The sequence below is a fragment of the Streptomyces sp. NBC_00083 genome (assembly GCF_026343295.1).
GTDB lineage: Bacteria > Actinomycetota > Actinomycetes > Streptomycetales > Streptomycetaceae > Streptomyces.
In genome coordinates, this window is record NZ_JAPELY010000001.1 from 1,202,379 (window position 1) to 1,257,543 (window position 55,165).

At 72.0% G+C, this 55,165-nt stretch carries 56 protein-coding genes and 1 tRNA gene (2 of these 57 only partly in view); 25 read left to right on the top strand and 32 right to left on the bottom strand.

Annotated features, from left to right (window positions below):
* Positions 1 to 303 carry the 3' portion of a DUF3145 domain-containing protein gene (locus OOJ98_RS05135; protein WP_267053406.1) on the top strand. Its footprint begins 192 nt before the window's first position, so only the last 303 of its 495 coding nucleotides appear in the window; its start codon lies off the left edge, out of view; its stop codon occupies positions 301 to 303.
* Between the two features lie 94 nt (positions 304 to 397).
* Here the strand turns inward: OOJ98_RS05135 and OOJ98_RS05140 are convergent, their stop codons facing one another.
* From OOJ98_RS05140 to OOJ98_RS05160, 5 genes are all read right to left on the bottom strand, one after another.
* Positions 398 to 1,660 carry a beta-ketoacyl synthase gene (locus OOJ98_RS05140; RefSeq protein ID WP_267053407.1) on the bottom strand — a complete coding sequence of 421 codons (1,263 nt, stop codon included), beginning with the start codon at positions 1,658 to 1,660 and terminating at the stop codon, positions 398 to 400.
* A gap of 78 nt (positions 1,661 to 1,738) precedes the next feature.
* Positions 1,739 to 1,987, bottom strand: coding sequence for an acyl carrier protein (locus OOJ98_RS05145; protein ID WP_267053408.1), 249 nt, complete (start codon positions 1,985 to 1,987; stop codon positions 1,739 to 1,741).
* Positions 1,988 to 2,046: 59 nt separating this feature from the next.
* On the bottom strand, positions 2,047 to 3,042 hold the full coding sequence (locus OOJ98_RS05150; RefSeq protein ID WP_267053409.1) for a ketoacyl-ACP synthase III: 996 nt from the start codon (positions 3,040 to 3,042) through the stop codon (positions 2,047 to 2,049).
* A 12-nt stretch (positions 3,043 to 3,054) separates the two neighbouring features.
* Complete coding sequence (locus tag OOJ98_RS05155) at positions 3,055 to 3,972, bottom strand: ACP S-malonyltransferase (protein WP_267053410.1); 918 nt, start codon at positions 3,970 to 3,972, stop codon at positions 3,055 to 3,057.
* A gap of 89 nt (positions 3,973 to 4,061) precedes the next feature.
* A complete protein-coding gene (locus OOJ98_RS05160) occupies positions 4,062 to 5,258 on the bottom strand; it encodes a CdaR family transcriptional regulator (RefSeq protein ID WP_267053411.1) in 1,197 nt (398 codons plus the stop codon).
* Between the two features lie 100 nt (positions 5,259 to 5,358).
* On the opposite strand from OOJ98_RS05160, the gene OOJ98_RS05165 reads away from it, so the two are divergent.
* Complete coding sequence (locus tag OOJ98_RS05165) at positions 5,359 to 6,018, top strand: pirin family protein (RefSeq protein WP_267053412.1); 660 nt, start codon at positions 5,359 to 5,361, stop codon at positions 6,016 to 6,018.
* Between the two features lie 19 nt (positions 6,019 to 6,037).
* Here the strand turns inward: OOJ98_RS05165 and OOJ98_RS05170 are convergent, their stop codons facing one another.
* Positions 6,038 to 6,856: a serine hydrolase gene (locus OOJ98_RS05170; RefSeq protein ID WP_267053413.1), complete on the bottom strand. Its 819-nt coding sequence runs from the start codon at positions 6,854 to 6,856 to the stop codon at positions 6,038 to 6,040.
* Positions 6,857 to 6,979: 123 nt separating this feature from the next.
* Between OOJ98_RS05170 and OOJ98_RS05175 the strand changes: the two genes are divergently transcribed.
* A complete protein-coding gene (locus tag OOJ98_RS05175; protein WP_267053414.1) occupies positions 6,980 to 7,450 on the top strand; it encodes a MerR family transcriptional regulator in 471 nt (156 codons plus the stop codon).
* A 6-nt stretch (positions 7,451 to 7,456) separates the two neighbouring features.
* Positions 7,457 to 8,485, top strand: coding sequence for an aldo/keto reductase (locus tag OOJ98_RS05180; RefSeq protein ID WP_267053415.1), 1,029 nt, complete (start codon positions 7,457 to 7,459; stop codon positions 8,483 to 8,485).
* A gap of 17 nt (positions 8,486 to 8,502) precedes the next feature.
* On the opposite strand, the gene OOJ98_RS05185 is transcribed toward OOJ98_RS05180, so the two are convergent.
* From OOJ98_RS05185 to OOJ98_RS05215, 7 genes are all read right to left on the bottom strand, one after another.
* The gene (locus OOJ98_RS05185) at positions 8,503 to 9,711 is read right to left on the bottom strand and encodes an acyltransferase (protein WP_267053416.1); all 1,209 of its coding nucleotides are present in this window, start codon (positions 9,709 to 9,711) and stop codon (positions 8,503 to 8,505) included.
* Complete coding sequence (locus OOJ98_RS05190; protein ID WP_267053417.1) at positions 9,708 to 10,754, bottom strand: alpha/beta hydrolase; 1,047 nt, start codon at positions 10,752 to 10,754, stop codon at positions 9,708 to 9,710. The genes OOJ98_RS05185 and OOJ98_RS05190 overlap by 4 nt, the downstream gene beginning before the upstream one ends.
* 592 nt (positions 10,755 to 11,346) lie before the next feature.
* Entirely contained in the window at positions 11,347 to 12,027 is a 681-nt protein-coding gene (locus OOJ98_RS05195; RefSeq protein ID WP_267055524.1) for a response regulator transcription factor, read from the bottom strand.
* Entirely contained in the window at positions 12,024 to 13,304 is a 1,281-nt protein-coding gene (locus OOJ98_RS05200) for a sensor histidine kinase (protein ID WP_267053418.1), read from the bottom strand. The genes OOJ98_RS05195 and OOJ98_RS05200 overlap by 4 nt, the downstream gene beginning before the upstream one ends.
* Positions 13,305 to 13,436: 132 nt before the next feature.
* Positions 13,437 to 14,330 (bottom strand): DUF4429 domain-containing protein, encoded by an 894-nt coding sequence (locus OOJ98_RS05205; protein ID WP_267053419.1) that lies wholly within the window; start codon positions 14,328 to 14,330, stop codon positions 13,437 to 13,439.
* Positions 14,331 to 14,447: 117 nt separating this feature from the next.
* A complete protein-coding gene (locus tag OOJ98_RS05210) occupies positions 14,448 to 15,659 on the bottom strand; it encodes an alpha/beta hydrolase (RefSeq protein WP_267053420.1) in 1,212 nt (403 codons plus the stop codon).
* A 218-nt stretch (positions 15,660 to 15,877) separates the two neighbouring features.
* A complete protein-coding gene (locus OOJ98_RS05215; protein WP_267053421.1) occupies positions 15,878 to 16,531 on the bottom strand; it encodes a TetR/AcrR family transcriptional regulator in 654 nt (217 codons plus the stop codon).
* Between the two features lie 116 nt (positions 16,532 to 16,647).
* Here OOJ98_RS05215 and OOJ98_RS05220 point away from each other — a divergent pair, with 116 nt between their 5' ends.
* The 3 genes from OOJ98_RS05220 to OOJ98_RS05230 all read left to right on the top strand — a co-directional run bounded on the left by OOJ98_RS05220 (position 16,648) and on the right by OOJ98_RS05230 (position 19,168).
* A complete protein-coding gene (locus tag OOJ98_RS05220; protein WP_267053422.1) occupies positions 16,648 to 18,246 on the top strand; it encodes an MFS transporter in 1,599 nt (532 codons plus the stop codon).
* 161 nt (positions 18,247 to 18,407) lie between these two features.
* A complete protein-coding gene (locus OOJ98_RS05225) occupies positions 18,408 to 18,806 on the top strand; it encodes a peptidase inhibitor family I36 protein (RefSeq protein WP_267053423.1) in 399 nt (132 codons plus the stop codon).
* 50 nt (positions 18,807 to 18,856) lie between these two features.
* Positions 18,857 to 19,168 (top strand): small hydrophobic protein, encoded by a 312-nt coding sequence (locus OOJ98_RS05230; protein ID WP_267055525.1) that lies wholly within the window; start codon positions 18,857 to 18,859, stop codon positions 19,166 to 19,168.
* A 263-nt stretch (positions 19,169 to 19,431) separates the two neighbouring features.
* Here OOJ98_RS05230 and aceE read toward each other — a convergent pair whose 3' ends face one another.
* Entirely contained in the window at positions 19,432 to 22,161 is a 2,730-nt protein-coding gene (gene aceE, locus OOJ98_RS05235; protein ID WP_267053424.1) for a pyruvate dehydrogenase (acetyl-transferring), homodimeric type, read from the bottom strand.
* Positions 22,162 to 22,600: 439 nt separating this feature from the next.
* Between aceE and OOJ98_RS05240 the strand changes: the two genes are divergently transcribed.
* The 6 genes from OOJ98_RS05240 (at position 22,601) to OOJ98_RS05265 (ending at position 27,239) form a co-directional block, all read left to right on the top strand.
* The gene (locus tag OOJ98_RS05240) at positions 22,601 to 23,023 is read left to right on the top strand and encodes a DUF3052 domain-containing protein (protein WP_267053425.1); all 423 of its coding nucleotides are present in this window, start codon (positions 22,601 to 22,603) and stop codon (positions 23,021 to 23,023) included.
* A gap of 115 nt (positions 23,024 to 23,138) precedes the next feature.
* Positions 23,139 to 23,597, top strand: a complete 459-nt coding sequence (locus tag OOJ98_RS05245; RefSeq protein ID WP_267053426.1) for a peroxiredoxin — start codon at positions 23,139 to 23,141, stop codon at positions 23,595 to 23,597.
* Positions 23,598 to 23,762: 165 nt separating this feature from the next.
* On the top strand, positions 23,763 to 24,338 hold the full coding sequence (locus OOJ98_RS05250; protein WP_267053427.1) for a TerD family protein: 576 nt from the start codon (positions 23,763 to 23,765) through the stop codon (positions 24,336 to 24,338).
* A gap of 91 nt (positions 24,339 to 24,429) precedes the next feature.
* The gene (locus OOJ98_RS05255; RefSeq protein WP_267053428.1) at positions 24,430 to 25,005 is read left to right on the top strand and encodes a TerD family protein; all 576 of its coding nucleotides are present in this window, start codon (positions 24,430 to 24,432) and stop codon (positions 25,003 to 25,005) included.
* A gap of 159 nt (positions 25,006 to 25,164) precedes the next feature.
* Positions 25,165 to 26,307 (top strand): DUF475 domain-containing protein, encoded by a 1,143-nt coding sequence (locus OOJ98_RS05260; RefSeq protein WP_267053429.1) that lies wholly within the window; start codon positions 25,165 to 25,167, stop codon positions 26,305 to 26,307.
* A 194-nt stretch (positions 26,308 to 26,501) separates the two neighbouring features.
* Entirely contained in the window at positions 26,502 to 27,239 is a 738-nt protein-coding gene (locus OOJ98_RS05265) for a Tellurium resistance (RefSeq protein WP_267053430.1), read from the top strand.
* Between the two features lie 24 nt (positions 27,240 to 27,263).
* Here OOJ98_RS05265 and OOJ98_RS05270 read toward each other — a convergent pair whose 3' ends face one another.
* The gene (locus tag OOJ98_RS05270; protein ID WP_267053431.1) at positions 27,264 to 28,049 is read right to left on the bottom strand and encodes a TerD family protein; all 786 of its coding nucleotides are present in this window, start codon (positions 28,047 to 28,049) and stop codon (positions 27,264 to 27,266) included.
* Between the two features lie 208 nt (positions 28,050 to 28,257).
* On the opposite strand from OOJ98_RS05270, the gene OOJ98_RS05275 reads away from it, so the two are divergent.
* The 4 genes from OOJ98_RS05275 (at position 28,258) to OOJ98_RS05290 (ending at position 33,491) form a co-directional block, all read left to right on the top strand.
* Positions 28,258 to 29,421 (top strand): HpcH/HpaI aldolase/citrate lyase family protein, encoded by a 1,164-nt coding sequence (locus OOJ98_RS05275; protein ID WP_267053432.1) that lies wholly within the window; start codon positions 28,258 to 28,260, stop codon positions 29,419 to 29,421.
* A gap of 93 nt (positions 29,422 to 29,514) precedes the next feature.
* Positions 29,515 to 31,974, top strand: coding sequence for a phosphoribosyltransferase (locus tag OOJ98_RS05280; RefSeq protein WP_267053433.1), 2,460 nt, complete (start codon positions 29,515 to 29,517; stop codon positions 31,972 to 31,974).
* The gene (locus tag OOJ98_RS05285) at positions 31,971 to 32,786 is read left to right on the top strand and encodes an HAD family hydrolase (RefSeq protein ID WP_267053434.1); all 816 of its coding nucleotides are present in this window, start codon (positions 31,971 to 31,973) and stop codon (positions 32,784 to 32,786) included. Before OOJ98_RS05280 ends, OOJ98_RS05285 begins: the two co-directional genes overlap by 4 nt.
* A 45-nt stretch (positions 32,787 to 32,831) precedes the next feature.
* Positions 32,832 to 33,491 (top strand): O-methyltransferase, encoded by a 660-nt coding sequence (locus OOJ98_RS05290; RefSeq protein ID WP_267053435.1) that lies wholly within the window; start codon positions 32,832 to 32,834, stop codon positions 33,489 to 33,491.
* A 411-nt stretch (positions 33,492 to 33,902) separates the two neighbouring features.
* Here the strand turns inward: OOJ98_RS05290 and OOJ98_RS05295 are convergent, their stop codons facing one another.
* The 4 genes from OOJ98_RS05295 to OOJ98_RS05310 all read right to left on the bottom strand — a co-directional run bounded on the left by OOJ98_RS05295 (position 33,903) and on the right by OOJ98_RS05310 (position 37,153).
* Entirely contained in the window at positions 33,903 to 34,115 is a 213-nt protein-coding gene (locus OOJ98_RS05295; RefSeq protein WP_267053436.1) for a zinc ribbon domain-containing protein, read from the bottom strand.
* A gap of 61 nt (positions 34,116 to 34,176) precedes the next feature.
* Positions 34,177 to 34,692, bottom strand: a complete 516-nt coding sequence (locus OOJ98_RS05300; RefSeq protein ID WP_267053437.1) for a DUF4383 domain-containing protein — start codon at positions 34,690 to 34,692, stop codon at positions 34,177 to 34,179.
* 117 nt (positions 34,693 to 34,809) lie between these two features.
* Complete coding sequence (locus tag OOJ98_RS05305; protein ID WP_267053438.1) at positions 34,810 to 36,171, bottom strand: hypothetical protein; 1,362 nt, start codon at positions 36,169 to 36,171, stop codon at positions 34,810 to 34,812.
* A 223-nt stretch (positions 36,172 to 36,394) separates the two neighbouring features.
* The gene (locus tag OOJ98_RS05310) at positions 36,395 to 37,153 is read right to left on the bottom strand and encodes a DUF4097 family beta strand repeat-containing protein (RefSeq protein ID WP_267053439.1); all 759 of its coding nucleotides are present in this window, start codon (positions 37,151 to 37,153) and stop codon (positions 36,395 to 36,397) included.
* A 211-nt stretch (positions 37,154 to 37,364) separates the two neighbouring features.
* Here OOJ98_RS05310 and OOJ98_RS05315 point away from each other — a divergent pair.
* The 4 genes from OOJ98_RS05315 (at position 37,365) to OOJ98_RS05330 (ending at position 40,203) form a co-directional block, all read left to right on the top strand.
* A tRNA-Val gene (locus OOJ98_RS05315) sits at positions 37,365 to 37,436 on the top strand.
* Between the two features lie 215 nt (positions 37,437 to 37,651).
* Positions 37,652 to 38,101: a GNAT family N-acetyltransferase gene (locus OOJ98_RS05320; RefSeq protein WP_267053440.1), complete on the top strand. Its 450-nt coding sequence runs from the start codon at positions 37,652 to 37,654 to the stop codon at positions 38,099 to 38,101.
* A gap of 246 nt (positions 38,102 to 38,347) precedes the next feature.
* Positions 38,348 to 38,998 (top strand): DUF1990 family protein, encoded by a 651-nt coding sequence (locus tag OOJ98_RS05325; protein ID WP_267053441.1) that lies wholly within the window; start codon positions 38,348 to 38,350, stop codon positions 38,996 to 38,998.
* A gap of 119 nt (positions 38,999 to 39,117) precedes the next feature.
* Positions 39,118 to 40,203 carry a magnesium and cobalt transport protein CorA gene (locus OOJ98_RS05330; protein ID WP_267055526.1) on the top strand — a complete coding sequence of 362 codons (1,086 nt, stop codon included), beginning with the start codon at positions 39,118 to 39,120 and terminating at the stop codon, positions 40,201 to 40,203.
* A 66-nt stretch (positions 40,204 to 40,269) separates the two neighbouring features.
* Here OOJ98_RS05330 and OOJ98_RS05335 read toward each other — a convergent pair whose 3' ends face one another.
* Complete coding sequence (locus tag OOJ98_RS05335) at positions 40,270 to 40,518, bottom strand: hypothetical protein (RefSeq protein WP_267053442.1); 249 nt, start codon at positions 40,516 to 40,518, stop codon at positions 40,270 to 40,272.
* Positions 40,519 to 40,665: 147 nt separating this feature from the next.
* Positions 40,666 to 41,097, bottom strand: coding sequence for an RNA-binding S4 domain-containing protein (locus tag OOJ98_RS05340; protein WP_323177880.1), 432 nt, complete (start codon positions 41,095 to 41,097; stop codon positions 40,666 to 40,668).
* Between the two features lie 99 nt (positions 41,098 to 41,196).
* Here OOJ98_RS05340 and OOJ98_RS05345 point away from each other — a divergent pair, with 99 nt between their 5' ends.
* The gene (locus OOJ98_RS05345; protein ID WP_267053443.1) at positions 41,197 to 41,433 is read left to right on the top strand and encodes a DUF2277 domain-containing protein; all 237 of its coding nucleotides are present in this window, start codon (positions 41,197 to 41,199) and stop codon (positions 41,431 to 41,433) included.
* A gap of 67 nt (positions 41,434 to 41,500) precedes the next feature.
* Here the strand turns inward: OOJ98_RS05345 and OOJ98_RS05350 are convergent, their stop codons facing one another.
* From OOJ98_RS05350 to OOJ98_RS05365, 4 genes are all read right to left on the bottom strand, one after another.
* Positions 41,501 to 42,142 carry a DedA family protein gene (locus OOJ98_RS05350; RefSeq protein ID WP_267053444.1) on the bottom strand — a complete coding sequence of 214 codons (642 nt, stop codon included), beginning with the start codon at positions 42,140 to 42,142 and terminating at the stop codon, positions 41,501 to 41,503.
* Between the two features lie 226 nt (positions 42,143 to 42,368).
* Positions 42,369 to 42,827 (bottom strand): DoxX family protein, encoded by a 459-nt coding sequence (locus tag OOJ98_RS05355; protein ID WP_267053445.1) that lies wholly within the window; start codon positions 42,825 to 42,827, stop codon positions 42,369 to 42,371.
* 81 nt (positions 42,828 to 42,908) lie between these two features.
* Complete coding sequence (locus OOJ98_RS05360) at positions 42,909 to 44,591, bottom strand: alkaline phosphatase D family protein (protein WP_267053446.1); 1,683 nt, start codon at positions 44,589 to 44,591, stop codon at positions 42,909 to 42,911.
* A 93-nt stretch (positions 44,592 to 44,684) separates the two neighbouring features.
* Positions 44,685 to 45,329: an HNH endonuclease family protein gene (locus tag OOJ98_RS05365; protein ID WP_267055527.1), complete on the bottom strand. Its 645-nt coding sequence runs from the start codon at positions 45,327 to 45,329 to the stop codon at positions 44,685 to 44,687.
* 224 nt (positions 45,330 to 45,553) lie between these two features.
* Here OOJ98_RS05365 and OOJ98_RS05370 point away from each other — a divergent pair, with 224 nt between their 5' ends.
* Positions 45,554 to 46,306 (top strand): ABC transporter permease, encoded by a 753-nt coding sequence (locus OOJ98_RS05370; protein ID WP_267053447.1) that lies wholly within the window; start codon positions 45,554 to 45,556, stop codon positions 46,304 to 46,306.
* Between the two features lie 256 nt (positions 46,307 to 46,562).
* A complete protein-coding gene (locus OOJ98_RS05375) occupies positions 46,563 to 47,144 on the top strand; it encodes a TMEM165/GDT1 family protein (RefSeq protein ID WP_267053448.1) in 582 nt (193 codons plus the stop codon).
* A gap of 376 nt (positions 47,145 to 47,520) precedes the next feature.
* On the opposite strand, the gene OOJ98_RS05380 is transcribed toward OOJ98_RS05375, so the two are convergent.
* Positions 47,521 to 48,195 carry an HAD-IA family hydrolase gene (locus OOJ98_RS05380; RefSeq protein ID WP_267053449.1) on the bottom strand — a complete coding sequence of 225 codons (675 nt, stop codon included), beginning with the start codon at positions 48,193 to 48,195 and terminating at the stop codon, positions 47,521 to 47,523.
* A gap of 147 nt (positions 48,196 to 48,342) precedes the next feature.
* A complete protein-coding gene (locus OOJ98_RS05385; RefSeq protein WP_267053450.1) occupies positions 48,343 to 49,464 on the bottom strand; it encodes a peptidoglycan-binding protein in 1,122 nt (373 codons plus the stop codon).
* A gap of 195 nt (positions 49,465 to 49,659) precedes the next feature.
* On the opposite strand from OOJ98_RS05385, the gene OOJ98_RS05390 reads away from it, so the two are divergent.
* A complete protein-coding gene (locus tag OOJ98_RS05390) occupies positions 49,660 to 51,717 on the top strand; it encodes an MFS transporter (protein WP_267053451.1) in 2,058 nt (685 codons plus the stop codon).
* A gap of 40 nt (positions 51,718 to 51,757) precedes the next feature.
* Here the strand turns inward: OOJ98_RS05390 and OOJ98_RS05395 are convergent, their stop codons facing one another.
* The 5 genes from OOJ98_RS05395 to OOJ98_RS05415 all read right to left on the bottom strand — a co-directional run.
* Positions 51,758 to 52,261 carry a GNAT family N-acetyltransferase gene (locus OOJ98_RS05395; RefSeq protein ID WP_267053452.1) on the bottom strand — a complete coding sequence of 168 codons (504 nt, stop codon included), beginning with the start codon at positions 52,259 to 52,261 and terminating at the stop codon, positions 51,758 to 51,760.
* Positions 52,262 to 52,320: 59 nt separating this feature from the next.
* Positions 52,321 to 52,665: an antibiotic biosynthesis monooxygenase gene (locus OOJ98_RS05400; RefSeq protein WP_267053453.1), complete on the bottom strand. Its 345-nt coding sequence runs from the start codon at positions 52,663 to 52,665 to the stop codon at positions 52,321 to 52,323.
* A gap of 65 nt (positions 52,666 to 52,730) precedes the next feature.
* Positions 52,731 to 53,846 carry a DUF2330 domain-containing protein gene (locus OOJ98_RS05405; protein ID WP_267053454.1) on the bottom strand — a complete coding sequence of 372 codons (1,116 nt, stop codon included), beginning with the start codon at positions 53,844 to 53,846 and terminating at the stop codon, positions 52,731 to 52,733.
* Between the two features lie 59 nt (positions 53,847 to 53,905).
* The gene (locus OOJ98_RS05410; protein ID WP_267053455.1) at positions 53,906 to 54,736 is read right to left on the bottom strand and encodes a pyridoxamine 5'-phosphate oxidase family protein; all 831 of its coding nucleotides are present in this window, start codon (positions 54,734 to 54,736) and stop codon (positions 53,906 to 53,908) included.
* A gap of 43 nt (positions 54,737 to 54,779) precedes the next feature.
* Positions 54,780 to 55,165, bottom strand: the 3' end of a protein-coding gene (locus OOJ98_RS05415) for a phosphotransferase family protein (protein WP_267053456.1). It continues 631 nt past the right edge of the window; the window shows 386 of its 1,017 coding nt (coding positions 632-1,017); the start codon falls outside the window, past its right edge — the gene reads right to left on this strand; the stop codon is at positions 54,780 to 54,782.

Consider the following 55,165-nt stretch of genomic DNA (forward strand, 5'->3'; position numbering starts at 1 on the left):
GCGCTGCGCGGCTGGCACCTGCTGCGCTTCGAGGTCACGGCCGAGCCCTGCGCCACCGCCGAGGGCGAGCGCTACAGCGCCACGCCCGACCTCGGCATCTTCCACGCCGTGACCGGCATGCACGGCGACATCCTGATCCCGGAGGACCGGCTGCGGGCCGCCCTCGCCCGCTCCGTCCAGGGCGAGACCGACCTGGAGGCCGAGATCGCCAAGCTGCTCGGCAAGCCCTGGGACGACGAGTTGGAGCCCTTCCGCTACGCGGGAGAGGGCGCCCCGGTGCGCTGGCTGCACCAGGTCGTCTGACCCCACCCCCCCCAACCCCGCGTACGCGAAAGGGCCCCACCGGAGCGGTGGGGCCCTTTCAGCTGCGTACGGAACCCGATCGGGCCGGATCCGTTCAGACGGAGCGGAAGGCGAGCACCACGTTGTGGCCGCCGAAGCCGAACGAGTTGTTGATCGCGGAGATCGAACCCTCGGGCAGGGCGCGGGGCTCGCTGCTGATCAGGGCCGCGTCGACCTCGTCGTCGAGGTCGACGACGTTGATGGTCGGCGGGGCCGTGCGGTGGTACAGGGCGAGGACCGTGGCAACGGTCTCGATGCCGCCCGCGCCGCCCAGGAGGTGACCGGTCATCGACTTCGTCGCGGAAATGGCCACGTGGTCCAGGTCGTCGCCGAGGACCTTGCGCAGCGCCTTGATCTCGGCGATGTCGCCCTGCGGCGTCGACGTGGCGTGCGCGTTGAGGTGGACCACCTCGGACGGCTTCAGGTCGGTGGAGTCGAGCAGGTTCTGCACCGCGGCGGCGACGCCCCGGCCGGTCGGCTCGGGCTGCGCGATGTGGTGGCTGTCGGCTGAGAGGCCCTGGCCGAGCACCTCGCAGTAGACCCGCGCGCCACGCTTCTTCGCGTGCTCGGCGGACTCCAGGACCACCACGCCGGCGCCCTCGCCCAGGACGAAGCCGTCACGGGCCTTGTCGTAGGGGCGCGAGGCCTGCTCGGGGTGGTCGTTGTTCTTGGACATCGCCATCATGTTGGCGAACGCCGCGATGGGCAGCGGGTGGATCGCGGCCTCGGTGCCGCCGGCGACCACGACATCGGCGCGCCCGGTGCGGATCATCTCGACGGCGTACCCGATGGCCTCGGCGCCCGAAGCGCACGCGGATACGGGGGTGTGGACACCGGCGCGGGCGTTGACCTCGAGGCCGACGTTGGCCGAGGGGCCGTTCGGCATGAGCATGGGCACGGTGTGCGGGGAGACGCGGCGTACGCCCTTCTCCTTCAGCACGTCGTACTGGTCGAGCAGGGTGGTGACACCGCCGATGCCCGACGCGATGACCGTGCCGAGCCGCTCCGGCGCGATGCCCGCCTCGTCACCCGCGGGGGCGGTGAAACCGGCGTCCGCCCAGGCCTCCTTGGCCGCGATCAGCGCGAACTGCGCCGAGCGGTCCAGCTTGCGGGCGAGCGGGCGGGGCAGCACCTCACCGGGGTCGACCGCGGCCGGAGCCGCGATCCTGACCGGCAGTTCGGCGAAGCGCTCACCCTCCAGGGGGCGGACACCGGAGCGTCCCGCCAGCAGACCTTCCCAGGTCGAGGCGGTGTCGCCACCCAGCGGTGTGGTTGCGCCGATACCGGTGACGACCACGGTGCGATTGGTCGAGCTCACAGGAAGTTTCTCCACGTGTGTAAGGGACGTGAATAAGCGGCGCCACCGCTGGGTGGCAGCCCGAATTCAGGTCCTGAATCAGGCCTGGTGGTTCAGGATGTAGCTGGCGGCGTCGCCAACGGTCTTCAGGTTCTTGACGTCCTCGTCGGGGATCTTGACGTCGAAGCGCTCTTCGGCGGCGACGACGACCTCGACCATGGACAGCGAGTCGACATCCAGGTCGTCGGTGAAGGACTTGTCCAGCTGGACGTCCTCGACCGGGATACCAGCGATCTCGTTGACGATCTCGGCGAGACCCTCGACGATCTCTTCCTGCGTGGCGGCCATGTTGGCGCTCCTTCGGTGTTAATGCTTCGAATTACGGGCTTCCGGAAGATCCGGAGTGCCTAGGGGAGGGTAACGACCGTCGCGGCGTACACGAGACCCGCCCCGAAGCCGATGACGAGCGCGGTGTCGCCGCTCTTCGCCTGTCCGGTCGCCAGGAGCCGCTCCATTGCGAGCGGGATCGAGGCGGCCGAGGTGTTGCCGGTGGTTTCCACGTCGCGGGCGACCGTGACGTGGTCCGGCAGCTTGAGAGTCTTCACCATCGAGTCGATGATCCGCATGTTGGCCTGGTGCGGGATGAAGACGTCCAGGTCGTCCGGGCTGATTCCGGCCGCGTCCAGCGCCTGCTGGGCGACCTTCGCCATCTCGAACACGGCCCAGCGGAAGACCGCCTGGCCCTCCTGCGTGATCGCGGGGAACTTGCCCGAGCTGTCGTACTCGGTCCACGGCACGGTCTGCTTGATGGTCTCCGACTTGTCGCCCTCGGAACCCCAGATCGTGGGGCCGATGGCCGGCTCGTCGCAAGGGCCCACCACGACCGCGCCCGCGCCGTCGCCGAACAGGAACGCCGTCGCGCGGTCCTGGAGGTCGGTCAGGTCGCTGAGCCGCTCCACGCCGATGACCAGGACGTACTCGGCGGAACCTTCGACGATCATGCCCTTGGCCAGGGTCAGACCGTAGCCGAAGCCCGCGCAGCCGGCCGAGATGTCGAACGCGGCGGCCTTGCCGGTGCCCAGCTTGTCGGCGATCTCGGTCGCGACGGCGGGGGTCTGCTTGAAGTGCGAGACGGTGGAGACGATCACACCGCCGATCTGGTCGGCGGAGATCCCGGCGTCGGCGATCGCCTTGCCCGAGGCCTCGATCGACATCGCGGCCACGGTCTCCTCGGGGGAGGCCCAGTGCCGCGTGGCGATGCCGGAGCGCGAACGGATCCACTCGTCGGACGAGTCGATCGTCTCCAGGATCACCTCGTTGGGCACCACCCGCACGGGCCGGTAGCCGCCCACGCCCATGATGCGCGCGTACGGAGCGCCCTTGCTGGGCCGGATCTTCGACATGGCTCTCGCTCCTTAGGCGGATGCGTGCTCGGCGATGAGCGCGCGAGCCGCGTCGAGGTCGGCGGGGGTCTTCAGGGCGACGGTCTTGACGCCGGGCATCGCACGCTTGGCGAGGCCGGTCAGGGTGCCCCCCGGGCACAGCTCGATCAGCGCCGTCGCGCCGAGCTGGGTGAACGTCTCCATGCACAGGTCCCAACGGACCGGATTGGAGACCTGGTTGACCAGGCGGTCCACGATCTCCTGGCCGCTCGTCACGGCCCTGCCGTCGGCGTTCGACACGTACGTGAGCTTCGGGTCGGCGATGGTGAGCGCCTTGGCCGCCTCGCCGAGGGAGGCCACGGCCGGACTCATGTGGTGCGTGTGGAACGCGCCGGCCACCTTCAGGGCCACCACGCGGCGCACGCCCTCGGGCTTGTCGGCCTCCAGGGCGGCGAGCTGCTCGGCGGTGCCGGCGGCCACGATCTGGCCCGCGCCGTTCACATTGGCCGGGGTGAGGCCGAGCTTCTCCAGGTGCGGCAGCACGGTCTCGGGCTCGCCGCCGAGCAGCGCGGCCATGCCGGTCGGCGTGACGGCCGCGGCCTCGGCCATGCCCAGACCCCGCTTGCGCACGAAGCCCAGCGCGGCCTCCTCGGACAGGACGCCCGCGAACGCGGTGGCGGTGATCTCGCCGACGCTGTGCCCGGCGACGGCGCCGGGGGAGACATCACCCAGGGCCGTCGCGGACAGCAGGCCCGCGGCGACCAGCAGGGGCTGGGCCACGGCGGTGTCGCGGATCGCGTCGGCGTCGGCCTGCGTGCCGTAGTGGACGAGGTCGAGACCGATGGCGTCCGACCACGCGGCGAGCCGGTCGGCAGCGCCGGGAAGGTCGAGCCAAGGAGTCAGGAAGCCGGGCGTCTGAGCGCCTTGGCCGGGAGCGACGAGTACGAGCACTCTCACACTCTCTCTTGTGGACGGCTCGGTTCGCCCGTGGGGACAGGGACGAAGAACCGTCGGGGGAATTGTGGGTGTCCGACAAAAGTCTAGGACTGCGAATCTCCGTCGGCCAGGCGCCCCAGGATCAGCGCGATCCTCAGCGTGAACGCGGAGCGCACATCGGACGGCGACCACCCGGTGACGTCCGTCACACGTCGGAGCCGGTAGCGAACGGTATTGGGGTGGACGAACAACATCCGGGCCGCGCCCTCAAGGCTGCTCGCCTGCTCCAGATAAACGCTCAAGGTTTCCAGGAGCGCGGAGCCGGCTTCCTCCAGCGGTCTGTAGATCTCCTCCACCAGCTGGTCGCGCGCGGCAGGATCGGAGGCGATCGCGCGCTCCGGCAGCAGATCGTCCGCGAGAACCGGCCGGGGAGCGTCCTGCCACGCCGAACACGCCTTCAGGCCGGCCGCCGCCGCCTGCGCCGAGCGCGTCGCCGCCAGCAGGTCCGGTACGACGGGGCCGGCCACCACGGGGCCCGCCGCGTACGGCCCGATCAGGCCCTTCGCCACCTGGAGCGGATTGTCGCTGCCGCCCGCGATGACGACGAGCCGGTTGCCGAGCACCCCGGTGAGCACCTGGAGCTTGGTGTGCCGGGCGGCCCGCCGGATCGCCTCCACGGTCAGCTCGCTGTCGCCGTCCGGCGCCGTGCCGAGCACCACGCACACGTGCTCGGGCGAGTTCCAGCCGAGCGCCGCGGCCCGCGACACCGCGCCCTCGTCGGCCTCGCCGGAGAGCACCGCGTTGACGACGAGGGATTCGAGCCGGGCGTCCCACGCGCCGCGCGCCTCGGCGGCCTGCGCGTACACCTGGGCCGTCGCGAAGGCGATCTCGCGGGCGTACACGAGCAGCGCCTCGCGCAGGATCGACTCGTCGCCCGGCGCCGCGACCTCGTCGATCGCCGTCTCCATGACCTCGATGGTGGTGCGCACCATCTCCACGGTCTGGCGCAGGGTGATCGCCCGCGTGAGCTCGCGCGGCGCCGTGCCGAAGACGTCGGTCGAGATCGCCTGGGGCGTCTCGGGATGCCGGAACCACTCGGTGAACGCCGCGATGCCGGCCTGGGCGACCAGACCGATCCACGAGCGGTTCTCCGGCGGCATCGCCCGGTACCACGGCAGCGTCGCGTCCATGCGGGCGATCGCGTTCGCCGCGAGCCGGCCGGAGGACTGCTCAAGTCGCTTCAGGGTCGCTGCGTGCGGATGGGCATTCTTCGCGGGGTGTACGGGATCGGGTGCTGGCACGGGGACAAGAGTGCCTTATCGGGAACCCTCTTCGCCGGGCCGGGGTGAGTCCCGGCGCCACACGGGCGCCGCCGGCGCCGCCGGGTCTACGGTGGTGGGCGTGATTTCAGTCAGGCGCGGCGACGAGCGCTACCCGGGCGGCGACACCGACGCCGGCATCGAGTCCCTGCACGCCTTCTCCTTCGGCCGGTTCTACGACCCGGACAACCTCCGCTTCGGGCCCGTCCTCGCCTGCAACGAGGAGCGGCTCGCCCCCGGCGCCGGGTTCGACGAGCATCCGCACAGCCACACCGAGATCCTGACCTGGGTGATCGAGGGCGAGCTGACCCACCGCGACTCGGCGGGCCACACCACCCTGGTGCGCCCCGGCGACGTGCAGTGCCTGAGCGCCGCGGGGGGCGTGCGGCACGAGGAGCGCAACGAGGGCCGGGCCCCGCTGGTCTTCCTCCAGATGTGGCTCGCCCCGGCCGATCCCGGCGGCACCCCCGCGTACGACATCGTGCGCGGCATCGCCGACTCCACGCCCTACGCGGTGCGCCCCGCCGCGGCCGCGCTCCATGTGCGCCGTCTCGCGGCCGGCGAGCGCACCGCCGTGCCGGACGCGCCGGGGGTGTACGTCCATGTCGTACGCGGCCGGGTCCGCCTGGCGCGCGAGGAGCTCGCGCCGGGCGACTCGGCGCGGATCACCGGCGCCGCCGGCCTGGAACTGACGGCGGACGGGACCGCCGAAGTGCTGCTGTGGGAGTTCGCCTCCGTGTGACGCGCCCGGTGGGGCCCGCTCAGCCGCGGGTGAACTCGGTGAGCACCGCGTCGGTGAAGGCCGGCCACGCCTCGGCCGCCCACGGCCCGAACGCGCGGTCCGTCAGCGCCACACAGGCGAGGCCCGCGTCGGGGTCGACCCACAGGAACGTTCCGGCCTGGCCGAAGTGGCCGAAGGTGCGCGGCGAGGACGAACTGCCCGTCCAGTGCGGCGACTTGGAGCCGCGGATCTCGAAGCCGAGCCCCCAGTCGTTGGGGTTCTGGTGGCCGTACCCCGGCAGGACGCCCTTGAGGCCCGGGTACTGCACCTGCATCGCCTCGGCGACGGTGGCCGGGTGCAGCAGCCGGGGCGCCTGCACCTCGGCGGCGAACCGTACGAGGTCCTCGACGGTGGACACGCCGTCCTTGGCGGGGGAGCCCTCCACCGTGGTGGACGCCATGCCGAGCGGCTCGAACACCGCCTGGCGCACGTAGTCGGCGAAGGGGATGCCCGACTGCTTCGCGATGTGGTCGCCGAGGATCTCGAAGCCCGCGTTGGAGTACAGCCGCCGGTCGCCGGGCGGCGCCATCACCCGGTGCTCGTCGAAGGCGAGCCCCGAGGTGTGCGCGAGCAGGTGGCGGACGGTGGCTCCGGGGGGACCGGCCGGCTCGTCGAGCTCGACCGCGCCCTCCTCGTACGCGACGAGCGCCGCGTAGGCGGCGAGCGGCTTGGTGACGGAGGCGAGGGGGAACCGGTGGTCCACCGGTCCGTGGGTGCCGGCAAGCGTTCCGTCGGCCCGCACCACGGCCGCCGCCGCGGTCGGTACGGGCCAGGTCTCGATGATCCGCAGGCTCTCCATGCGTACGAGCCTAGTAGGCCCGGTACGCGGACCGCGTGGCGGGCGGCCGGCCGGCGGCGCGTCATGAGAACGTCACGCGACGGGCTTGCTTGGAGTGCACTCAAGGGTTCTAGCGTGGAGGGCATGACGGTGATCGACAGCACGGCGGTGAAGGTGGCGGCACGGGTCCGGCAGGGCCTCGGCGCGACGGAGCCGCCCCATCCGCGCCCCGACGGTCAGGACCGCTACACCATCAGCGAGGTGGTGGCGTGCACCGGACTCACCGCGCACACCCTGCGCTGGTACGAGCGGATCGGCCTCATGCCGCACGTGGACCGCTCGCACACCGGCCAGCGCCGGTTCACCAACAAGGACCTCGACTGGCTCTCCTTCGTCGGCAAGCTCCGCCTGACCGGCATGCCGGTCGCCGGCATGGTCCGCTACGCCGAACTCGTTCGCGAGGGCGAGCACACCTTCGAGGCGCGCCAAGAGCTTCTGGAGCAGACCCGGCGTGATGTGATCGCGCGCATGGCGGAACTCCAGGACACGCTCGCCGTACTCGACTACAAGATCGACTATTACGCGGATGCCCGCAAGGCGTCGGAAAGGGTCTGAACACCCATGAGCAACACCCCGGTTGAGAAGATCAGCACCGTACGCCTCGGCACCGACGGCCCCCGGATCGGCGTCCAGGGCTTCGGCGCCATGGGCATCAGCGAGTTCTACGGCTCCACCGACGAGTCCGCCGCCCGCGACACCCTGGAGGCGACCGTCGAGGCGGGCGTCACCCTCATCGACACCGCCGACATCTACGGCTCCGGCGCCAACGAGGAGTTCCTCGCCCCGTTCCTCGCCGCCCACCGCGACGAGGTGACCCTGGCCACCAAGTTCTCCATCGAGCGCCGCGCCGACGACCCCTCCTACCGCGGCATCAACAACAGCCCCGCGTACATCAAGGAGGCCGTCGAGGCGAGCCTGCGCCGGCTGAACACCGACGTCATCGACCTGTACTACATGCACCGCCGCAACCCGGACGTGCCGCTCGCCGAGTCCGTCGGCGCCATGGCCGACCTGGTGCGCGAGGGCAAGGTCAAGCACCTCGGCCTCAGCGAGGTCACCGGCGCCGAACTGCGCGAGGCGTACGCCGTGCACCCGATCGCCGCCCTCCAGTCGGAGTGGTCGGTCTTCAGCCGCGACGTGGAGCGCAGCGCCGTGCCGGCCGCGGCCGAACTCGGCGTCACCTTCGTGCCGTACTCGCCGCTCGGCCGCGGCTTCCTCACCGGCGCCTTCGCCGACGCCGGCAAGGACCTGAGCGAGGGCGACTTCCGGAAGTTCCAGCCGCGCTTCACCGGCGACAACGCCGCGACCAACGCGGCGCTGCTCGAACCCCTCCACAAGATCGCGGCGGCACACGGCGCGACGACCGCGCAGATCGCCCTCGCGTGGGTGCAGCAGCGGGCCCAGGTGCACCACCTGACCGTCGTGCCGATCCCCGGCACCCGCAAGCGCAGCCGCCTCCTGGAGAACGCCGGCGCCACCCGCATCACGTTGAGCGCCGAGGAGCTGGTGCTCCTGGAGCCGATCGCCGGGAAGGTGGCGGGCGACCGCTACCCGGACATGTCCTCCACCTCGGCGGCCCGCGAGCAGTAGGCGACCGCCCCGGTACGTCACGCGAGCCCCAGCGCGAACACCGCGAAGCCCGCCGCGAGCAGCCCCGCCGCTGCCCGGCGGGCCTTCGTCGCCTTCGTCCAGGGCGCCTCGAAACCGCGCGCGTACCGGGCGATCACCACGAGGAGCACCGCGAACACCGGCATCCAGGCGAGCCGTTCACCGATCCAGGCCACCGTGCCGGGCGCGGTGGTGAGACCCGGCACCCGTCCGGCGAGCGAGGCCGGCACGGCGGCGGCGAGCAACGCCGTCTGGTGCCAGCACAGGATGGTCATCGCGGACAGGTTGACGACCACGACCGGCGCCCACAGCGCGGGCCGGCGCAGCCATCCGGCGATCCGGTCCCGCAGCAGGATCGCGGCGCCCGACTGGGCCGCGGCGAGCGCGAGCACGAGCAGCGACGGCGGATGCGAGTTGGTACGGGCCTCACCGGGCACGCCGACCATGGACGCCGGGTAGTGGAAGACGACGAGCAGCGCCGCGAAGAGCAGTGCCCCGCCGGCCAGCAGCAGCCGTCCGCCGCGCCGCCCGATCCTCTTCTCGCCCCAGCAGACGCCGAGTTGGTAGGCGAACATCCACCCGGGCAGGATGTTGACGAGGGACAGCCACGACGGCATGGCGTCCGCGAAGGGCCCGTACCGCAGGAGGTCGACGAGGCCGACCACGGCGAGCAGCGGCGCCGCGGCCCATCCGCCGAGCGTGCGGGCGGCGCGCACGCAGTACGGCGTGAGCGCGGTGACCACGACGTACACCCCCACGAACCACAGGGGCTGGATGACGAGCGTCGACCCGGTGCGCAGGGTGTCGTGGGACACGCCGAGCGCGTAGAGCACCGGGATCATCGCCGCCCAGACCGCGGTGACACCGAGCACCGGCCGGCCCAGGCGGGCGACCCGCCCCTTCAGCCACTGGGCCGTCGACTCCTTCCTGCGGTGGAAGGAGAGCACGGAGGCGTAGCCGCCGACGAGGAAGAAGATCCCGAGCATCTGCAGGATCCAGCTGACCGGGGCGAGGCCGCCGAACGCGGAGAGCGGGCTCGCGTTGTGCAGCGCGCCCGCGCCGTCGCGGGTGAATCCGCCGAGCAGCCAGTGTCCGGTCGGCACGGCGAGCAGCGCGAGGGCGCGCAGCCCGTCGATGGCACGGTCGCGGCCGGGCGGCGTCTTCTGCTCGATGTCCGAAACGAGCCTGCTCAGCGCTGTGTTGCTCATCGGAGCTCTCCCGTGGCGATGGCGGCGAAGGCGGTGAGGGACTCGGTGCCGGGGGCGAAGTAGCCGGTGTGGCCCGTGGCGTCGGCGGCGGGCACGCGGCGCGCGCCGAACGCCGGGTCGGTGGGGTCGGCGCCGTGGCCGAGCCCGGCGAGCTCGATGTGCGGTACGTCGTCGATCCAGTCCGAGGGGTCCTTGGCCGCCCACACCCGGGCGTCCGTGCCGAGCCCCGCGACGTTGTCGGCCCGCATGCCGGGGGAGCCGAGGGCGACGATGTCGGACGCGTCGGTGTCCCGGGCGGCGAGGCCGCACACCACGGAGCCGTAGCTGTGGCAGAACAGCACGGGGTCGGGCGCGCCCACGGCGTCGAGCCCCTCGGTGAGCCGCGCGAGCCGCCCGGCCCCCGCCTCGGCGAGCCGCCCCGACGCGGCGTCGATGCCAAGACCGACGGGGGTGGTGTACCCCGCCCACGCGATCACGGCGGTCCCGCCGTGCGTGGCGTCCCGCAAGGAGCGGGCCATTCCGGTGGGGGTGCCGTACGGGTCGGTGGCGCGGTCGAAGGACGCGGCGTCGATGTCCGAACCGGGAACGATGACGGAGACGTGTGCGGCGCCCTCCAACTCCCCGTACACGGCCGCCACTTGGCCCCGGCCGCGCGGGTCGAAGGCGAGGATCCGGCGACCGGGGGCGGTGAGGTGGGCGTAGCGGGGGTCGTGGGTCGCGGCGATGGCGATCCGGTTCGCCTCGTAGCGCAGCCGCACGGGGGCGCCGTCCAGGTTCCCGACGACGCCGGGGTGGCGGCGGGCCAGCGTCTGCTGCTCCGTCGGGCTCAACGCGGCGAAGAATGCGGCGACTTGGCGGGGGCGGGCGGTGGCGGGGTCGGGAAGGTGACGCCCCTCCCACGTGTCGGCGCGCCAGGCGGCGGTGCCCGGGGGCGGGCCGGTCATGGCCGTCTGCGCGTCCGCCGCGGCCCAGCCGGCCGTCCCGGCGACCGCGACACCCACCAGCACGGCGGCGGCCACCGCCCTCCCCAACCGTCGTCGCATGAGCCGACTCCCCTTTTCCGTCCGTGTGTTGACGAGGAGGAAGGTAGGGAGGGGGTGGGGGCGGGGGCGTCACGCTGGGGGGTTGGGTGGGGAGTGCTACTGGGGTAGGGGGTGGGTGAGCCTCTCCTGGCGGGGCAGGGGGTGAGCCTCCCTTGGCCCGCTGGGCGCCGAACCGAGCCCACCGCTTTCGTCTGCGGATCGTGCTCGCGTCTCGCGCAGTTCCCCGCGCCCCTATCGGGGTTGGCCTGGGCGGCATGCGCATCCCGGGGCACCTCAGCCTGTCCGGTTGCTCGACCCCGGCCCATGCGGGCCACCTCGCCTGTCCGGCTGCTCGACGCCGGCCGACATGGGCCACCTCAGCCCGTCCGGCGTTTGAGGACGAGCGCCTTTCGGGCGCGAACGGGGTCTGGGGCGGAGCCCCGGGCGCCCCCGTTTTCGGGTGCGGGCCGTGCATGGCTGGTCGCGCAGTTCCCCGCGCCCCTGGGCGGGATCGGTGCCGGGCGGCATGGACATCCTCAGCCTGTCCGGCGATTGCGGACGAGGGCCATCAAGGCGCGATCGGGGTGTGGGGCGGAGCCCCGGGGGGTTGGGGTCAGCCGGGGTCGCCGGGGCGGACTACTCCCGCTTCGTAGGCGAAGATCACCGCCTGGGCCCGGTCCCGAAGCCCGAGCTTCGCCAGCACCCGCCCGATATGCGTCTTCACCGTCTGCTCCGCGAGCACGAGCCGCCCCGCGATCTCCTGATTGGAAAGCCCCCGGGCGATCAGTTCGAGCACCTCCGCCTCCCGGGGCGTGAGCCCGTTCAGACGTACCGCCGACGCCCCCCGCCGCGGCGCCGGCCGCGCCGCGAAGTCCGCGATGAGCCGCCGCGTCACGGACGGCGCGAGCAGCGCCTCGCCCGCCGCGACGACCCGTACCGCCCCGATGAGATCCGCCGGCGGCGCGTCCTTGAGCAGAAATCCGGACGCCCCGGCGCGCAGCGCCTCGTACACGTAGTCGTCGACGTCGAAGGTGGTCAGCATCAGCACCTTCGGGCGGTGCACGACACCCACCGGCGGGTCGAGGATCTCGCGGGCCGCGGTGAGCCCGTCCATCTCGGGCATGCGGACGTCCATGAGGACCACGTCGGGGTGGGTGGAGCGGGCCACCTCCACGCCCCGGCGGCCGTCGGGCGCCTCGCCCACCACATCGATGTCGGCCTGCGCGGAGAGCAGCGCGGCGAACCCCGCACGCACCATGGCCTGGTCGTCGACGATGATCACGCGGATGGTCAACTCGGGTCCTCGGTGCATGAGTCGGGGGTGTCGAGCGGGAGACGGGCGGCGACCCGGAAGCCGCCGTCCGGCAGCGGCCCGGTGTCGAGCGAGCCGCCGGTCAACCGTACGCGTTCGCGCATGCCGACGAGCCCGTGCCCCGTACCCGACGCTTCGAGCGGCGAAGTGCGTTCGGCCGCGCGGGCGTTGACGACGACGACCGTGAGGTGCCGCTCGTCGCAGGTGACGGAGACGCGGGTCGTGGCGCCCGGCGCGTGCCGTACGACATTGGCGAGCGCCTCCTGCACGATGCGGTACGCGGACAGGTCGACGGCCGGCGCAAGCGCGGGCAGGTCCGCCGCGAGCGAGAGCCGGGCGGGCAGCCCGGCCCGTACGGTCGCCTCCACCAGCTGCTGGATGCGGTCGACGCCGGGCTGCGGCGCCCGCTCGGCGCCGTCCTCGCCGCTGCCGTCGCTGCGCAGCACCGCGAGCAGCCGGCGCATCTCGCTCAGCGACTCGCGGGCGCTCGACGCGATCGACGCGAACTCCCCGCGCACCGCGTCGTCGAGCCCGGTCAGCCGGTACGGCGCCGAGTCGGCCTGCACGGTGATCACCGACATGTGGTGGGCCACCACGTCGTGCAGCTCGCGCGCGATGCGGGCGCGCTCCTCCAGGAGGGTGCGCTGGGCGCGCTCGGCTTCGCTGATCGTCTCCTGCTCGGCGAGGAGCCGCACCGCCTCCTCACGACGGCGCACCGCGCCCGTGAAGGCGAGCACGACACCGGCCAGGACCAGCAGCAGGACGTCGGTGCTGGAGGTGCCGTCCGGCGGGAAGACGGCGACCGCGAGGCCGGCCGCGCACGTCACGAGCCATACGGTGACCAGGGTGCGGGTGGTCTCGCGCAGCCCGAGGCAGGCCATGACGAGCAGGTAGCCGATGATCACCGTCGGCGTCCAGGGCCAGGCGTGGCCGGCCGGCTCTGCCTGCGCCATCACGACGGCGCCCAGGACGTCGGCGCAGAGGACGATCAGCCACGCCTGCAGGGGCCGGGCCACGGCGAGGACCAGCGGCACCGTCTGGGCGACGCCCAGCGCCCCCGCCCAGCCGCCGCCCACCCGGTATTCGGTGCTGAGCACGGTGATGGTGATGGGCAGGAGCGCCGCCACGGAGCCGCCTGCGACGACGTAGGGACTCCATCGCTGCCAGCGTTTGGGCGCCCGCGAGAACAGGGGCCGCACGGAGGCGGGCGGGGGCCGCAGCAGGGCGGACGCGTGGTGCGACAGGGATGCGATCTTCATGACCCGGCCAGCCTAGGCAGCGCGCGCCCCGCGAAGCGTCATACCGGGGTGCCACCCCGGACCCCGACCTGGGTACTACCCCGGGGTCCCGGCCGGCACCCCGCGCCCACCGCCGCCGGGCCCGCGCGGGCGCTACAGCTCCGCCAGCAGCTCCGCCTTCTTCGCGGTGAACTCGTCGTCGGTCACCAGACCGGCCTCGTGCAGGTCTCCGAGGTGGCGGATCCGTTCCGCGATGTCCGCGGGATCGCGCCGGGCCGACGCCACGGTGACCAGCTGGTGCGGGATCGAGGGCGAGCCGCCGCCTGTGCCCCGTACGGCCGCGAGGACCGCCGCCGCGAAGGGCAGCGACTCGTGCACGGGCCCGTAGCCGAGGCCGAAGACGACCGAGGCGGGATCGCGGTCGGCCGGCCCGGCACCGCCGTGTCCGCCGCCGTCCGGCTGCTCCGTCTCGCGGCGCAGCAGCCGCAGATGCCCGTCGAAGACCTCGGGGGAGCGCCATTCCACGCCGCTGAGCGCGGCGACGGGGAAGGTCTGGTCGCCGGCCTTCCACTTCTCCGACGACGCTCCCGTCCAGAACCAGCGGAAGCTGACCTGCCGCCCGTCGAAGACGGCCCTGCCGTCGTACGCCTTGAAGTTCAGCGGGGCCTCGGGCGCCGCGACCAGATGACGGTCGGCGGGTTTCGAGGCGTACGGCACCAGCGACGACCGCAGCTCGTCCGCGTAGTACTCGGCGAGCATCTCGCGCTCGGCCGGCAGCACCAGGCGGTAGGGGTCGCAGCCCTCCTTCAGCTGGCCCGCCGCGGCCTCCATCAGCGGATCGGCGCCCGGTCTCGGCACCGCGTGCAGCACCACCGTGCCGCGTTTGCCCGGGGAGAGCGTCACCGACTCCAACGCCTCGTGGGGGATGCGCCGTTCGCGCAGCGCCTGGAAGAGCTTCGGCGCACGGATCCCCCGTTCGAAGCGGATGAGCACGGAGTCGGTATCGAACTCCCAGGTGGCATGAATTCCGGCCAGCACATCACCCATGTGCCTCATCGTAGGCGGCGCACGCCCGCGCGTCCCCCCTCGGAGGAAACCCCGTCGTCACGCCGTCCCACGGGCGATCACGCGGTGTCTACGCGTGTCAGCCCGCCACGGTGCCCGTCAAGCCGCCGAACGGTCGGAGATTCCGTCGGCGCAGTCGGCGTCGGTGCTGCTGCATCCGACCGTGCGGTATGCGCCAACTCCGATCGCGGCGAAGTTGGCGAGGCTCTGCGTGCCCGGCTCGAAATAGCCGGTGTGGCCGACCGCTCCGGCGGCCGAGAGGACGCGGGAACCGAAGGCCGGTGAGACCGGGTCGGCGCCGTGGCCGAGGCCCGCGACGTCCAGGTACGGCACGTCCTGGATCCAGTCGTCCCGGTCCCGCATCGCCCAGACCTGGGCCTTGGTGCCCAGCTGGGCGGCGTTGCGCACCCGCATGCCGGGGCTGCCGGCCACCGCGATGTCGCTGACGCGGGGCGGCAGTTCACGCGTGGAGACCCCGCACACCACGGAGCCGTAGCTGTGGCAGAACAGTTCGACGGGCGCGGTTCCGGGCAGTGCGCGCACCATGGCGGAAAGCCGCACCGCACCCTCTTCGGCCAGTCTGCCGATCGCCGCGTCCATGCCGAGACCGGCCGGCGCCGTGTAGTCGGCCCAGGCGATCACGGCGGTCCTGGTGCCGGGCGCCGCGGCGTGCTCGGCCGTGTACAGCGACTCGGCCATGCCGGCCGGGGCGGTGTTCTTGCGGCTGGTCTTCTCGAAGGTGAGGACGTTGGTGTCGACTCCGGGGATGATCACCGAGATCCGCCGGGCGTGGTCGAGGTCACCGAAGACCTCCGCGACCCGGCCGGTGTCGGAGGGGTCGAAGGCGAGGATCTGCCGGTCGTCGTCGAGCAGCGAATCGAACCGGTGCATCCGGCGGGACGCGTCCTGGCGGCCGTCGGCGGAGAGCCGTGGGTCGACCGTGCGTTTCTCCTCGACGGTGCGCGCCTCGGCGAGCGCCACCCGGTTGGCCCGGTAGCGCAGCGTCACGGGGGCGCCGTTGAGGTTGCCCACGACCAGCGGGTAGCGGTCGGCGAGCCGGTCGCGCTCGGCGGCGGTGATCGAGCCGAAGAACTGCGCGAGCTGCTGGGCGGTGCCGTCCGCCTTGGGCAGCTTGTGGCCGTCTATGGTGTCGCGCGCCCAGGCGGCGAGGGCCTTGGCACGGGGCTCGGAGTCGCCGGAGTGGCCGCGGATCGCCGTCCAGCCGGAGGTCGCGAGCATGACGAACACGACGGCGAGCGCGAGCAGCGCGCGCCAGGCGTTCAACGTGGGGGAGGAGTCGAAGGAAGTCACTGCTGAACACAGTAGGAGACCCGGAAGGTCCACTGGGCTGACAGTGACTCAGATCACGTTTGAGCGGGGAGTGGTCTCACCAACAGCGCGCGCGGGCGCACGCTGCGTACGATTTTCGCGCGATCCCGCCCCCGGTGGTGGCCTCGCTGTGATCCCGCTGTGCCGCGGCTCCCGGATCCCCGTGCGGCGCGGCCCCCGGCGCCGCCGGACCGCGGGATTCAGGCCCGCCAGTCGTCGGCGAGCGCGGGGCCGAGATGGTCCAGATAGGCGGAGGTCAGCTCGCGGATCGACGCGACACTGGGCTCGCCGCCCTGGCCCCACAGGCCGCCCGCGACGCGCATGACGCCGGTGAAGGCGGCCACGGCCACCCGGGGCCGCGGGTCGGCGTCGATGTCGAGGCCCTCGCGCTCGGCGATCAGCTGCGCGATGTGCTCCTCGATCTCCGCGGAGCGCCGCAGATGGACCGCGAGCAGCGCCGGGGTCGACTCGATCACCTGGTACGTCCGCATGTAGAGCGTGACCGGCACCACGGGCGAGAGCCGCTCCTCGATGGTGTCCCAGGCCGAGAGCACCGCCCGGCGCATCGCGGTGAACGGACCCTCGGCGGGCGGCCGTTCGCGCAGCGCGTCGACGAAGTGCCACTCGACGGTGGACTGCGCCGCGAAGACCACGGCCTCCTTGTTGGCGAAGTAGCGGAAGAAGGTGCGCTGCGAGACGTCGACGGCGTCCGCGATCTCGTCGACCGTCGTCTGCTCGTACCCCTTGGTGGTGAAGAGCTCCAGAGCCACTCGCAGCAGTGCGTCGCGGGTGCGCTGCTTCTTCAGCTCGCGCAGGCCGCCCGCGGGCGTCACCGGCTGCTGCTCCACCGTCACTTCAGGGTCCTCTTTCGGTCATATTGGCGTGTTCAGTCTAGCTGTGAGCTACGTGACAGTTACCGACTTGTGAAATGGTTTGTCAACTGTCAGTGGCTGACACTAGCCTCCCTCGCATGACTAGTCAGACCACCGTCGAAAAGGCGCCACAGGACGAGATACCGGTGCCGGCCAAGGGGCTGCGCGGCCACCCCTGGCTGACGCTCTTCGCCGTGGCCATCGGCGTGATGATGGTCGCGCTCGACGGCACCATCGTGGCGATCGCGAACCCCGCCATCCAGCACAACCTCGGAGCCTCGCTCCAGGACGTCCAATGGATCACCAACGGCTACATGCTGGCCCTGGCCGTCTCACTGATCACCGCGGGCAAGCTCGGTGACCGGTTCGGCCACCGCCAGACCTTCCTCATCGGTGTCGTCGGCTTCGGCGCGGCGTCCGGCGCCATCGGCCTGTCCCACAGCGTCACCTTCGTCATCGCGTTCCGCGTCCTTCAGGGACTGTTCGGCGCGCTCCTCATGCCGGCCGCGCTCGGCCTGCTGCGGGCCACCTTCCCGGCCGAGAAGCTGAACATGGCGATCGGCATCTGGGGCATGGTCATCGGCGCCTCCACCGCGGGCGGCCCGATCCTCGGCGGCGTGCTCGTCGAGCACGTCAACTGGCAGTCCGTCTTCTTCATCAACGTGCCGGTCGGCGTGATCGCGCTCCTCCTCGGCCTCGTGATCCTGCGCGACCACCGCGCGGAGAACGCCCCGAAGTCGTTCGACATCCTCGGCATCGTGCTGCTGTCGGTGGCGATGTTCTGCATGATCTACGCCCTCATCAAGGGATCGGAGTGGGGCTGGACCAGCGGCGGCATCCTGGTGCTCATCGCGGCCGCCGTGGTCTGCTTCGTGCTCTTCGCCCTGTGGGAGACCAAGGTCAGGGAGCCGCTGATCCCGCTCGGCCTGTTCCGCTCCGTCCCGCTCTCGGCGGGCACGGTCCTGATGATCCTCATGGCGTTCGCCTTCATGGGCGGCCTCTTCTTCGTCACCTTCTACCTGCAGAACGTGCACCGCATGTCCGCCGTCAACAGCGGACTCCACCTGCTTCCGCTCACCGGCATGATGATCGTCGCCTCGCCGATCGCGGGCGTCCTGATCACCAAGCTCGGCCCGCGCATCCCGCTGGTCGGCGGCATGGTCTGCACCGCCGTCGCCATGTTCGGCATGTCCCGTCTGACCATCGACACGGGCACCGTCACCATGTCGATCTGGTTCGCGCTGCTCGGCATGGGCCTCGCGCCGGTCATGGTCGGCGCCACCGAGGTCATCGTCGGCAACGCGCCGCTCGAACTGTCCGGCGTCGCCGGCGGCCTCCAGCAGGCCGGCATGCAGGTCGGCGGGTCGCTCGGCACCGCGGTGCTCGGCGCCGTGATGTCCTCGGTGGTCACGTCGAAGCTCCCGGACAACTGGGCCGCGGCCAAGCTGCCGGCCATGACGCCCGAGCAGCTCTCCGGCTCCTCCAAGCTCGTCGAGGTCGGCCTCGGCCCGATACAGCCGAACACCCCGCCGCAGGTCGCGGCCAAGATCGCGGACGTCGCGCACGACACGTTCGTGTCGGGCATGAGCACCGCCTTCACCGTCGCCGGGATCGTGGCGGTGCTCGCCGCCGTGGTCGCCCTGTTCACCAAGCGCGGCGAGAACGCGCAGGCGGGCGCCGGCGCGGGTCACATCTGATCCCGTCAACTCCCGTACGCGAAAGCCCCGCCGGACGCGATCCGGCGGGGCTTTCACCTATTCGGATGGTTGCGCGCACCACCCCCCACCTGCCGGAACCAGTCGCGGACGCCGACCGTTTCCGATTCCAACTGATCAAAAAATCACGGGGGTTGATGTCCATGCGCAAGACCACGACCACGGCGACGACCACATCCGCGTCCATGACCGCGGCGGCGCTGCTCGCCGCGACCGCCCTCCTGCTGCCCGCCGCCGCCCCTGCCGCGGCGACCCCGCGGATGGGGGAGTGCGCACCGGGCGAGCTCTGCCTCTGGGCGAAGGGCGCCTTCAAGGGACCGAGGCAGGTGTACGACCTGACGCGCATCGACATCGAGAGCTGCACCCCGCTGCCCCCGGGCACCGACGTCCAGTCCCTCGCCAACCGCACCGGACGGCCCGTCACCACGTACCAGTCCGACGAGTGCGCGGAGACCGCCGAGTTCGACACGTATCCGGGCGGCGGGACCTGGGTCCCACAAGTTCCCTATCGAGTGCGGGCGTTCAAGGTGTGGGAGAGCTGAGACGTGGTACCCGATCCTCAAGGAGGCCGAGCCGACAACCTCAGGGAGTGATGATGGCGGGCTTCGGACACAGCACCCACCCGCGCAGGACCCCCCGGTCACGGAACCGCATGTGGCCCCGGACCGGGCAGGACCGCGCGACGCTGGGCATCGTCGGACTGGTCTGCGCGGTCGCGGGATTCTTCGTCCTCGGGATCGTGCTCGGCCCGGTGGCGATCGCCTGCGGCTGGCTGGCCATGGAACGCCGCTGGAACTCCGGCTCGGTGCCGGCCCTGATAGCCGTGGTCCTCGGAGCCATCGACACGCTGCTGTCCATCATCGCGCTGATAGCGGCGGCATCCTTGGGCAACGGCATCTTCTGACCGTGCCGTGAACGGCCGAAGGGTGGCGGCCCCCAGGGGCCCGCCACCCTTCACCCACGCATCCAGGCCCCGCCTACAAGGGGCGCGGGGAACTGCGCGCCCAGCCCCCTCAACCGGCACGTGACGGCCGCAAACGCCGGAGGGGCGCTGAGCTGCGCGACGAACCCCACCCGACCGGCACCCGACACCCGGACCGGCGGGAGCGGCAGGGGCCCGGGGAGGAACCCCGCAGCACCCGCCACCCCGCCGCACTCCGCCAAAAGCTACGCGTCGCCGCCCGCCGCCCCCGGGTCGGCCGAGGCGACGTCCAGCAGCCGGTAGCGGTCGACCGCCTGCTTGAGCGCCGACCGGTCGACCTTCCCCTCGCGGGCCAGCTCCGTGAGGACGGACAGCACGATCGACTGCGCGTCGATGTGGAAGAAGCGCCGCGCCGCACCCCGCGTGTCCGCGAAGCCGAACCCGTCCGCGCCGAGCGACTGGTACGTGCCCGGCACCCAACGCGCGATCTGGTCGGGAACGGCCCGCATCCAGTCGGAGACGGCCACGAACGGACCCTGCGCACCCTGGAGCTTGCGCGTCACATACGGGACGCGCTGCTCCTCCTCGGGGTGCAGCAGGTTGTGCTCCTCCACCGCCACGGCCTCGCGGCGCAGCTCGTTCCAGGAGGTCGCGGACCAGACGTCGGCCCGTACGTTCCACTCCTCGGCGAGGATCCGCTGCGCCTCGACGGCCCACGGCACGGCCACGCCGGACGCCATGATCTGCGCCGGGATGGCTCCCGCCGTGCCCGGGGCGAAGCGGTGGATGCCCTTGAGGATGCCCTCGACATCGACGTCGGCCGGCTCCGCCGGGTGCTGGATCGGCTCGTTGTAGACGGTGAGGTAGTAGAAGACGTCCTCACTCTCGGGCCCGTACATCCGGCGCAGACCGTCCTGGACGATGTGCGCGATCTCGTAGCCGAACGCGGGGTCGTAGGCGACACAGGCCGGGTTGGTCGAGGCGAGCAGCTGCGAGTGCCCGTCCGCGTGCTGCAGACCCTCACCGGTCAGCGTCGTCCGGCCCGCGGTCGCGCCGAGCACGAAGCCGCGCGCCAGCTGGTCGGCCATCTGCCAGAACTGGTCGCCGGTGCGCTGGAACCCGAACATCGAGTAGAAGACGTACACCGGGATCAGCGGCTCGCCGTGCGTGGCGTACGCCGAACCCGCGGCGATCAGCGACGCGGTGCAGCCGGCCTCGGAGATGCCGTCGTGCAGCATCTGCCCGGTCGGCGACTCCTTGTAGGCGAGCAGCAGTTCGCGGTCGACCGCCTCGTACTGCTGGCCCAGCGGGTTGTAGATCTTGGCGCTCGGGAAGAACGCGTCCATGCCGAAGGTGCGGTACTCGTCGGGCGCGATCAGCACGAACCGCTTGCCGATCTCCTTGTCCCGCATCAGGTCCTTCAGGATGCGGACGAACGCCATCGTCGTGGCGATCGACTGCTGGCCCGAGCCCTTCTTGGCGACCGCGTACGTCTTGTCCTCGGGCAGCGCCAGCGGCTTCGAGCGCACCACACGGGTCGGCACGTAGCCGCCGAGCCCGAGCCGGCGGTCGTGCATGTACTGGATCTCCTCGGACTTGCGCCCGGGGTGGTAGTACGGCGGCGCGCCGGACTCCAGCTCCTGGTCCGTGATCGGGATGTGCAGCCGGTCCCGGAAGCCCTTGAGGTCGTCGACCGTCAGCTTCTTCATCTGGTGGGTCGCGTTGCGGCCCTCGAAGTTCGGGCCGAGCGTCCAGCCCTTGACGGTGTGGGCGAGGATCACGGTCGGCTGGCCCTTGTGGGCCTTGGCCGCCGAGAACGCCGCGAAGATCTTCTTGTGGTCGTGGCCGCCGCGCCCCAGGTGCAGGATCTGCTGATCGGTCATGCCCTCGACCATGGCGCGCAGCCGCTGGTCGTCGCCGAAGAAGTGGTCGCGGATGTAGCCGCCGGTCTCGGTGGCGTACGTCTGGAACTGGCCGTCCGGCGTGGTGTTCATCCGGTTGACCAGGATGCCGTCGCGGTCCTGGGCCAGCAGCGGGTCCCAACTGCGGTCCCAGATCAGCTTGATGACGTTCCATCCGGCGCCGCGGAACTGCGACTCCAGCTCCTGGATGATCTTGCCGTTGCCGCGCACCGGGCCGTCGAGGCGCTGGAGGTTGCAGTTGACGACGAAGGTCAGGTTGTCCAGGTTCTCGCGGGCCGCGATGGAGAGCTGGCCGAGCGACTCGGGCTCGTCCATCTCGCCGTCGCCGAGGAAGGCCCACACGTGCGAGTTGGAGGTGTCGGCGATGCCGCGCGCCTCCATGTAGCGGTTCATCCGGGCCTGGTAGATCGCGCCGAGCGGGCCGAGGCCCATCGAGACGGTCGGGAACTCCCAGAAGTCCGGCATGAGCCGCGGGTGCGGATACGACGAGAGGCCGTAGGGGGCCTTCGACTTCTCCTGGCGGAAGGCGTCGAGCTGCTGCTCGCTGAGCCGGTCGAGCAGGAAGGCGCGGGCGTAGATGCCGGGCGAGGCGTGGCCCTGGAAGAAGATCTGGTCGCCGCCGTCCTCCTCCTTGCCGCGGAAGAAGTGGTTGAAGCCCACGTCGTACAGCGAGGCGGAGGAGGCGAAGGTCGCGATGTGTCCGCCGACGCCGATGCCGGGGCGCTGGGCCCGTGACACCATCACGGCCGCGTTCCAGCGGGTCGCGTTGAGGACCTTGCGCTCGATCTCCTCGTTGCCGGGGAAGAACGGCTCGTCCTTGGTGGCGATCGTGTTGACATAGTCCGAGCTGCGCATCTCGGGCACGGCCACGCGCTTCTCGCGGGCCCGCTCGATCAGCCGGAGCATCAGATAGCGGGCCCGTTCCCGGCCGCGTTCGTCGACGGCGGCGTCCAGGGAGTCGAGCCACTCCTGGGTCTCTTCGGGATCGAAGTCCGGGACCTGGCTCGGCAGGCCGCCAATGATGATCGGGTTGCGATCGGATCCGGAAGCCACGCTGTTCCTTCACTGTCGGGGGATGCGGAAGACAGCCAATTCTGCGCCGCATCCCATCGTGTACCGCTGGGGCGCAAACGTCATCTCTACTGAGAGGTAACTCAGAGGCAACCGTCACCGGAGCAGGAAGTAGGCTCAGGGCCTGGACGGGTCGGGCCAAATCGCAACCTTACGCTCAACCCGGCCATCAGTTCCCGAAGGGTGTTCGGCCCCGAATGGAGTACCCGGAAGAACAGAACGGCACAAACAGTCACCAATGGTGTGGGATGAATCACCGACGGGGATGCGGATTCCCCTGAACACGGCCACACTGGCCCCCAAAGGGCGGGTTCGGGTGCCGGGTACTTGCGAGATTCGTCCCGCCCGTGTGGACTACGCCCCATGCCACGCGTATGCGCGAGGCTGCAGAACTTACCGAATCAAGATCAGGAGGCAAGCCGTGAGCGCGACCGCGGACCACGCGGAGGAGCGGACCAACCCGGCCATGAGGCTGGGGTTCGAGCCCGGACAGGTGGTCCAGGAGATCGGTTACGACGAAGACGTCGACCAGGATCTCCGCGAGGGCATCGAGTCCATTATTGGCCAGGACCTCGTCGACGAGGAGTATGACGACACAGCTGACGTCGTGGTGCTCTGGTTCCGGGACGAGGACGGCGACCTTACGGACGCCCTGGTGGACGCCATCGGTCTCCTTGAGGACGGTGGCGCTGTGCTGCTGCTGACCCCGAAGACCGGCCGGGACGGGTACGTCGAGCCCAGCGACGTCAACGACGCCGCGCAGACGGCCGGCCTGTCGGCGGCCAAGAGCGTCAGCGTCGGGAAGGACTGGTCGGGCACGCGCCTGAAGTCCCCCAAGCGCTGATCCCTCCTCACGCCCCACAGGGCCCCCTCAGGCAGCAGCCTGAGGGGGCCCTGTGCATGGCGGGGTGCGTAGGGTGGGTGTCACCAGATCGGCCCATTGAAGGGAAGGCGTTTCCATGGCTATCGAGGTCGGCACCAAGGCCCCGGAGTTCGAGCTCAAGGACAACCACGGCCGGACCGTGAAGCTCAGCGACTTCCGCGGCGAGAAGAACGTGGTGCTGCTCTTCTACCCGTTCGCCTTCACCGGCGTCTGCACGGGCGAGCTGTGCGAACTGCGCGACAACCTGCCGAAGTTCGTCAACGACGACACCCAGCTGCTCGCCGTCTCCAACGACTCCATCCACACCCTGCGCGTCTTCGCCGAGCAGGAGGGCCTGGAGTACCCGCTGGTCTCCGACTTCTGGCCGCACGGCGAGGTGAGCCGCTCCTACGGCGTCTTCGACGAGGACAAGGGCTGCGCGGTGCGCGGCACCTTCATCATCGACAAGGAGGGTGTGGTCCGCTGGACCGTAGTGAACGGTCTTCCGGACGCCCGCGACCTCGACGAGTACCTCAAGGCGCTCGACACCATCTGAGGCCACGGCACCCGGTCCCGACGCACGGCCGACACCCTGGTCGCCGTTCGGCCGAATCGTCTGTTTGACCCGGGAACCGGTCACTAGGATCCATTCGTTGATCCGATGCCAACGCACGACGGGGACGCTGACCAGGCTTGCCCCCTCACACCATTGGGAGGACTCGTGGGAGTCAGCCTCAGCAAGGGCGGAAACGTCTCGCTGACCAAGGCCGCCCCCAACCTGACCGCGGTCATCGTCGGTCTGGGATGGGACGCACGCACCACCACCGGGGGTGACTTCGACCTGGACGCCAGTGCCCTGCTGACCAACGACCAGGGCAAGGTCACCAACGACTCGAACTTCGTGTTCTTCAACAACCTCAAGAGCCCCGACGGCTCCGTCGAGCACACCGGTGACAACCTCACCGGTGAGGGCGAGGGCGACGACGAGGTCATCAAGGTGAACCTGGCCGGAGTCCCGGCTGACGTCGCCAAGATCGTCTTCCCGGTCTCGATCTACGAGGCCGAGAGCCGCCAGCAGTCCTTCGGCCAGGTGCGCAACGCCTACATCCGCGTCGTGAACCAGGCCGACAACTCCGAGCTGGCCCGTTACGACCTGAGCGAGGACGCCTCGACGGAGACCGCGATGGTCTTCGGCGAGCTGTACCGCAACGGCGCGGAGTGGAAGTTCCGCGCCATCGGCCAGGGCTACGCCTCGGGCCTGCGCGGCATCGCGCAGGACTTCGGCGTCAACGTCTGAGCCGACCCGCTCTTCCGTCCGGCGCCGCACCCCTGTGGTGCGGCGCCGGACGCGCTCACCACTTGTTCCACTTCTCGGGGAGGACACGATCATGGGCGTCACGCTCGCCAAGGGGGGCAATGTCTCCCTCTCCAAGGCCGCACCGAACCTCACCCAGGTGCTCGTCGGTCTCGGCTGGGACGCGCGCTCCACCACCGGAGCCGACTTCGACCTCGACGCCAGCGCCCTGCTGTGCGCCAACGGACGGGTGCTCGGCGACGAGTACTTCGTCTTCTACAACAACCTCAAGAGCCCCGAGGGCTCCGTCGAGCACACCGGTGACAACTTGACGGGTGAGGGCGAGGGTGACGACGAGTCGCTGATCGTCGACCTGACGCAGGTCCCGGCCGGCTGCGACAAGATCGTCTTCCCGGTGTCCATCCACGACGCGGACAACCGCGGCCAGACGTTCGGCCAGGTGGCCAACGCGTTCATCCGCGTGGTCAACCAGGCCGACGGCCAGGAGCTGGCCCGCTACGACCTGAGCGAGGACGCCTCGACGGAGACCGCGATGATCTTCGGCGAGCTGTACCGCTACGGCGGCGAGTGGAAGTTCCGGGCCGTGGGCCAGGGGTACGCATCGGGGTTGCGGGGCATCGCTCTAGACTTCGGGGTCAACGTCTCCTAAAGAGATCGCCCGGATGCCTTCAAATCGAGTGCCGTCGGGGCGGTCCCTGCCGGGGGTCCGGGGGTCCTCCTCCGGGAGACAGCAGCGTCAAGCCGTGCGCGGTGCGGGGGGAGACCCGCTCTACGTGGGGTCGGCCCGCTCTACACGATGGGGAAGTCAGTGCTTCTGAAAACCTTCGGCTGGTCATTCGTGATCACCGCGATCGGCTTGGCCCTGGCCGTGCTCTACGACGGCTGGACAGCGCTCGGGGTCGTCGCCATCCTGGCGGTCCTCGAAATCTCGCTGTCCTTCGACAACGCGGTGGTCAACGCCGGAATCCTGAAGAAGATGAATGCCTTCTGGCAGAAGATCTTCCTCACGGTCGGCGTCCTGATCGCCGTGTTCGGCATGCGCCTGCTCTTCCCCGTCGTCATCGTGGCCATCAGCGCCAAGATCGGCCCCATCGACGCCGTCGACCTGGCGCTCAACGACGCCGACCGCTACCAGCAGCTGGTGACCGACGCACACCCGTCGATCGCCGCCTTCGGTGGCATGTTCCTGTTCATGATCTTCCTCGACTTCATCTTCGAGGACCGTGACATCAAGTGGCTCGCGTGGCTGGAGCGCCCGCTGGCCAAGCTCGGCAAGATCGACATGCTGTCGGTCTGCATCGCGCTGATCGCGCTGCTCGTCGCGTCCATGACGGTCGCCACCCACGCCCACCAGCACGGCGGCGGACACGTCGACAAGGCGCAGACGGTCCTGATCTCCGGTATCGCCGGCCTCATCACCTACCTCGTCGTCGGCGGCCTCTCCGGCTACTTCGAGAACCGTCTCGAAGAGGACGAGGAGCGCGAGCACGAGCAGGAGGAGGAGGCCAGGCGCACCGGCAGCAAGGTGTCCGCCGTGGCCATGGCTGGCAAGGCCGCCTTCTTCATGTTCCTCTACCTGGAGGTCCTGGACGCGTCGTTCTCCTTCGACGGCGTGATCGGCGCCTTCGCCATCACCAACGACATCGTCCTGATGGCGCTCGGCCTGGGCATCGGCGCGATGTACGTACGGTCGCTCACCGTCTACCTGGTCCGCCAGGGCACCCTGGACGACTACGTCTACCTGGAGCACGGAGCGCACTACGCGATCGGTGCGCTGGCCGTGATTCTGCTCGTCACCATCCAGTACGAGATCAACGACGTGATCACGGGTCTGGTCGGCGTGGTCCTCATCGCCTGGTCCTTCCTGTCCTCCGTGCGCCGCAACCGCCGCATCGAGGCCGCCGGCGGCGAGGACGCGGGCGACCGGGCGGAAGTGGGCTCCGGGGTGTGACCCCGGTGCTTCCGGAGCGCACGCCCCGGGGCGTGTGATCCGGCTCCGAATGAGGAACGCTCTCTGCGGGGCGGCCACGAGGCTTCGGCCTCACCGGCCGCCCCGCAGAGCTGTACGCGGAAGGAAGTCGTGCCGGCGGACCACCGCCGGCGCTGGTGTGCGGGGACAGTTCACGGACCTATGGGGTGGGGGCAATGGCGTTCTGGGACGGCCTGTGGCGAGGCAGGGCCTCACAGTTCGACTCGGGCAGCGCGGCGACCAACACGATCGAGCTGACCCGACGGCACAACACGGTCTCGCTCGGCAAGCAGGGTGCCAACACCGGCAGCCTGCGCGTCAACCTGTCGTGGCGGATGCGCACCTCGGACTTCGGGGGCAAGCCCGAGCAGAGCGGACGGCTGCTGCGCCACCCGCTCCAGTTCTTCAAGCCGGAGATGGTCCAGGGCCACACCCAGTCCATGGTCAACGTCGACCTCGACCTGGGCTGCCTCTACGAACTCCAGGACGGCACCAAGGGCGTGGTCCAGCCGCTCGGCAACTTCCTGGGCGCCACCAACAAGCCGCCCTACGTGGAGTGCAGCGGAGACGACCGCTTCGGTTCGGCCTCCGGCGAGACGGTCTTCGTCAACCTCGACCACCGGGACGAGATAAAGCGGCTGCTGATCTTCGTCTACATCTACGACCAGACCCCGGCCTTCGACCGCACCCACGCCAAGGTGACGCTCTACCCGAGCAACGGCCCGCGCATCGAGATCGAGCTCGACGAGCGCGCCCCCGAGGCCCGCTCCTGCGCCGTGGTCTCCATCGAGAACATCAAGGGCGACATGGTGGTGCGCCGCGAGGTGAAGTTCGTGTACGGCTTCCAGGCCGAGCTGGACCGCCTGTACGGCTGGGGCCTCCAGTGGGGCCGCGGCTACAAGACCAAGGCCTGAGCCGCGCCGCCCGCGCGCCGGTCCCTACGGGCGGATGAACTGCGGCCCCATGGGCGGCAGTACGAACGTGGGGTCCGGCGTCGGCGCCGGCACGGCGACGCCCTGCGGGTAGCCGTACGCGGGCTGCGGCGAGGTCGGCTGCGGATAGCCGTAGGCCGGCGGCTGCGCCGGGGGAGCGGGGTGCGGATAGCCGTACGCGGGCTGGGCGGCCTGCTGCGGCAGCGGCTGCGGCACGGACGGCGCGCTCGGCGCACCGGCAGCGCCCTCGCCGTCGTCCACCGAGATGCCGTACTCGGTGGCCAGACCCACCAGACCCGTCGGGTAGCCCTGGCCCACCGCGCGGAACTTCCACCCGTCGCCGCGGCGGTACAGCTCGCCGCAGATGATCGCGGTCTCCTCGCCGGTCTCCGGCTTCACGTCGAACAGCGCGAGCGGCTCCCCGCCCGACACCGCCGCGTCGAACAGCAGGATCCGCAGGTCGCGGACGGCGCGGAAGGTCGCCCCGTCCGACGAGGCGGTGATCAGCACCCGGTCGACGGACCGGTCGAGCGCCGCGAGATCGGCCTCGACGGTGTCGGTGAGGCCCTCCACCACCCGCTTCTTCGGCAGCCTGCGCACCAGTCCGGAGGGGTGGCGCGGCTGGTTGTAGAAGACGAAGTCCTCGTCGGAACGCACCCGGCCGTCGGCGGCGAGCAGCAGCGCCGAGGCATCCACGTCCGGGATGTCGGCGCCGGGCGACCAGCGGAGCACCGCCCGTACGGCCGGGGCGTCCAGCGGGACGTTCGATCCCTTCAGCATCGCGTGCGTCATGCCCGTCATCCTGCCTTCCCGCGCCCCCCTCGGACAACGCGGGGCCCGACCGGATCAGTCCCCCGGCGTACGCACGAGGCCGACGAGGCGTGCTGATGCAGATGAGTTACCTGAACTTCACGCACTTGGGGAACTCTTGACACGTGTTCCTACGTACTATTACCGGCCACCCAAATTCTCGGCCGTCCTGGCAGTACGGGGTATGTATATGCGTCATTTCGGGCACGTCCCGTCGGCTGTGCGGAAGGACCTCTTCCACCAGGAGCCCTGCGAATTCACCGCGGGCTCCTCCGCACGCGTGCTGTCGGCCGCCCTGGGCGCAACCCTCTACAGCCCGGCGACCCGGCCGTCCCTCGCCGACGACGTCCTGAAACAGGCTCGCCGCGGCGTCGTCTCCATGGTCCTCTGCCTGGAGGACTCGATCGACGACGCCGAGGTCGTGGCCGCCGAGGCCAACCTGGTCCGCCAGTTCGCCGACCTCGACGCCCGGGGCGAACAGACCCCGCTGCTCTTCGTGCGCGTCCGCGAGCCGCTCCAGATACCGGACCTGGTGCACCGCCTCGGCTCCTCCGCCCGGCTGCTCAGCGGCTTCGTCCTGCCGAAGTTCACCGAGGAGCGCGGCCTCGCCTTCCTCGAAGCGCTCACCAGCGCCGAGTCCGGGAGCGGGCGCCGCCTGTTCGCCATGCCGGTCCTCGAATCGCCCGAACTGCTCCACCTGGAGAGCCGCGCCGAGACCCTCGCGGGCATCGCGCGCACCGTGGAGAAGTACCGCGAGCGGATCCTCGCCCTCCGCCTCGGCGTCACCGACTTCTGCGCCGCCTACGGGCTGCGCCGCTCGCCCGACATGACGGCGTACGACGTCCACATCGTGGCCGGCGTCATCGCCGACGTGGTCAACATGCTCGGCCGCGCCGACGGCAGCGGCTTCACCATCACCGGCCCCGTATGGGAGTACTTCCGCCTCCAGGAGCGGATGTTCAAGCCCCAGCTGCGCCGCAGCCCCTTCCTCGAAGGGCACGCCGAGAAGCTGCGCACCACCCTCATCGAGCACGACCTCGACGGGCTGCTCCGCGAGATCGAGCTCGACCGGGCCAACGGCCTGCTGGGCAAGACGTGCATCCACCCCTCGCACGTGGTGCCCGTCCACGCCCTCTCGGTGGTCAGCCACGAGGAGTTCAGCGACGCCCAGGACATCCTGCGCCCCGACCGGGACGGCGGCGGGGTGCTGCGCTCGGCGTACACGAACAAGATGAACGAGGTGAAGCCGCACCGCGCCTGGGCCGAGCGCACCCTGCTGCGGGCCGAGGTGTTCGGCGTCGCCGCCGAGGACATCGGCTTCGTGGACCTGCTCACGGCGGGCCTCGCGGCATGACGCGACCAGGAGCAGGCCGCGCCGCCCGGCGAACCAGCGGGACGTCCCAGTGGATCGTCCCGGCAGAACGTCCCAACAGAAAGACACAGCATCGTGGTTGAGTGGTCGGGAACGTGGGTCGCCGAGCGGCTCGGAGTCGAGCTCGTCGGGGACGAGGACCTGAGCGGGCTGCTCGGCCTCGCCCTGCGCCGCAACCCCAAGCGCGCCCATCTGCTCGTCTCCAACGTCCTCGGCAAACACGTCCCGCAGAGCCCGTCAGTGGTGTGGCGCGCCGGATACCAACTGGGCCTGCGGGTCAGGGAGTTGCTCGGCGACGAAACGGCCGCGCGGGCCGTGGTGCTCGGGTACGCCGAGACCGCGACCGGCCTCGGCCACTCGGTCGCCGACGGCCTGGCCCTCGCCCCCTGCCTCCACTCGACGCGCCGGCCGGTCCACGGCGTGGCCACGGCGGGCGGCTTCGAGGAGTCCCACTCCCACGCCACCTCCCACCTGCTGCTCCCCGAAGACCCCCGACTCCTCGCGGGGCAGGGCCCGTTGGTCCTCGTCGACGACGAGTTCTCGACCGGCAACACGGTCCTCAACACCATCCGTGACCTGCACGCCCGCCACCCGCGCGACCACTATGTGATCGTCGCCCTCGTCGACATGCGCTCCCCGCAGGACCGCGACCGCCTCACCGCCTTCGCGCGGGAGACCGGCGCCCGCGTCGACCTGATCGCCTCGGCGTCGGGCACGGTGCGGCTGCCGGAGGGGGTCCTGGAGAAGGGGCGGGCGCTGGTGGCGGAGTACGAGGCGGAGGACCCGGGACATCTGCCGTCCGAGCGCAGTGCCCAGCCCCTCGGCTCCCTCACGCGCGTGGACCTCGGCTGGCCCGCGGGCCTGCCCGACGGCGGCCGGCACGGATTCACCCCGGACCACCGGGCGGAGCTGGAGGCGGCGCTGCCCGCCATGGCGGCGAGGCTGGCCGGAGCGCTCGGCGGCGCCGCCGAGCCCCCGCGCCGTGTGCTCGTCCTCGGCTTCGAGGAGCTGATGTACGCGCCGCTGCGCCTGGCCGTCGCGTTCGAAGAACGCGGCGGGGCCGAGGTCCGCTACTCCACGACGACCCGCTCGCCCGTGCTCGCGGTCGACGACCCCGGCTACGCCATCCGCACCCGCCTCGCCTTCCCGGCGCACGACGACCCGGCCGACGGTCCCGGCGAGCGGTACGCGTACAACGTCGCGGGCGGCGGCTTCGACGCGGTCGTGGCGGTCGTCGACTCCGCCGCCGACACCGCGCAACTGCACGCACCCGACGGCCTGTTGGCGCGGCTCGCCGCCCACATCCCGCACGTCGTCCTCGCCGTACTGCCCTCGTACGTACCCCAAGGTGCCCCCATGCCCGAGCCGCTGCGCGGTCCCGCCTTCTCCTCCTACGCGCCCGACGAGGTGGGGTGGCTGCTCAAGGACCTGTCCGGGGTCGAGCTCGAAGCCCCCACCGAGGAGCGCGAGGAGGCCATCCAGAGCGGCGGCGCCCACTACGCGGAGTCGCTGCCGGTCGAGTACCAGCCGAGCCCGCAGTACCAGGAGCTGTTCCGGGCCGCGCTCGACGCCTCGGCGCCCCGGATTGCGCGGGCCGTCGGCGTGGTCACCGAGACGGTGCTCGCCGAGCTCCCCCAACGCCGTAGGCGCCGGGGGGACGCCCATCCGCGCCCGGTGCTCGTCTCGCTCGCCCGTGCCGGCACACCCGTGGGCGTCCTGATGCGCCGCTGGGCCCAGCACCGGCACGGCCTGGACCTGCCGCACTACGCGGTCTCCATCGTGCGCGGCCGGGGCATCGACCCCAACGCGCTGCGCTGGCTCGCCGCCCACCACGACCCGGCCGACGTCGTGTTCGTCGACGGGTGGACCGGCAAGGGCGCCATCACCCGCGAACTGGCCGCCGCGATCGGCGAGTTCCCCGAGTTCGCCGGGTTCGTGCCGGACGTCGCGGTGCTCGCCGACCCCGGCTCCTGCGTGCGCACGTACGGCACCCGCGAGGACTTCCTGATCCCGTCCGCATGCCTCAACTCGACGGTGTCCGGGCTGATTTCGCGCACCGTGCTGCGCCAGGACCTCATAGGCCCCGGCGATTTCCACGGGGCCAAGTTCTACCGCGAGCTGGCCGGCGCCGACGTCTCGGGCGCCTTCCTCGACGCGGTCTCGGCGCGCTTCGACGAGGTCGGCGACGACGTGGACCGCGCGGCGAAGGAGCTGCGCGACACGGACCGCACCCCGAGCTGGGAGGGGTGGGCGGCGGTCGAGCGGATCAGCGAGGAGTACGGCATCCACGACGTCAACCTGGTCAAGCCGGGCGTCGGCGAGACCACCCGGGTGCTCCTCCGCCGGGTCCCCTGGAAGATCCTCGCCGGGCGGGGCGCCGGGGCCGACCTCGACCACGTCAGGCTGCTCGCCGAGCAGCGCGGCGTGCCGGTGGAGGAGGTGGACGGGCTTCCGTACAGCTGTGTCGGCCTGATCCACCCGCGGTTCACGCGGGGCGCGACCGGCGCCGACGGCAAGGCGGTGGCCGCCAAGTGAGCACGCCGCCCGTGCTGGTCGCCAGCGACCTCGACCGCACCCTGATCTACTCCGCCGGAGCCCTCGCCCTCACCATGCCCGACGAGCGGGCGCCGCGGCTGCTCTGCGTCGAGGTGTACGAGCACAAGCCCCTCTCGTACGTCACGGAGGAGGCGGCGCGGCTGCTCACGGAGGTGAAGTCGGCGACGGTCTTCGTGCCCACCACGACCCGCACGCGCGCACAGTACGAGCGGATCCGACTGCCCGGCCCCGCCTCGCCGTTCGCGATCTGCGCCAACGGCGGCCACCTGCTCGTCGACGGCGTGTCCGATCCGGAGTGGGCCGGCGCGGTGGCGGCCCGCATCGCCGCCGAGTGCGCCCCGCTCGACGAGGTGCGCGCGCGGCTGCGGACCACCGCCGACCCGCGGTGGCTGCGCAAGGAGCGGACCGCGGAGGACCTTATCGCCTACCTCGTGGTCGAGCGCGAGCTGCTGCCCGAGTCGTGGGTGAAGGAGTTCGTGGCCTGGGCCGAGCCGCGCGGCTGGACGGTCTCCCTCCAGGGCCGCAAGATCTACGCCGTCCCGAAGCCGCTCACCAAGAGCGCGGCGATGCGGGAGGTCGCCCGGCGCACCGGGGCGCGGCTGACGCTGGCCGCGGGGGACTCGCTCCTGGACGCCGACCTGTTGCTCGCCGCCGACCTGGGCTGGCGCCCCGGCCACGGCGAACTCGCCGACGCGGGCTGGCAGGCGCCGGGCACCGAGGCGCTCGCCGAGCGCGGGGTGCTCGCCGGCGAGGAGATCCTGCGGCGCTTCCTGACCCGCGCCGCTCACTGACGCAAAACGATCGGAAGGCGCCACGGGCCCGGGTACGGTCGCCGCATGACCAAGGGAAACAGCACCAAGATCACGGACGAGCTGTACGCCTACATGCTGGCCCACAACCCGCCGCTCGACGCGGTGCAGCGGGACCTGGTGGAGACCACGTACGCCCGCCTCCCCGACCACGCGGGCATGCAGTCGGCCGAGGAGCAGGGTCCGCTCCTCGCCTTCCTGGTGCGCCTGGTGAACGCGCGGCACGTGGTGGAGGTGGGCACCTTCACGGGCTTCTCCGCCCTCGCGATGGCGCAGGCCCTGCCGGCCGACGGCAAGCTGATCGCCTGCGACATCTCGGAGGAGTGGACGGCGTACGGCAAGGAGGCGTGGGCGAAGGCGGGTGTCGCGGACCGCATCGACCTGCGGATCGCGCCGGCACTCGACACGCTGCGGGCGATGCCGGCGGAGCCGCACATCGATTTCGCCTATCTGGACGCGGACAAGGGGAACTACATCGCGTACTGGGAGGAGTTGGTGCCGCGGCTGCGGCCGGGCGGCCTGATCGCCACGGACAACGTGCTCTTCCACGGGGCGGTGCTGGATCCGGAGGTGGGGGGTGCGGCCGGGGGGATCCGGGCGTTCAACGAGCATGTGGCGGGGGATGGGCGGATGGACAGCGTGCTGCTGACGGTGGCGGACGGGTTGACGCTCTCGCGCAAGCGGTAGCGGAGCTTGCGGCGCGGCGCGGCGCGGCTCGGCTCGGCTTGCGCAGTTCCCCGCGCCCCTGGGTGGGCTGCCCTCGGCAGGGTGGCCGGCATGGGCATCCTCAGCTACCCCGGCCCGTGCGGGCCACCTCAGCCCGTCCGGCTGTTCGCCCCAGGCCTGTGCGGCCACCTCAGCCCGTCCGACTGTTCGCCCCAGGCCTGTGCGGCCATCTCAGCCCGTCCGACTGTTAGCCCCAGGCCTGTGCGGCCACCTCAGCCCGTCCGGCGTTTGAGGACGAGCGCCCTTCAGGCGCGAACCGGGGTCTGGGGCGGAGCCCCAGGGGCCCGGCCTCAGAGTGCGGACCGTGCTGGGTCACCCGCGCAGTTCCCCGCGCCCCTGTAGGGCACCCGGTGCCGAGCTGGCGGCGCGGGGTCAGCCGCAGCAGCCGCCTCCGCAGCAGCCGCCGCCACCCCCGTCACCACCCGCGGACGGCGCCGCGGAGCCACCCACCGCCACCGCGGACAGCAGCTTCACCGTGTCGGCGTGGCCCACCGGGCACACCGCCGGCGCGGCGGACTCCGCCATCGGACGGCTGAGTTCGAACGTGTCGCCGCACGACCGGCAGCGGTATTCATAGCGAGGCATGGCCCCAGAGTAAGCCGTACCGGGAGCCGTCTGGCGGCCCCGGGCGGGGTGCCGGGGCGGGTCAGACGTCCTCGTGGACCTCGTGGCGGGCCTTCCAGTACGGGTTGTCGTGCGGCAGGAACCCGGTGACACGGCCGTACATGCCGAACACCATCAGAATCAGGCCGACCACGAAGCTGAACAGCACGTTCTGCATTTTGAAGGCCAGGAAGTTGTGCGTGGTGTCGAGCAGCGCCAGGTTCACGAAACCGCTGATCAGGAACAGCACGCCCAGCACGATGTTGAGGGTGGAGGCGAAGTTGCCGCCCCGGACCATCCCGTACAGGAGCAGCAGGCCGACCACGATGGACACCACGCTCAGCGCGCCGTTGGTGCTCAGGCCGGCGACCGTGTCACCGCCCGTGTCGAAGAAGCCGATCTGGTGGACCAGGCCGAGGATGCCGAAGACCAGCAGGGCGAGGCCCATGACTCCGGCGCTGAGGCGGTAGACCTGGTTGAGCCGGTGGTCCACCGGCAGGTGCTCGTTGAGCGAGACCCGGCTGTGGTTGAACCTCTGCGAGATCGTATGGGTGGCCATGGTGGAGGCCCTCCTCATCCCTAGGCACGCACGGCGTACGGCCCCCGGGCAGGTACCCGGGCGTACGTATTCCAGGGTGCGCCCGGGTATCGCGCGCAACAACTCAGCCGGGGCCGGTCAGGCGCCGTGGCCCCGCTCCTCGCGGATCCTGGCCACCACCTGCGCCACCGTCTGCCGCACCGCCTCGGTCTCCGTGAGGAAGTGCCAGTAGTCGGGGTGGCGCCCCTCCAGCGTGGCGATCGCCCGGTCCAGACGCGCCACCGAGTCGTCCAGGGGCCGGGCGTGCCGCGGCTCCGGGGTGGCGCGGCCGGACATCGCCAGGCGCTGGGCGTCGCGGATCGCGAACCGGGTGCGCTCGATCTCCTGCTGCGGGTCCTTCGCCACCGCGTCGAGCCGGCGCAGCCGGTCCCCGGCGGCCGAGACCGCCTCGTCGGTGGTGTTGAGCAGCGCCCGTACCGTACTCAGCCGTGCCGTCGCGTCCGCCCAGCGCTGCTCCGCGCGCGCCGCGGCGGCCTCCTTCAGTTTGTCCTCGGCCTGCCGTACGGAGACGGCGGCCTGCTCCGGGACCTGCTGGAGGTCCTGCCAGCAGGCGGCGGCGAACCGGCGGCGCAGCTCGCTCAGGACCGGATCGACCTGGCCGGCCCGGGTGGTGAGGGCCTGGGCGCGGGTGCGCAGCGAGACCAGCCGGCGGTCTATCTCGGCGGCCTTCTCGGGCAGCTGCCCGGCCTCGGCGCGCAGCGCCTCCGCGTCGCGCAGCACCCGGTCGGCGCGCTGGATCGTCTCGGGCACGCCGTGCTGTCCGGCGCCCTGGTTGAGCTTGGTCAGCTCCGGGCCGAGGGCGGCGAGCCGCGCCGCGAGCTCGTCGGCCCGCAGCCCCGAAGCGCGCACGGCGTCGAGCGCGGTGCTGGCGCCGAGCAACGCGTGCTTGGCCCGCTCCACGGCGGGGGCGAGCCGGGCGAGCTGGGCCTCGGCGGTGTCGAGGAGCGGACGCAGGCTCTGCTCGAACCGGTCGAGCTCGCCCTTCACCCGCACCAGTTCGTCCTTGGCAGCGGTCAGCTCCGTCCGCGCCCGCGCGGCGACGGAGGCGTCGAGGTCGTCGCGGTCGAGGTCGTGGGCGTCGACCGCGGTGATGTACTGGTTCGATACCTCGTCGATACGGCGCCCGAGTGCCGCGAAGTCGTCGACGGCCTTGCGGCCCGCGGGCGAACCGTCCACCGCCGTGATCGTCTCGATCGAGATCCGCAGGTCGCGCTGGGCGGTGTCGAGTTCGTAGAACGCGGCCGCCGCGGCGTCCTTGGCGGCCTGCGCGTCGGCCCGCACGCTCTCGCTGCGCCCGCCGAACCAGCGCCGCGTGCCGCCCCCGGCGAACGCCCCGGGCAGCACCGCGGCGCCGAGCACCACGGGAAACGCCATGAGCGCCAGCACGTCCCGGACGGTGGCACCCGCTCTGCTGTACGGCCGCGCGTGTGTCGCCGTCACATCCCTCTCCCGTGCTGTGTCGCCTGCCCGGTCCATTCTCCCACCAGGTAAGGACGAACACACGGCCCGGTCAGTTCACGCTTGTCCCCCAGTTCTCGACGGGCTCCCGGAGCGAGGTGCCTCGGACGGCCCGAGAACGGACCGGATCGGAGGGGACGGGACGGGACCGGATCGGACGGGGCGAGGCGGGGCGGGGAGCCCCGGGGCTTCGGGCCCCGCCGCCTCAGCTGTGCCGGATGGTGACCCGGCCGTCGTCGCTGCGCGCGCTCAGTACGTGCGTACTGGAGTCGGACCGGTCCACATTCACATCGACGCGGCCGTCATCGGACCGTGCGGCGACCTTGTACGTAGCCCGGGGTACGGAGAGGTCCACGCGGCCGTCGTCGCTGGTGGCCACCACGCTGTCCGGGACGACTGCGAACGTCAGCGCCACGCGCCCGCTGTCCGAGCCGGCCCGCACGCTCCTCGCGCGGATGCCCTCGCCGTCGATCCGGCCGTTGTCGCTGGTCACGTCCAGCGGCCCGGAGGAGTCCTTGACCGTGACCCGGCCGTTGTCGCAGGCGATCTTCAGCGGGGTGTCGAACCCGCTCGCCTCGACCCGGCCGTCGGCGTCGTGCACGGTGACCGCCACCCCGCGCGGCACCTTCACGGTGTGCCGGGCCTCGCAGTTCTTGATCACCCCGCCGCACTTCACGGTGAGGTTCAGGGTGTGGCCGTCCAGCGCCCAGCTCGCGTCGGGCCCGCTGCCGAAGACGGCCCAGCCGTCCACCTGGCGGTCGACCTCGACGTCCTTGACGTCGGAGGGCGTCACGACGAGCGTGGAGGCTCCGGCCTCGATGGTCAGCGCCTGCCCGGCGAAGGCGAAGTTCTTGTGCTCGACGGGAGCGTCCGACGCGTCCGAACTCCCGCACCCCGTGAGCGCGAACGCGAGCAGCCCGGCCCCGCCGGCGGCGAGCAGCGTGGAGCGACGGCGAAACGCCATGGTGATCTTCCCCCTGTGTGCCCCGCGGCCATGTGCCGCGTGCGGGCCGTTCGGCCGCACCCCCACGCTAGGCACTCCCGCCCCCGCCCGCCCTGGAGCCTGCCTCCGAACCCGCCCTGGTGCCAGCACCACCCCCGGCCCGCCCCCGTCCGCCCCGGAATCGGGTTTGCGGCGGCACCCCGTGGGCCATGTACGCTGTTCCTCCATCCACGGGTGTGTAGCTCAGGGGTAGAGCGCTGCTCTTACAAAGCAGATGTCGGCGGTTCGAAACCGTCCACGCCCACCGGTAGTAAGCGCAGGCGAGAGCCTGTTGAGGCCCTCCAGCCGTGATCGGCTGGGGGGCCTTTGCGTGCCCGCGGGCCGGCCCTTCCGTGGGTCAAGCCGGGCGCGGGGAAAGGCCGTTGATCGTCTGTTCCGCACCGCGACCCGGCGGATAGAGTCCCGACGCGCGGGGGCCCCGGTGCCGGGTCCCGGGACACGGTGGCGGAGGGAGAGCTCATGACGGTGACGGTCGGTCGGGCGGGGGAGGCGGACGCCGGGGTGATCGCGGTGCTCCTGGGGGAGATCGAGGCGTACTACGGGGGCTCGCCCGCCCCCGGTGACCTCGGCCGGATCCGTGCCGCCCTGTTCTGCGAACACCCCGCCGCCACCGTGCTGCTGGCCCGCGAAGGCGACGACGTGCTCGGCTTCGCCTCGTACTCGCGGCTGTGGCCGGCCTCGGGCGCCGACACCTCGCTCTACCTCAAGGAGCTCTACGTACGAGAGTCGGCGCGTCGGCGCGGCGTGGCCGGGATGCTCATGGCGCGGCTCCGCGAGGAGGCCACCGCAGCCGGGTGTACCCGGGTCGAGTGGACGGCGGATCTCGACAACCCGCCGGCGCTGGCGTTCTACGCGGCGCTGGGTGCGGTGCCCCGGGACGGGAAGGTGCTCTACCGGGTCGGGAAGTAGCGGCGCGGACCGCCCCGGCCCCGTCGCCGGACCTCAGCGGGAAGCCCCGTCAGTGGGTGCGGACGGGGCTTCACGGCGGCGCCGCAGCGGGCTCGGGGAAACGCTCGACGCCGGTTTCCGGCGGGCCAGGAGCGGGGGAGGACGCCGCCGGATGGCTGAGATTACGCCTGTGGTTGGCTGAAATGTAACCCCTGTGCGGGGTGAGACTTAAGCCGTCGCGCGGGGCCTGCTGGAGTGGAGCGGATCATGGATGTGCGGCGGGATCTGCGGGCGGCGTACGAACGCGCCCGCGCGAGCAAGCCCAGTTACGCGGAGGTCGGCGCTACCGGCGGCCCCCGGATGCCGGGGCCGGAGAACGGGTACCGGGTCTTTCGGCGCCGGATCACGGTCGGGTACGGAGCGGAGACGTTCGAGCGGGCCGGAGCGTACGTGCTGACGTGGGGCGTCCAGCGCGGCGCGGGCTTCGGGGTCTATCCGGGGCGGACCCCAACACCCGCGCCCCCGGCCGCACCCGGAACCCCGACCGCACCCGGCATGCCCACCGCGCCCACCGCCCCCGCCACACCCACCGCCCCCGGCGACACCGCGCTCGTCATTCTGCGGGCGGCCCCGTTCCGGTTTCCTCGGCTTGTCATCCCCTGTCGCGTCGTGTGGACCGTGCGGTCCGCCGAGCGGATCGGGTTCGCCTACGGGACCCTGCCGGGACATCCCGAGTGCGGGGAGGAGTCGTTCGTCGTGGGGCGGGAGGCGGACGGGCTCGTCTGGTTCGAGGTCGCCGCCTTCTCGCGGCCTGCGCGCTGGTACGCCCGGCTCGGCGGGCCCTTCACGCGCCTGCTCCAGGATCTGGCCACCCGGCGCTACCTCCGGGCCGTGGCCGCCGCTGCCGTACGCCGCTGACGGGAGGGAACGCGTCCCCCGCGGATCACGTCCCCCAGGGAGGTGTGAGGGCGGACGGCGTGCGATGGCACACTGGCCGCTCGTTCGGTGAAGGCGGGGAAGGGAAGCTTGTCGTGGCGATGATGCGGAATCTGCGGAGGGTGGTGCGCCGCGCCTACCGCAGGAGCGTCGACCTCAGCCACCCCGCGCGCTCGCCGCTGGGGAGCGCCGTCGTCAACTGCGCCGTGTACATCGACGGCGTACGGCAGCAGGACGACGGGCCCGTGGAGGAGGCGCTGCGGCGCGTGCGCAAGACCGGCGGCGGCGCCTTCGTCTGGATCGGGCTGCACGAGCCGACCGAGGCGGAGTTCGCCGGGCTCGCCGAGCTGTTCGGGCTGCACCCGCTCGCCGTCGAGGACGCCGTCACCGCGCATCAGCGCCCCAAGGTCGTCCCGTACGACGACACGCTGTTCTCGGTCTTCAAGACGTGCCGGTACGTCGAGCACGAGGAACTGACCGCCACCAGCGAGGTGGTGGACACCGGCGAGCTGATGGTGTTCACCGGGGCCGACTTCGTCATCACCGTCCGGCACGGCATGAACGGCTCGCTCGGGCCGCTGCGGGAAGCCCTCGAATGTGAGCGCGAGCAGCTCACCAAGGGCCCGTCCGCGGTGCTGCACGCCCTCCTCGACCAGGTCGTCGACGAGTACGTCGAGGTCGCCGATGCCATGCAGGGCGACCTGGACGCCGTCGAGACCGCCGTCTTCGCCGAGAACGCCGGACGCGGCGACGCCGGGCGGATCTACCAGCTCAAGCGCGAAGTCCTCGAACTGAAACGGGCGGTGGCACCGCTCGGCCGGCCGCTGCAGAAGCTCGCGGGCGAAGCGATCCCCTCCGTCGACCCCGGGATCAGGCCGTACTTCCGTGACGTGGCGGACCATCTGCTGCGCACCACCGAGCAGATCGCCTCCTTCGACGGCCTGCTCGACTCGATACTCCAGGCGCACCTCGCCCAGGTGACCGTCGCCCAGAACGAGGACATGCGGAAGATCACGGCATGGGCCGCCATCGTCGCCGTACCGACCATGGTGTGCGGCATCTACGGGATGAACTTCGACAACATGCCCGAACTGCACTGGCGGTACGGCTACTTCATGGCGCTCGGCCTCATGGCGGTGGCCTGCTTCGTCATCCACCGCGGGTTCCGCCGCAACGGCTGGCTGTAGCCGGCCGGCCGGCCAGGTCCTGGCCACGGCCGGACGGAACCGGCCGGACGCACCCGGCCGGCCCGATCAGTCGCGGTGGCGCGACACGCCCTGCCGCTCGCGCCGGTAGCGGCGCTCCCAGCGGTCCATGCGGTCACGTCGCGCGCGGTAGGCGCGGTAGGTCGCGTCCGGGCGGGCGGCGCCGCCGGTGGTGGCGGACGAGCCGCCGCCCGAGCGGCGCCGGGCGCCGAACAGGACGGCCGCGGCGGCCACCCAGAACGCGATGCTGCCGAGGCCGAGGCCGAATCCGTAGAGGGTCAGGGCGAGAAGGATCATCCAGAGGAACATGACGGGTCCCGTCCGTGAAGGGCGGTTCGAGAGCTTTCCCGGCTCCCGAGCGGTGACCCCAAATTACTGTGCGGCAGGGGGAGTTGGCGCGTGAGTTAATGCGCCACCGCCCGGCGCGGACGGGCCGCCCCGCCCTCATTCCGCGTTGCGGCGGCTCTCCGCGAGGCCGCGCAGGCGCTCCATGTCGCGCCGGTCGCGCTTGGTCGGCCGGCCGAGGCCGCGGTCCCGTACGCCCGCCGCGAGGGCGTCCGCGCGGACCGGCGGCGGGGGGCTCTTGTCGATGTACGCCTCCGCCGCGACCGGGGCGCCGACCCGCTTGCGCAGCAGCTGGACGACCTTCACGATCCGCTCGCGCCCTTCGAGGCGCACCCGCACCTCGTCGCCGGTCTTCACCAGGTGCGAGGCCTTCACCCGCTCACCGTTCACATGGACGTGCCCGGCCCGGCAGGCCGTGCCCGCCTGGGAGCGCGTCTTGGTGAGCCGGACCGACCAGATCCAGCTGTCGACGCGCACGGGGCCGGTGCCGGGACCGCTGCCCTTGCCCTTGCCGTTCACTGCTTCCGCCATGGCCCCGACTCTAGACGGCGCCCCCGGCGCGGCCTCGCGGATTTCGGCCGGGAAAGCCGGGCTCGGGCCGTTGTCAGTGGTGTCGGTCACACTGGGGGCATGTGCAGAAGCATCAAGACACTGAGGCCGCCGGCGATGCCGGAGGAGGCCACCGAGGACGACATCAGGGCCGCGGCCCTTCAGTACGTGCGGAAGGTGTCCGGGTTCCGGGCGCCGGCCGCGCACAACAGGGAGGTGTTCGAGCGCGCGGTGGACGAGATAGCGGAGGCGACCCGCGAGCTCCTGGCCGGGCTCGAAATCCGGGGCGCGGGAGCGGGCGCGAAGAGTTCGGCCTGAGCGCCGCCCCAGGAGGCCGAGGCCGAGGCCGAGGTCGAGGTCGAGGTCGTTCCCTGGGTCGGGAAAGTCAGGAGGCCGGGGCCGGGGAAGGCGCCGGGGCCGGGCGCTTCACGACGTACGCCGCGAGGGCGCCCGCCGCGAACAGGGCGAGGAGCGAGACGGCCGTGCCCAGCCAGGTCGCGCCGAGCCACTGGCCGCCGAAGTAGCCGAGGCCCACGCTGTAGGTCGCCCAGGCCACGCCCGCAAGCGCCGACCAGGGCAGGAACTCGCGGACCTTGCGCTGCGCGGCGCCCGCGCCGAGGGAGACGACGGAGCGCCCGGCGGGGGCGAAGCGCGCGATGACGACCAGGCCGCCGCCGCCCCGGCTCAGCGCGATGCCGAGTCGTTCCTGCGCCCGGGTCAGGCGGCGCGAGCGGGCGATCGCGCGCTCCAGCCGGGCGCCGCCCCGCCGTGCCAGGCGGTACGCGATCAGATCGCCGAGGACGGAGGCCGTGGCGGCGCACGCGGCGAGGACGAGCAGATCGGCGTGGCCGGCCCGGGTGGCGTCCCCGGCTCCGGCCGCGGTCGCCGAGCCGGCGGCCGTCGTCGCCGCCGTGATCACGAGCACCCCGCTGGGGAGGACGGGGAGGAAGACGTCGAGCAGTACGGAGAGGGCGACCACGGCGTAGATCCAGGGGCTCGACGTGAGCGCCCCCACACTCTCCAGCACGTTCGCTCCTCTGCGGCTTGTCGATTCCCCGGACGGTGAATACCGCGGTGTCGCGGGGAAGCGGCAGGGGCGGCGGTACAGCCGTACAGCGTACGCCCGGACCTGCGAGGGTTTCCGCCAGGGGTGGCGGGGTGACGGTGCGGCATGCCGCTGCCCGGAGTCCGGGGACGGGACTCCGGGCAGGAGGCGGTGCGTTGGGGCGCGAGCGGCGGCCGGTGCGCCGGGCTCAGGCGGCGACGGTCTCGCGCTGGGTCTCCGCGGCCGGGCGGTCGGTGCGGCGGGCGCCGAGGAGTTGGTCGAGGGCGAGGGCGCCGGGTCCGGTGAAGACGAGGAGCAGGAAGGCCCAGCAGTACATCACGGAGGGCTCGCCGCCGTTCTGCAGCGGGAGCAGCGCGTGGGCCTGGTGGACGCTGAAGTAGGCGTACGCCATGGAGCCCGAGGAGATCAGGGCGGCGGGGCGGGTGAAGAGGCCGAACAGCACCAGGATGCCGCCGGCGAGCTGGATCACCGCGGCGTACCAGCCGGGCCAGGTGCCGGCGGGGATGGAGCCGCCGCCCATCGTGCCGCCGAAGACGCCGAAGAGGGACGCCGCGCCGTGGCAGGCGAAGAGGAGGCCGATGACTATGCGGAACAGGGCGAGCGCGTAGGGGCGCGCGCTCGCGGCGTCGAGCGTGGGGGAAGCCATGGGGGCTCCTTCGGTTGGGGACGTGACCGATGGGGTCCACAGGTTAGGCAGGCCTCACTAGTGCTTGCAAGTTCAACATAATTAATAGCTTGTTTCATCCGGCTGAATTGAGCCAGGAGGGGCGGCGGGGGTGAGTGGGCGGTCGAGAACCGTCGTCAATGGGGCTGGACCAATGCGGCGTCGCCGGTTCCGACGGGCCTGTTCGAGCCGCAGGCGCGCGGAACGGCCGTGCAGCGTAAGGGTCATGAGCTGATTGCCGAACCAAGGCCCGCCGGTCCTGCGCCAGTCGAGCACCGGCTGTACCACTCGCCCGTGCCGTTCGAGAGCGCGCCCCAGCAGGCGCCCCAGGCGGCTCCAGCCGAAGCGGAATCCGGCCCGTACGGGGGCCGGAACCGTGTTGTGGACGGGCGAACACGTCAACTGAGCGACGTAGGAGGCGGGTTGAGGCGCCACATTTGGCCAGAAGGGCTCCGCCACGTAAGCGTGGTGCACATCACCCGACAGGACCGCGATGGTGGCCGGGGCGCCGGGCCCCGACCCGACGCGGGCGATCAGATCGGCGAGGAGGGTGAACGAGGCGGGAAACGCGGCCCAGTGCTCCAGATCGGCCCGGCGCCGCAGCCTCTCGCCGGCCCGTGCCCAGCGCGGCCCGCGCGAGCCCGCGCACAGCGCCGCGTTCCAGCCCTCCGCGTCATGGATGAGCGGCGGAAGCAGCCAGGGCAGCGAGGTGCCGATCAGGAGGTGGTCGCAGGAGCCCGCCGCGTCGAGGAGCTGGTCGCGCAGCCACCGCGCCTCGCCGGCGTCGAGCATGGCCCGCCGGTCCTCGTCCAGGACGCGGGCCGCCCGCGAGTCCACCATCACGAGCCGGGTGCGGCCGAAGTCGCGCCGGTAGCTCCAGCGCACGGCCGCCGGGTCGGCGTCGGCCCGCGCTGCGAAGGAGCGCAGCGCCTCCGTGCCGTCCGGGGCGCCGCACACCGCCGCGTACAACGGGTCGGCGTCGAGCTCGGCGGGGGAGAGGTTGCCCAGGTGCTGGTAGACCCAGTACGACATGAGCCCGCTGAGCACCCGCTCCTGCCACCAGGGCGTGGCCCGCATCCCGGCGAGCCAGGCGGCGCTGGTGTTCCAGTCGTCGATCACGTCGTGGTCGTCGAAGATGTGACAGCTCGGCACCGTGGAGAGCAGCCACCGCACCTCCGGGTCGCGCCAGGACTCGTCGTACAGCCGGGTGTACTCCTCGTACTCCGCGACCTCGGCGCCCGGCGCGTCCCGCAGGTCCCGGCGGGCGGCCAGCCAGCGCCGGGTGTCCGCCGAGACGCTGTCGGCGTACACCTGGTCGCCCAGGAGCAGCAGCACATCGGGCCGCTCCGCCGCCGGACCGGCCGCGAGCCGCGCCGCGAGGGCGTCCAGCGCGTCGGTGCCGGTGGGGTCGGGCGCGCGGCGGCACGAGCCGAACGTGACGCGCAGTGCGGTCGCCCCCGCCACGGGAACGGCCAGCGTGCTCGGCGGGAAGCCGGAGCCGGGCTCCGGCCACACCGGCCGCCCGTCGAGCAGCACCTCGTACGCGGTGGTGGTGCCCGGCGTCAGGCCCGTCACCGGGACCAGCGCGTAGTGGTGGCCCGCGATCTGGAACGTGCGCGCGCTGCCCCGGGCGCCGTCGGCACAGCGCACCCGGGCCGTGCACGGCCGGTCGGTCTCGACCCAGACCGTGGCGCCGCCGCACGGATCCAGGTACCGCAGCAGCGGACCCAGGCGAAGCCCGGCCATGGAACCCCCTCGGTCACCGGTCCGTTCGTACGGTACGGAACGGACCGGGTACGCGACAGGGCGTCGGTGAAGCCGAGGTCAACCGTTTCTGCGTCAGCAGCCGTTGAGGATGGACTGGAGGGTGGACTTCTCGGCGGAGTCGACCGTGAGGCTGTAGTAGTGCTTCACGTCGACCCACATCCGCGCGTACGTGCAGCGGTAGGAGGTGAGCGAGGGCAGCCACTTGGCCGGGTCCTTGTCGCCCTTGGACTGGTTGACGTTGTCGGTGACCGCGATCAGCTGGGGCCGGGTCAGGTCGTTGGCGAAGCCCTGGCGCTGCGGGGTGGTCCAGGCGCTCGCGCCCGAGCGCCAGGCCTCGGCGAGCGGCACGATGTGGTCGATGTCCACGTCGGACGAGGCGGTCCAGGTGGCGCCGTCGTAGGCGGAGTACCAACTGCCGCTGGTGGCCGCGCAGCTGGAGTCCGTCGTCACGTTGGTGCCGTCGCGCTTGAGGACGACCTCGCGGGTGTTGCAGGTGCCGGACTGGGTGATCCAGTGCGGGAACTTGTCGCGGCTGTACCCCGTCAGCGAACCCTCCGCCTTCACGGTCAGCTCGCCCAGATAGGTGCGGGCGGTGGCGGCGCTCACCGGGGTGGGCGGCGCGGCCTCGGCGGCCGGGGCCGTGATCAGCGCACCCGCCGCGGCGAGCGCGGCGGTGGCGGCGAAGACGGCCGTGCGACGCGCGTAGACGCGGGGCATGCGAAGAGCTGTGGCACCTGACATGCGAACTCCCTTGATGTGGGGGGAACTTGACCGGCCGTGCGAAAGGGCGGTCCGGCCAGCGTGGCGGCGCCGGGTTGCCTGGGGATGGGCGCCAGGTAACAGCGTGGCGACATGGTCACGTCAGATCAAGACTTCGGACGACACTGCCGCCGCCGACCTGACGCACCGTCTCCCCGCGCCGCACGTCGTACGGTTGGCGGGTGCTGCTGCCCGTGAACATCACGCTCGGGGCCGTCCTCGTCGCCCTGCTCCTCGCCGCCGCGGGCGTCGCCGCCGCCGCGCACCTGGGACGGCACCGCGAGATCCTGATCGCCGGAGTGCGGGCGGCGGTCCAGCTCACCGTGGTCGCGTTCGCGATCCACTGGGTGGTCGGCTCGGTGCCGCTGCTCCTCGCCTTCCTGACGCTGATGTTCGCCGTCGCCGTGCGCACCGCCGGGCGCCGGATGACCGCCAACCGCACCTGGTGGTGGGCGGCCGCCCCCATCGCCGCCGGGGTCGTCCCGGTCGTCTCCGCGCTGCTGCTCACGGGACTCGTCCCGGTCAAGGGCATCGCCCTGATCCCCGTCACCGGCATCCTCATCGGCGGTGCCCTCACCGCGACCGTCCTCGGCGGGCGCCGCGCACTCGACGAGCTGACCGCGCGCCGCGGCGAGGTGGAGGCCGGGATGGCGCTCGGGCTGCCCGACCGCGACGCCCGCCTGGAGATCGCCCGGCCCGCCGCGTCGGACGCGCTGCTGCCCGGCCTCGACCAGACCAGGACGGTGGGCCTGGTCACGCTGCCCGGCGCGTTCGTCGGCATGCTGCTCGGCGGGGCGTCCCCCGTGCAGGCGGGCGCGGTCCAGCTCTTCGTCCTGGTCGCGCTCATGGCGGTACAGGCGGTCGCCGTGTCGGTGGTGCTCGAACTCGTGGCGCGCGGCAAAGTGCACCGTGAGGCCCTGGACCTTGGTCCCTGACGGGGCGCGCGCGGCATGCCGTACCCTTGAGGACGCAGAAGGGGAGTAGCTCTTCGCCGGAACGTCGACATACTGCCGAGTCCCTCAGGGGTTCTTGGCCGGCGCCCGGAGGCGAGTGCCCGCGAGGGCCCCGCCAGCGAGACCTTCGGCCGCAGTGACCATGACCATTCATGGCGCCGCCGTGCCGAAGCGACCCCGGATCCAGCTCGGAACTGCTCTCGGTGCGGCCACGCCCGACCGATAGAGGAACCCTTCCGTGCTCAGCTTCACGATCATGGCGATCACCTTCGGCGTGATCTTCCTTGCCGAACTCCCCGACAAGACCGCGCTCGCCGGACTCATGCTCGGCACCCGCTACAAGGCGTCGTACGTCTTCGTCGGCGTCGCCGCGGCCTTCGCGGTCCACGTCGTCCTCGCCATCGCGGCGGGCAGCGTCCTGACCCTCCTGCCGCACCGGCTGCTCCAGGCGATCGTCGGCGTGCTCTTCCTCGCGGGCGCGGCGATGCTGCTCTTCAAGAAGGGCGAGGACGACGAGGAAGTGAAGCCGCCGGCCGACCAGTCCTTCTGGAAGGTGTCCGGGGCCGGCTTCATGCTCATCCTGGTCGCCGAGTTCGGTGACCTGACCCAGATCATGACGGCCAACCTGGCCGCCCGGTACGACAACCCGCTCTCCGTCGGCATCGGCGCGGTGCTCGGCCTGTGGGCGGTGGCCGGGCTCGGCATCATCGGCGGGCGGACGCTGATGAAGCACGTGCCGCTGCGGCTGATCACCAAGGTCGCGGCCTGCCTGATGCTCGCGCTCGCCGGCTTCAGCCTCTTCGAAGCCATCGCGGGCTGAGCCCCGCCCCCTCCCGGCGCCGGGCGCGGTGCCCACCTGAGCTGGGTCTGCCCTGGGCACGGTGTTCAGTGCGGGCCACCTCAGCCCGCCCGGCGTTTGAGGACGAGGGCCGTTCAGGCCCTCTACGGGGTCTGGGGCGGAGCCCCGGCAACCCCGCCTTCAGGTGCGGACCGTGCCCGCGTCTCGCGCAGTTCCCCGCGCCCCTAAAGACGTAGGGCACCCGGGGCCGAGCCCACCGCTCGCGCCCACCGCGGCGGAGCCGCGCAAAGGGCACAGCCCCGCGCCCCCGAGTAGGGCACCCGGGGCCGAGTGGGCGCGCTCGCGGATGCGAAACGGCCCCCGTGGTAGGACGGGGGCCGTTCGTATGGGGGGCCGGTCAGCCGGCGAATTCCAGGCGCAGGGTGCCGGACGGGTCCGCCGTCACGGTGAGGTGCGTGAGGTCGGGCACATGGACGGTGGGCCCGTGGGCACCCGCCCGCGGCCCCACGCCCACGACCCGCATCCCCGCGGCCAGCCCCGCCGCGATCCCGGCCTCGGAGTCCTCGAAGACCACGCAGTCCGCCGGGGCGAAGCCCAGCTCGGCCGCGCCCTTGAGGAAGCCCTCCGGGTCCGGCTTGCTCGCGCCCACCGACTCGGCCGTGATCCGCACCTCGGGCATCGGCAGCCCCGCGGCCGTCATGCGGGCTCGGGCGAGCGCCGCGTCGGCGGAGGTCACCAGGGCGTGCGGCAGTCCGGCGATGGCGGCCATGAAGGCACCGGCCCCGCCGACCGGCACCACGCCGTCGGTGTCCGCGGTCTCCTCGGCGAGCATCACCTTGTTGTCCGCGTGGTTCTGCTCCATGGGCCGCTCCGGGAGCAGCACGGCCATCGTGGCGTAGCCCTGGCGGCCGTGGACCACCTTGAGCGCGGCCTCCGGATCGAGGCCGTGGCGCTCGGCCCAGCGGCGCCAGCAGCGCTCGACCACGGCGTCGGAGTTCACGATCGTGCCGTCCATGTCGAGGAGGAGGGCGCGGGCGGTCAGGACGGTGGGGGTCGTGGTGCTGGCCGACATCGGCGGTCTCCAGAGCGCGGGAAGGCGCATGGGGGGTACGGAAAGACAAAGGTGACCCCCGCCCGCCGGTCAGGGAGTACAGGCAGGGATCACTTTGTTCCACCACGATACAAAACGAGGAGGGGGTTGTGCCACCCGCCCCCGGTCCTACGGTCGGTCCGTCATCGATTCGAGCGCGCGCCGGGTCTGCGGCCCGTACACCCCGGCCGGGTCGCCCGTGACGCCCAGATAGGACTGGAAGTCGCGCACCGAGCGTTCCGTGCGCGAACCGAAGCTGCCGTCGACGCTGCCGCTGTAGAGGCCCAACTGGCCCAGCCGCTCCTGGAGTTCGAGCACCCCGGGCCCGGAGTCGCCGCGCCGCAGCGTCTGGCCCTGCGGCGGCGTGAGCGGCTTGCCGTCGGGGCCGCGCGAGGACTGCGGGGAGGCGGGGGCCGAGGGCGGCGGGGGCACGGACTTCGAGGGGCCCGGTGCGGCGGCCCTCGAAGCGGAGGCGGACGCGGACGCGGACGGCGAGGCCGGGCCGGACGCGGAGGCGGAGGCGGAGTGGCTCGGGGTCGCCTTCCTCGTACGCGACGCGGTGGCCGAGGGAGACGCGGAAGCGGTGTCGGCACCGCTGTACGGGACGCCGGTGTCCGCGGCGTCGGGCAGCGCCTGCCTCGGCGTCGCGTCATCGGCGAACAGGGTGCTCGCGAACGCCGCCGTGGCGATCACGACCGCGGTGGCGGCCCCGATGGCCAGCACGGCGAGCCGGCGCCGCCGCCGGGGCCGGGCGCCCGCGGGACGAACGGGGCCGGTGGCGCGATGCGCGGGGTAGGGGAGCGCGGCGGCACCCCCGGCCGGCCTCCCCCCGGCCGGGGCCTCCGCCGAGGCGCCGACCACCCCGAGCCGCATGGTCCGATCAACGCCTCGCTCAGCCCCGGCCCCGCTGCCCGCCCCGAAGGCCCCCTCCGGGTCGACCCCGCCGTCCGCCGCGAAGGCCCCCTCCGGGTCGACCCCGCCGTCCGCCGCGAAGGCCCCCTCCGGGGCACCCCCGGCGCCGGCACGGAAGGCGCCCCGCGGGCCGGCGCCGCCGCCCGCCCCCGAGGCGCCCTCCCCGTCGGCCCCCGGCACCGCCCCCCGGGCGGACCCCGTCGGTTCGGGTGGGGTTTCGTTCGGCAGGGTCACGTACGGCCGGATGCGCAGGGGGTCGAACTCCTCCGGCGCGGTGGCCTCCGCCGAGCGTGCGGCCGCGGTGCGCTCGGCGCAGGCGCAGCCGGGTCTGTCGTCCACCCCGCGTTCCGCGCCGCATTCAGGACAGCCGTGTCCGGTCATCGTCGGGTCCCCTCCCCTTGGGCTGCGAGCGATTATGCCCGGCGCTCCGCGGGCACCCGGGGGCGCGTGGCCCGCCCCGGCAGGCCATTTCCGTACATTCCGATCAAGATGGTGTGAGCGAGTCCGAGCACACCAACGGATGGGACGTGGGCCATGGCTCAGGGAACCGTTCCCGCCACCGTCGCCCCCGGGGAGGGGCACGAACGGCGGACCGTGCTGGTCGCCATCGGCGCGCTGCTGCTCGGCATGCTGCTCGCCGCCCTCGACCAGACGATCGTCTCGACCGCGCTGCCGACCATCGTCAGCGACCTCGGCGGGATGGAGCACCTCTCGTGGGTGGTCACGGCGTACATGCTGGCGTCCACCGCCGCCACCCCGCTCTGGGGCAAGCTCGGCGACCAGTACGGCCGCAAGAAGCTGTTCCAGGCGGCCATCGTCATCTTCCTCATCGGCTCCGCGCTGTGCGGCGTCGCGCAGAACATGGGCGAGCTGATCGGCTTCCGCGCCCTCCAGGGCCTCGGCGGCGGCGGTCTCATGGTGCTGTCCATGGCGATCGTCGGCGACCTCGTCTCGCCCCGCGAACGCGGCAAGTACCAGGGCCTGTTCGGCGCGGTCTTCGGCGCCACCAGTGTGCTCGGCCCGCTGCTCGGCGGGTTCTTCACCGAGCAGCTCAGCTGGCGCTGGGTGTTCTACATCAACCTGCCCATCGGCGTCATCGCGCTCGCGGTCATCGCCGCCGTGCTGCACATCCCGGCGCGCGGCACCCGGCACACCATCGACTACCTGGGCACCTTCCTCATCGCCTCCGTCGCGACCTGTCTCGTCCTCGTCGCCTCGCTCGGCGGCACGACCTGGCCCTGGGCCTCGGCGCAGATCATCGGGCTCGCGGTGCTCGGCCTCGTCCTGCTCGTGGCGTTCGTCGCGGTGGAGCGCGGGGCGGTCGAGCCGGTCCTGCCGCTGAAGCTGTTCCGCATCCGCACCTTCAGCCTCGTCGCGGTCATCAGCTTCATCGTGGGCTTCGCGATGTTCGGCGCGATGACGTACCTGCCGACGTTCCTCCAGATCGTGCAGGGCATCTCGCCCACCATGTCCGGCGTGCACATGCTGCCGATGGTGGTCGGCATGCTGCTGACCTCCACCGCGTCCGGCCAGATCGTGTCCCGTACCGGACGGTGGAAGGCCTTCCCCATCGCGGGCACGGCGGTCACCACGATCGGCCTGCTGCTCCTGCACCGGCTCACCGAGACGAGCCCCACGTGGGAGATGAGCGTCTACTTCTTCGTCTTCGGCGCGGGCCTCGGCCTCGTCATGCAGGTCCTCGTCCTGGTGGTGCAGAACGCGGTCGACTACGCGGACCTGGGCGTCGCCACCTCGGGCGCCACCTTCTTCCGCTCCATCGGAGCCTCGTTCGGCGTCGCCATCTTCGGCACGATCTTCACCAACCGGCTCACGGGGAAGCTCTCCGACGCCCTCGCCGGACAGCAGCTCCCGCCCGGGGTGGGCTCCGGCACCATCTCGGCCGACCCGCACACCATCGGCCTGCTCCCGCCCGCGGCGCGCACGCCGGTGCTGCACGCGTACGCGTCGTCCATCACCGACGTCTTCCTGTACGCGGCCCCGGTCGTCCTGCTCGCGTTCGTGACCGCGTGGTTCCTCAAGGAGGACAAGCTGCGGGGCGCGGTCACCGCGCCCGACACCAGCCAGACCCTCGCGTCCAACCCCGTCGAGCGGTCCTCGTACGACGAGTGCGCACGCGCCCTCTCGGTGCTCGGCACCCGCGAGGGGCGCCGCGAGATCTACCGGACGATCACGCGGAAGGCCGACCTCGACCTGCTGCCCGCGGCCAGCTGGCTGCTGCTGCGCATCAACAAGTACGGGTCCGCCGACCCCGGGGTGCTCGCCGAGCGCAGCCCCGTACCGCTGCACGTGATCACCGAGGCGGCCCGGCAGGTCGAGGAGCGGGGGCTCGCCGAACGCGACGGCATGCCGCTGGTCCTGACCGACGAGGGCCGGCGGATCGCGGTGCGGCTCTCGGCGGCGCGCGAGGAGTCCCTCGCCGAACTGCTCGGCGACTGGTGGGGCCCGGCGCGCCCCACCGACCTGGTGAAGCTGGTGAAGGAACTCTCCTCGGAGATGTCCGGCTCCGACGAGGAGCAGCCGCACACCCCGCTGGCCCGCCAGGACCTCAGGACGCAGGGACACGAGGAGTGACGCAGGGGCACGAGGAGTAGGGGGCGAGGGCGGTGCGCCGCTACAGCTCCTTCGCGAACCAGCGCTCGCGGTAGGGCCCCTGGCTGTACGGGGCCACCTCGCGGTAGCCGTGCTTCGCATACAGGCCGCGCGCCTCGACCAGGTCGTGCCGCGTGTCCAGGGCGGCCCGGCGCGCGCCGAGCCGTCGTGCCGCGTCCTCCAGGGCGTGGAGCAGGATCCCGCCGCCCCCGGTGCCGCGCGCGAAGGGGCGGACGAAGACCCGGGTGAGTTCGGCGGTCGCCGGGGACGTCCCGTCGATGACGGGCGCCTCGGCGAAGAGCAGGACGCCCCCGCACGCGGCGGGCCGTCCCTCGTACCGTCCGACCACGAAGTCGCCGGTGGGCGGGGCGAGCCGGTCGGCCCCGTCGTCGGTGAGCCCCCGCTCGATCTCGGCGGCGGTGGCGGGCCGGCCGTACCACCGGCTCGCCACCTCGTCGTAGTAGTCGCGGCGCAGCAGGCTCGCGTCGGGGGTGTCGGGCCGCTCGGCAGCCATGATCCAGCTCATGGGCCCCTGCCTATCCCGAGGGCGGGGGCCCCGGCCACCGAATTAAGGGGCGGGCCCTCTCAGGCCTTGGGGGCGGCCTGCTGCACGACCTCGAACGACCACAGCGTGGACGCGGACGCCGCCGGCTTGGGCCGCTCGCCGCCCTCACCCTGGGCGCCCGCGCCCGGAGCGCCGCCGTGCGCACCCCGCATCGAGGTGGCCATCCAGTTCTGGAAGTCCTCCTCGCTGCGCCAGCGCGTGTAGACGAGGTACTGGTCGGTGCCCTCCGCCGGGCGCAGCAGCTCGAACCACTCGAAGCCGTCGGAGTTCTCCACCGACCCGGCCCGGGAGGCGAACCGCTTCTCCAGGACCTCGCGCTGCTCGTCCGGCACGGTCAGTACGTTGATCTTTACGACGCTGGGCACGCGACACCTCTCGTCAGAAGGGCGCCGGGGTGGCGCCTTCGCCTCGTCCATCTGCGATCAGTGTGCTACACACCCTTTCGGTACGGAGCCGCGGCCACCCGGCGTGCCCGCACCCGCCACAAGGTGAGCCCCGCCCCGGCCGCCACCACCAGCGCGGCGCCCAGAACCGTGAGCAGCCAGGCCGGGACGCCGCCCACGGTCATCAACTCGTCGCTGTACCAAGCCCGTTGGAACGCCGTGTCGGCGGGCGCCCGACGGATCTCGTGGTCGCCGGTGATCCTGGAGGGCTGTGGGAAGTACTGGGTGAGGGCGGTCACGTAGACCGAGGGCGCCTGTCCCGTCAGCTCGCCGAGCGCGCCGCCCGGGTCGGCGACCCGGCCCGCGAAGAGCGTCTGCGGAGCGTCGCCCCCGATGGCGGACGCCGTCTCCATGCGGTGCGCGCCCAGCAGGTACAGGTTCAGGGTCTGCGGGGTCTTCGCGAGGCGCGAGAGGCGCATCGGATAGACCGGCCGGTCGCTGGCGAAGGTCAGGCTCAGCGGGTCGAGCGGGCCGCCCAGCGTCTGGCCGGCCTCGTCGGGGGCGAGCCGGATCGCCACGTACTCCCATTTCTGGTCGACGTAGGGCCGCAGTTCGGTGGCGAGGGCCTGCGGCAGCTGGAAGCCGTTGTGCGCGAGCCAGTCGCGCAGCGCCGTCGGGTCGGTCGCGGTGAGCCTGGCCACGTCGAACGGGCCGAGGCGCTCCCTGCCGACCACCTCGACGGGGGGCGTCGCACCGGGGCGCGGTGCGCCCTCGCCGACGCTGCGGTCCTTGGCGAAGGGCCAGTCGCCGTCCTTGGGCCAGAAGTAGGACCGGGTGCGGTGCACGGGCGCGGAGACCTCCGCCAGCTGGTCGAAGAGGTGCCGGTCGCCCAGTTTCACGGTGGCACGGCTCGGCACCGGCATGATCCACGCGGCGCGCGGCGCGTTCCCGTCGACGGTGAGCCGCATGACGATCTGCTCGCTCCGGCCGTCCCACCGCACGGCCGACGTCTCCTGGCGCACGCTCAGCTGCCGCCCGCTCTGCGGCACCATCGCGCCGCAGCCGCAGGCGTACGCGGGCGCCACGAGCGACCCCAGTTGCAGCGCCACCAGCGCCAACGCCACCAGCAGCGCCCGCCGCCACGGTTCCCGCGTGCCCGTCATGTCCTCGTACCCCCGTGTGATCGCTCCGACAGATGATCGACGCAGTCGACCGGCGGGAGCTACGACGACGGTGCGGCGCCCGCGGTTCCGCTTGCTCCGGCAGGGCACGGAGCGGGGGCCGTCCGGCCGGCGGAGCCGCCGCCGAGCGCCGCGACATGGCCGGGCACGGCGATGCCGCCGGGCAGCGCGGGGTCCGGCTCGGGTGCCCCGAAGCGGGTGTGGAGCGGGATCACTCCGGCCCACAGGCCGAGCTGCCCGTCGGGCCCTTCGGCATCGCCGGGCGGCCCCGACGCGACCTTGACGGACGCCTCGTCGAGCGACAGGGCCAGCAGGGAAGTGGCCGCCAGCTCCTTGGCGTTGGGGCGCCGGGCGTACTCCCACTGTCCGGGCGCGCAGTGTTCGGTCAGGACCCTGAGCCCGTGCAGCAGCTCGTCGCCGCCGGTGACGAGCCGGGGCACGGCGTAGATCATCGCGCTGCGGTAGTTGACCCCGTGCTCGAAGACCGAGCGGGCGAGCACGAGCCCGTCGACGTGCGTCACGGTCACGCACACCGTGGCCCGTGGCGCCCGCACCACGCTGCGGCTCGCGACCGAGCCGTGCACGAACAGCGTCCGGCTGTCGAAGTCGACGCCGTACACCGTCGGCACCACCATCGGGTCGCCGTCGACGACGACGCCGAGATGACAGACGAAGCCGGCGCCGAGGATCGCGTCGAGGTCGGCGACCCGGGTACTGCCCTGGTCGCGCAGCCGCCGGTGCCGGGTCCGCCCGGTGACCGCCAGCTCCGTGGCGGCCTGCTCCCTCGCGCCCGGCTCCGACGGTGCCGGCCGTGTCGGGCCCGGTTCGACGGAAGTGGTGCGGGGGTGCTGATCCGGTTGTTGTACGTCCATGGTCCTGCCGATTCCGTCGCGGGATGGGGTTTCGGCAACTGTTTCAGCAGGACGGGCGGGTGGGCAAGGGGCGATCGCCGTGTGCGGGAAGGGTCTGGCGGTCCTGGTCGAGCACCGCCTGGACGTACTCCTCCAGGCGGCGCCCGACGAGCTCGGGGGTGAGGTCGTCGCGGCCGAGGGCGCGCCAGGGCACGGCGACCTTCTCGGCGTCCGGGGCGAAGGCGAGGGCGTCGAGGAGGCGCCAGTAGAGGCGGTCGTCCGGGTCGGACGCGAGCCGGCCGCCCGCCTCGGTGTACCGCTCGGCGAAGGCGAGGCCGGCCGGGACGCCGTGCAGCAGCGCGAGGTTGGTCGAGCAGTGGGCCACGTCGAGGTCGGCCGGGCCCCAGGAGGTCTCGACCCAGTCGACCACCCCGCTCACGCGCGCCTCGG

Excerpts from the sequence above, each read along its gene's own strand:
- OOJ98_RS05145 (WP_267053408.1), bottom strand. The coding sequence starts at position 1,987 with ATGGCCGCCACGCAGGAAGAGATCGTCGAGGGTCTCGCCGAGATCGTC.
- OOJ98_RS05150 (WP_267053409.1), bottom strand. The coding sequence starts at position 3,042 with ATGTCGAAGATCCGGCCCAGCAAGGGCGCTCCGTACGCGCGCATCATG.
- OOJ98_RS05170 (WP_267053413.1), bottom strand. The coding sequence starts at position 6,856 with ATGGAGAGCCTGCGGATCATCGAGACCTGGCCCGTACCGACCGCGGCG.
- OOJ98_RS05175 (WP_267053414.1), top strand. The coding sequence starts at position 6,980 with ATGACGGTGATCGACAGCACGGCGGTGAAGGTGGCGGCACGGGTCCGG.
- OOJ98_RS05180 (WP_267053415.1), top strand. The coding sequence starts at position 7,457 with ATGAGCAACACCCCGGTTGAGAAGATCAGCACCGTACGCCTCGGCACC.
- OOJ98_RS05185 (WP_267053416.1), bottom strand. The coding sequence starts at position 9,711 with ATGAGCAACACAGCGCTGAGCAGGCTCGTTTCGGACATCGAGCAGAAG.
- OOJ98_RS05190 (WP_267053417.1), bottom strand. The coding sequence starts at position 10,754 with ATGCGACGACGGTTGGGGAGGGCGGTGGCCGCCGCCGTGCTGGTGGGT.
- OOJ98_RS05200 (WP_267053418.1), bottom strand. The coding sequence starts at position 13,304 with ATGAAGATCGCATCCCTGTCGCACCACGCGTCCGCCCTGCTGCGGCCC.
- OOJ98_RS05205 (WP_267053419.1), bottom strand. The coding sequence starts at position 14,330 with ATGGGTGATGTGCTGGCCGGAATTCATGCCACCTGGGAGTTCGATACC.
- OOJ98_RS05220 (WP_267053422.1), top strand. The coding sequence starts at position 16,648 with ATGACTAGTCAGACCACCGTCGAAAAGGCGCCACAGGACGAGATACCG.
- OOJ98_RS05225 (WP_267053423.1), top strand. The coding sequence starts at position 18,408 with ATGCGCAAGACCACGACCACGGCGACGACCACATCCGCGTCCATGACC.
- OOJ98_RS05230 (WP_267055525.1), top strand. The coding sequence starts at position 18,857 with ATGATGGCGGGCTTCGGACACAGCACCCACCCGCGCAGGACCCCCCGG.
- OOJ98_RS05245 (WP_267053426.1), top strand. The coding sequence starts at position 23,139 with ATGGCTATCGAGGTCGGCACCAAGGCCCCGGAGTTCGAGCTCAAGGAC.
- OOJ98_RS05255 (WP_267053428.1), top strand. The coding sequence starts at position 24,430 with ATGGGCGTCACGCTCGCCAAGGGGGGCAATGTCTCCCTCTCCAAGGCC.
- OOJ98_RS05265 (WP_267053430.1), top strand. The coding sequence starts at position 26,502 with ATGGCGTTCTGGGACGGCCTGTGGCGAGGCAGGGCCTCACAGTTCGAC.
- OOJ98_RS05270 (WP_267053431.1), bottom strand. The coding sequence starts at position 28,049 with ATGACGCACGCGATGCTGAAGGGATCGAACGTCCCGCTGGACGCCCCG.
- OOJ98_RS05275 (WP_267053432.1), top strand. The coding sequence starts at position 28,258 with ATGCGTCATTTCGGGCACGTCCCGTCGGCTGTGCGGAAGGACCTCTTC.
- OOJ98_RS05290 (WP_267053435.1), top strand. The coding sequence starts at position 32,832 with ATGACCAAGGGAAACAGCACCAAGATCACGGACGAGCTGTACGCCTAC.
- OOJ98_RS05295 (WP_267053436.1), bottom strand. The coding sequence starts at position 34,115 with ATGCCTCGCTATGAATACCGCTGCCGGTCGTGCGGCGACACGTTCGAA.
- OOJ98_RS05300 (WP_267053437.1), bottom strand. The coding sequence starts at position 34,692 with ATGGCCACCCATACGATCTCGCAGAGGTTCAACCACAGCCGGGTCTCG.
- OOJ98_RS05310 (WP_267053439.1), bottom strand. The coding sequence starts at position 37,153 with ATGGCGTTTCGCCGTCGCTCCACGCTGCTCGCCGCCGGCGGGGCCGGG.
- OOJ98_RS05320 (WP_267053440.1), top strand. The coding sequence starts at position 37,652 with ATGACGGTGACGGTCGGTCGGGCGGGGGAGGCGGACGCCGGGGTGATC.
- OOJ98_RS05325 (WP_267053441.1), top strand. The coding sequence starts at position 38,348 with ATGGATGTGCGGCGGGATCTGCGGGCGGCGTACGAACGCGCCCGCGCG.
- OOJ98_RS05330 (WP_267055526.1), top strand. The coding sequence starts at position 39,118 with ATGATGCGGAATCTGCGGAGGGTGGTGCGCCGCGCCTACCGCAGGAGC.
- OOJ98_RS05335 (WP_267053442.1), bottom strand. The coding sequence starts at position 40,518 with ATGATCCTTCTCGCCCTGACCCTCTACGGATTCGGCCTCGGCCTCGGC.
- OOJ98_RS05340 (WP_323177880.1), bottom strand. The coding sequence starts at position 41,097 with ATGGCGGAAGCAGTGAACGGCAAGGGCAAGGGCAGCGGTCCCGGCACC.
- OOJ98_RS05345 (WP_267053443.1), top strand. The coding sequence starts at position 41,197 with ATGTGCAGAAGCATCAAGACACTGAGGCCGCCGGCGATGCCGGAGGAG.
- OOJ98_RS05355 (WP_267053445.1), bottom strand. The coding sequence starts at position 42,827 with ATGGCTTCCCCCACGCTCGACGCCGCGAGCGCGCGCCCCTACGCGCTC.
- OOJ98_RS05360 (WP_267053446.1), bottom strand. The coding sequence starts at position 44,591 with ATGGCCGGGCTTCGCCTGGGTCCGCTGCTGCGGTACCTGGATCCGTGC.
- OOJ98_RS05365 (WP_267055527.1), bottom strand. The coding sequence starts at position 45,329 with ATGCCCCGCGTCTACGCGCGTCGCACGGCCGTCTTCGCCGCCACCGCC.
- OOJ98_RS05380 (WP_267053449.1), bottom strand. The coding sequence starts at position 48,195 with ATGTCGGCCAGCACCACGACCCCCACCGTCCTGACCGCCCGCGCCCTC.
- OOJ98_RS05390 (WP_267053451.1), top strand. The coding sequence starts at position 49,660 with ATGGCTCAGGGAACCGTTCCCGCCACCGTCGCCCCCGGGGAGGGGCAC.
- OOJ98_RS05395 (WP_267053452.1), bottom strand. The coding sequence starts at position 52,261 with ATGAGCTGGATCATGGCTGCCGAGCGGCCCGACACCCCCGACGCGAGC.
- OOJ98_RS05405 (WP_267053454.1), bottom strand. The coding sequence starts at position 53,846 with ATGACGGGCACGCGGGAACCGTGGCGGCGGGCGCTGCTGGTGGCGTTG.
- OOJ98_RS05410 (WP_267053455.1), bottom strand. The coding sequence starts at position 54,736 with ATGGACGTACAACAACCGGATCAGCACCCCCGCACCACTTCCGTCGAA.